This window comes from Xylanibacter oryzae DSM 17970, from assembly GCF_000585355.1.
GTDB lineage: Bacteria > Bacteroidota > Bacteroidia > Bacteroidales > Bacteroidaceae > Prevotella > Prevotella oryzae.
The window spans coordinates 2822117-2879787 of the sequence record NZ_KK073873.1 but is presented as its reverse complement, the minus strand read 5'-3'; the positions used below and the strand labels follow the sequence as shown (position 1 = coordinate 2879787).

General features: G+C 37.6%; 59 protein-coding genes and 4 tRNA genes (2 of these 63 running past the window's edge). 35 read left to right on the top strand and 28 right to left on the bottom strand.

What is annotated here, in order from left to right; translation table 11 throughout:
• The 3 genes from XYLOR_RS11730 to msrA form a co-directional block, all read left to right on the top strand.
• Positions 1-881, top strand: partial view of an acyl-CoA--6-aminopenicillanic acid acyl-transferase gene (locus XYLOR_RS11730; protein WP_036879799.1) — the 3' portion only. 364 nt of this gene lie to the left of the window's left edge; only the last 881 of its 1245 coding nucleotides appear in the window; its start codon lies off the left edge, out of view; it ends in the stop codon at positions 879-881.
• Entirely contained in the window at positions 878-1864 is a 987-nt protein-coding gene (locus XYLOR_RS11725; RefSeq protein ID WP_036879796.1) for a TlpA disulfide reductase family protein, read from the top strand. Before XYLOR_RS11730 ends, XYLOR_RS11725 begins: the two co-directional genes overlap by 4 nt.
• A gap of 102 nt (positions 1865-1966) precedes the next feature.
• Positions 1967-2482, top strand: a complete 516-nt coding sequence (gene msrA / locus XYLOR_RS11720; protein WP_036879793.1) for a peptide-methionine (S)-S-oxide reductase MsrA — start codon at positions 1967-1969, stop codon at positions 2480-2482.
• Between the two features lie 88 nt (positions 2483-2570).
• Here the strand turns inward: msrA and XYLOR_RS11715 are convergent, their stop codons facing one another.
• Positions 2571-3893 carry a cytidylate kinase family protein gene (locus tag XYLOR_RS11715; RefSeq protein WP_036879790.1) on the bottom strand — a complete coding sequence of 441 codons (1323 nt, stop codon included), beginning with the start codon at positions 3891-3893 and terminating at the stop codon, positions 2571-2573.
• Positions 3894-4120: 227 nt separating this feature from the next.
• Between XYLOR_RS11715 and XYLOR_RS11710 the strand changes: the two genes are divergently transcribed.
• The 3 genes from XYLOR_RS11710 to XYLOR_RS11700 all read left to right on the top strand — a co-directional run bounded on the left by XYLOR_RS11710 (position 4121) and on the right by XYLOR_RS11700 (position 6610).
• Positions 4121-4972 (top strand): cation diffusion facilitator family transporter, encoded by an 852-nt coding sequence (locus XYLOR_RS11710; protein WP_036879787.1) that lies wholly within the window; start codon positions 4121-4123, stop codon positions 4970-4972.
• 272 nt (positions 4973-5244) lie between these two features.
• A complete protein-coding gene (locus tag XYLOR_RS11705) occupies positions 5245-5460 on the top strand; it encodes a hypothetical protein (RefSeq protein WP_036879785.1) in 216 nt (71 codons plus the stop codon).
• A gap of 205 nt (positions 5461-5665) precedes the next feature.
• Complete coding sequence (locus XYLOR_RS11700) at positions 5666-6610, top strand: AraC family transcriptional regulator (protein ID WP_036879783.1); 945 nt, start codon at positions 5666-5668, stop codon at positions 6608-6610.
• Positions 6611-6968: 358 nt separating this feature from the next.
• Here XYLOR_RS11700 and XYLOR_RS11695 read toward each other — a convergent pair whose 3' ends face one another.
• The 10 genes from XYLOR_RS11695 to XYLOR_RS11655 all read right to left on the bottom strand — a co-directional run bounded on the left by XYLOR_RS11695 (position 6969) and on the right by XYLOR_RS11655 (position 14186).
• Positions 6969-7496 (bottom strand): hypothetical protein, encoded by a 528-nt coding sequence (locus XYLOR_RS11695; RefSeq protein WP_036879781.1) that lies wholly within the window; start codon positions 7494-7496, stop codon positions 6969-6971.
• On the bottom strand, positions 7483-8199 hold the full coding sequence (locus XYLOR_RS11690) for an ImmA/IrrE family metallo-endopeptidase (protein WP_036879778.1): 717 nt from the start codon (positions 8197-8199) through the stop codon (positions 7483-7485). Before XYLOR_RS11690 ends, XYLOR_RS11695 begins: the two co-directional genes overlap by 14 nt.
• Positions 8196-8534, bottom strand: coding sequence for a helix-turn-helix transcriptional regulator (locus tag XYLOR_RS11685; RefSeq protein ID WP_036879774.1), 339 nt, complete (start codon positions 8532-8534; stop codon positions 8196-8198). Before XYLOR_RS11685 ends, XYLOR_RS11690 begins: the two co-directional genes overlap by 4 nt.
• A gap of 145 nt (positions 8535-8679) precedes the next feature.
• A complete protein-coding gene (locus tag XYLOR_RS14070) occupies positions 8680-8850 on the bottom strand; it encodes a DUF1016 domain-containing protein (RefSeq protein ID WP_245602009.1) in 171 nt (56 codons plus the stop codon).
• 375 nt (positions 8851-9225) lie between these two features.
• Positions 9226-10143, bottom strand: a complete 918-nt coding sequence (locus XYLOR_RS11680) for an ORF6N domain-containing protein (protein ID WP_084608606.1) — start codon at positions 10141-10143, stop codon at positions 9226-9228.
• A 502-nt stretch (positions 10144-10645) separates the two neighbouring features.
• Positions 10646-11239, bottom strand: coding sequence for a hypothetical protein (locus XYLOR_RS11675; protein ID WP_154655730.1), 594 nt, complete (start codon positions 11237-11239; stop codon positions 10646-10648).
• A complete protein-coding gene (locus XYLOR_RS11670; protein ID WP_036879771.1) occupies positions 11229-11933 on the bottom strand; it encodes a DUF3800 domain-containing protein in 705 nt (234 codons plus the stop codon). Before XYLOR_RS11670 ends, XYLOR_RS11675 begins: the two co-directional genes overlap by 11 nt.
• Positions 11934-12024: 91 nt before the next feature.
• Positions 12025-12864, bottom strand: coding sequence for a hypothetical protein (locus XYLOR_RS11665; protein ID WP_036879768.1), 840 nt, complete (start codon positions 12862-12864; stop codon positions 12025-12027).
• A gap of 1 nt (position 12865) precedes the next feature.
• Complete coding sequence (locus XYLOR_RS11660; protein ID WP_154655729.1) at positions 12866-13738, bottom strand: hypothetical protein; 873 nt, start codon at positions 13736-13738, stop codon at positions 12866-12868.
• 232 nt (positions 13739-13970) lie between these two features.
• Positions 13971-14186 (bottom strand): helix-turn-helix domain-containing protein, encoded by a 216-nt coding sequence (locus XYLOR_RS11655; protein WP_036879762.1) that lies wholly within the window; start codon positions 14184-14186, stop codon positions 13971-13973.
• 463 nt (positions 14187-14649) lie between these two features.
• On the opposite strand from XYLOR_RS11655, the gene XYLOR_RS11650 reads away from it, so the two are divergent.
• The 7 genes from XYLOR_RS11650 (at position 14650) to XYLOR_RS11625 (ending at position 18765) form a co-directional block, all read left to right on the top strand.
• Positions 14650-15123 carry an HU family DNA-binding protein gene (locus tag XYLOR_RS11650; RefSeq protein ID WP_036879760.1) on the top strand — a complete coding sequence of 158 codons (474 nt, stop codon included), beginning with the start codon at positions 14650-14652 and terminating at the stop codon, positions 15121-15123.
• A 43-nt stretch (positions 15124-15166) separates the two neighbouring features.
• Positions 15167-15274: a smalltalk protein gene (locus XYLOR_RS13845; RefSeq protein WP_154655728.1), complete on the top strand. Its 108-nt coding sequence runs from the start codon at positions 15167-15169 to the stop codon at positions 15272-15274.
• Between the two features lie 458 nt (positions 15275-15732).
• Complete coding sequence (locus XYLOR_RS11645) at positions 15733-16044, top strand: ATP-binding protein (RefSeq protein ID WP_051508992.1); 312 nt, start codon at positions 15733-15735, stop codon at positions 16042-16044.
• Positions 16045-16168: 124 nt separating this feature from the next.
• Complete coding sequence (locus XYLOR_RS11640; protein ID WP_211242079.1) at positions 16169-16435, top strand: hypothetical protein; 267 nt, start codon at positions 16169-16171, stop codon at positions 16433-16435.
• Positions 16425-16997 (top strand): RNA polymerase sigma factor, encoded by a 573-nt coding sequence (locus XYLOR_RS11635; protein WP_036879755.1) that lies wholly within the window; start codon positions 16425-16427, stop codon positions 16995-16997. The genes XYLOR_RS11640 and XYLOR_RS11635 overlap by 11 nt, the downstream gene beginning before the upstream one ends.
• A gap of 32 nt (positions 16998-17029) precedes the next feature.
• The gene (locus tag XYLOR_RS11630) at positions 17030-17944 is read left to right on the top strand and encodes a daunorubicin resistance protein DrrA family ABC transporter ATP-binding protein (protein WP_036879752.1); all 915 of its coding nucleotides are present in this window, start codon (positions 17030-17032) and stop codon (positions 17942-17944) included.
• Positions 17941-18765 carry an ABC transporter permease gene (locus tag XYLOR_RS11625; protein ID WP_036879748.1) on the top strand — a complete coding sequence of 275 codons (825 nt, stop codon included), beginning with the start codon at positions 17941-17943 and terminating at the stop codon, positions 18763-18765. The genes XYLOR_RS11630 and XYLOR_RS11625 overlap by 4 nt, the downstream gene beginning before the upstream one ends.
• Before the next feature lie 193 nt (positions 18766-18958).
• Here the strand turns inward: XYLOR_RS11625 and XYLOR_RS13695 are convergent, their stop codons facing one another.
• Positions 18959-21211 (bottom strand): sialate O-acetylesterase, encoded by a 2253-nt coding sequence (locus XYLOR_RS13695; RefSeq protein WP_154655727.1) that lies wholly within the window; start codon positions 21209-21211, stop codon positions 18959-18961.
• A gap of 302 nt (positions 21212-21513) precedes the next feature.
• Here XYLOR_RS13695 and XYLOR_RS11615 point away from each other — a divergent pair, with 302 nt between their 5' ends.
• From XYLOR_RS11615 to XYLOR_RS11595, 6 genes are all read left to right on the top strand, one after another.
• Positions 21514-22776, top strand: a complete 1263-nt coding sequence (locus XYLOR_RS11615) for an Nramp family divalent metal transporter (protein ID WP_036879745.1) — start codon at positions 21514-21516, stop codon at positions 22774-22776.
• Between the two features lie 8 nt (positions 22777-22784).
• A complete protein-coding gene (locus XYLOR_RS13690) occupies positions 22785-22964 on the top strand; it encodes a nitrous oxide-stimulated promoter family protein (protein ID WP_084608604.1) in 180 nt (59 codons plus the stop codon).
• Between the two features lie 11 nt (positions 22965-22975).
• On the top strand, positions 22976-24838 hold the full coding sequence (locus tag XYLOR_RS11610) for an AAA domain-containing protein (protein ID WP_036879742.1): 1863 nt from the start codon (positions 22976-22978) through the stop codon (positions 24836-24838).
• A 10-nt stretch (positions 24839-24848) separates the two neighbouring features.
• A complete protein-coding gene (locus XYLOR_RS11605) occupies positions 24849-25235 on the top strand; it encodes a hypothetical protein (RefSeq protein WP_036879740.1) in 387 nt (128 codons plus the stop codon).
• Between the two features lie 478 nt (positions 25236-25713).
• Positions 25714-27531, top strand: coding sequence for an arginine--tRNA ligase (gene argS / locus XYLOR_RS11600; protein ID WP_036879738.1), 1818 nt, complete (start codon positions 25714-25716; stop codon positions 27529-27531).
• 10 nt (positions 27532-27541) lie between these two features.
• A complete protein-coding gene (locus tag XYLOR_RS11595; RefSeq protein ID WP_036879736.1) occupies positions 27542-28012 on the top strand; it encodes an RNase H family protein in 471 nt (156 codons plus the stop codon).
• 26 nt (positions 28013-28038) lie between these two features.
• Here the strand turns inward: XYLOR_RS11595 and ribD are convergent, their stop codons facing one another.
• The gene (ribD, locus tag XYLOR_RS11590) at positions 28039-29007 is read right to left on the bottom strand and encodes a bifunctional diaminohydroxyphosphoribosylaminopyrimidine deaminase/5-amino-6-(5-phosphoribosylamino)uracil reductase RibD (RefSeq protein ID WP_036879734.1); all 969 of its coding nucleotides are present in this window, start codon (positions 29005-29007) and stop codon (positions 28039-28041) included.
• Between the two features lie 44 nt (positions 29008-29051).
• Here ribD and prmC point away from each other — a divergent pair, with 44 nt between their 5' ends.
• The 12 genes from prmC (at position 29052) to XYLOR_RS11530 (ending at position 38625) form a co-directional block, all read left to right on the top strand.
• Positions 29052-29882: a peptide chain release factor N(5)-glutamine methyltransferase gene (gene prmC, locus XYLOR_RS11585; protein WP_036879731.1), complete on the top strand. Its 831-nt coding sequence runs from the start codon at positions 29052-29054 to the stop codon at positions 29880-29882.
• Entirely contained in the window at positions 29879-30367 is a 489-nt protein-coding gene (locus tag XYLOR_RS11580; protein WP_036879729.1) for a regulatory protein RecX, read from the top strand. The genes prmC and XYLOR_RS11580 overlap by 4 nt, the downstream gene beginning before the upstream one ends.
• The gene (locus XYLOR_RS11575; RefSeq protein ID WP_036879726.1) at positions 30357-31055 is read left to right on the top strand and encodes a ComF family protein; all 699 of its coding nucleotides are present in this window, start codon (positions 30357-30359) and stop codon (positions 31053-31055) included. Before XYLOR_RS11580 ends, XYLOR_RS11575 begins: the two co-directional genes overlap by 11 nt.
• An 82-nt stretch (positions 31056-31137) precedes the next feature.
• The gene (gene pyrE / locus XYLOR_RS11570) at positions 31138-31770 is read left to right on the top strand and encodes an orotate phosphoribosyltransferase (RefSeq protein ID WP_036879724.1); all 633 of its coding nucleotides are present in this window, start codon (positions 31138-31140) and stop codon (positions 31768-31770) included.
• A 6-nt stretch (positions 31771-31776) separates the two neighbouring features.
• A complete protein-coding gene (locus XYLOR_RS11565) occupies positions 31777-32193 on the top strand; it encodes an SRPBCC family protein (RefSeq protein ID WP_036879722.1) in 417 nt (138 codons plus the stop codon).
• Positions 32194-32207: 14 nt separating this feature from the next.
• Positions 32208-33545 (top strand): argininosuccinate lyase, encoded by a 1338-nt coding sequence (argH, locus tag XYLOR_RS11560; protein WP_036879720.1) that lies wholly within the window; start codon positions 32208-32210, stop codon positions 33543-33545.
• 6 nt (positions 33546-33551) lie between these two features.
• On the top strand, positions 33552-34118 hold the full coding sequence (locus XYLOR_RS11555) for a hypothetical protein (RefSeq protein ID WP_036879718.1): 567 nt from the start codon (positions 33552-33554) through the stop codon (positions 34116-34118).
• 71 nt (positions 34119-34189) lie between these two features.
• Positions 34190-34262, top strand: a tRNA-Gly gene (locus tag XYLOR_RS11550).
• A gap of 14 nt (positions 34263-34276) precedes the next feature.
• A tRNA-Leu gene (locus XYLOR_RS11545) sits at positions 34277-34362 on the top strand.
• 20 nt (positions 34363-34382) lie between these two features.
• Positions 34383-36056: a tetratricopeptide repeat protein gene (locus XYLOR_RS11540; protein ID WP_036881060.1), complete on the top strand. Its 1674-nt coding sequence runs from the start codon at positions 34383-34385 to the stop codon at positions 36054-36056.
• Between the two features lie 12 nt (positions 36057-36068).
• Positions 36069-37067 carry a DUF4369 domain-containing protein gene (locus XYLOR_RS11535; protein ID WP_036879716.1) on the top strand — a complete coding sequence of 333 codons (999 nt, stop codon included), beginning with the start codon at positions 36069-36071 and terminating at the stop codon, positions 37065-37067.
• Between the two features lie 13 nt (positions 37068-37080).
• Positions 37081-38625 (top strand): YifB family Mg chelatase-like AAA ATPase, encoded by a 1545-nt coding sequence (locus XYLOR_RS11530; RefSeq protein WP_036879713.1) that lies wholly within the window; start codon positions 37081-37083, stop codon positions 38623-38625.
• A gap of 138 nt (positions 38626-38763) precedes the next feature.
• On the opposite strand, the gene XYLOR_RS11525 is transcribed toward XYLOR_RS11530, so the two are convergent.
• A complete protein-coding gene (locus XYLOR_RS11525; RefSeq protein ID WP_211242078.1) occupies positions 38764-39246 on the bottom strand; it encodes a pyridoxamine 5'-phosphate oxidase family protein in 483 nt (160 codons plus the stop codon).
• A 28-nt stretch (positions 39247-39274) separates the two neighbouring features.
• Positions 39275-40396, bottom strand: a complete 1122-nt coding sequence (locus XYLOR_RS11520; protein ID WP_036879710.1) for an alpha/beta hydrolase-fold protein — start codon at positions 40394-40396, stop codon at positions 39275-39277.
• Positions 40397-40897: 501 nt separating this feature from the next.
• Between XYLOR_RS11520 and metG the strand changes: the two genes are divergently transcribed.
• The 3 genes from metG (at position 40898) to XYLOR_RS11505 (ending at position 44082) form a co-directional block, all read left to right on the top strand.
• Positions 40898-42943 carry a methionine--tRNA ligase gene (gene metG, locus XYLOR_RS11515; protein WP_036879707.1) on the top strand — a complete coding sequence of 682 codons (2046 nt, stop codon included), beginning with the start codon at positions 40898-40900 and terminating at the stop codon, positions 42941-42943.
• Positions 42944-43170: 227 nt separating this feature from the next.
• A tRNA-Arg gene (locus XYLOR_RS11510) sits at positions 43171-43242 on the top strand.
• A gap of 42 nt (positions 43243-43284) precedes the next feature.
• The gene (locus XYLOR_RS11505) at positions 43285-44082 is read left to right on the top strand and encodes an ADP-ribosylglycohydrolase family protein (protein WP_036879705.1); all 798 of its coding nucleotides are present in this window, start codon (positions 43285-43287) and stop codon (positions 44080-44082) included.
• Positions 44083-44088: 6 nt separating this feature from the next.
• On the opposite strand, the gene XYLOR_RS11500 is transcribed toward XYLOR_RS11505, so the two are convergent.
• The 4 genes from XYLOR_RS11500 to XYLOR_RS11485 form a co-directional block, all read right to left on the bottom strand.
• The gene (locus tag XYLOR_RS11500; protein WP_036879702.1) at positions 44089-44889 is read right to left on the bottom strand and encodes an energy transducer TonB; all 801 of its coding nucleotides are present in this window, start codon (positions 44887-44889) and stop codon (positions 44089-44091) included.
• Between the two features lie 143 nt (positions 44890-45032).
• Positions 45033-48047, bottom strand: coding sequence for a protein translocase subunit SecDF (gene secDF, locus XYLOR_RS11495; RefSeq protein WP_036879698.1), 3015 nt, complete (start codon positions 48045-48047; stop codon positions 45033-45035).
• Positions 48048-48155: 108 nt separating this feature from the next.
• On the bottom strand, positions 48156-49262 hold the full coding sequence (locus tag XYLOR_RS11490) for an endonuclease/exonuclease/phosphatase family protein (RefSeq protein ID WP_245602008.1): 1107 nt from the start codon (positions 49260-49262) through the stop codon (positions 48156-48158).
• Complete coding sequence (locus tag XYLOR_RS11485) at positions 49234-50178, bottom strand: rhomboid family intramembrane serine protease (RefSeq protein WP_036879690.1); 945 nt, start codon at positions 50176-50178, stop codon at positions 49234-49236. Before XYLOR_RS11485 ends, XYLOR_RS11490 begins: the two co-directional genes overlap by 29 nt.
• 206 nt (positions 50179-50384) lie before the next feature.
• Here XYLOR_RS11485 and XYLOR_RS11480 point away from each other — a divergent pair, with 206 nt between their 5' ends.
• Positions 50385-50657: an HU family DNA-binding protein gene (locus XYLOR_RS11480; RefSeq protein ID WP_036879687.1), complete on the top strand. Its 273-nt coding sequence runs from the start codon at positions 50385-50387 to the stop codon at positions 50655-50657.
• Between the two features lie 195 nt (positions 50658-50852).
• Here XYLOR_RS11480 and XYLOR_RS11475 read toward each other — a convergent pair whose 3' ends face one another.
• The 9 genes from XYLOR_RS11475 to metK form a co-directional block, all read right to left on the bottom strand.
• A complete protein-coding gene (locus tag XYLOR_RS11475; RefSeq protein ID WP_036881058.1) occupies positions 50853-51656 on the bottom strand; it encodes a gluconate 5-dehydrogenase in 804 nt (267 codons plus the stop codon).
• A gap of 34 nt (positions 51657-51690) precedes the next feature.
• Positions 51691-52536 (bottom strand): 5-dehydro-4-deoxy-D-glucuronate isomerase, encoded by an 846-nt coding sequence (gene kduI / locus XYLOR_RS11470; RefSeq protein ID WP_036879684.1) that lies wholly within the window; start codon positions 52534-52536, stop codon positions 51691-51693.
• 171 nt (positions 52537-52707) lie between these two features.
• Positions 52708-52778: transfer RNA gene (locus XYLOR_RS11465), tRNA-Gln, on the bottom strand.
• A gap of 59 nt (positions 52779-52837) precedes the next feature.
• Complete coding sequence (gene tyrS, locus XYLOR_RS11460; RefSeq protein WP_036879671.1) at positions 52838-54136, bottom strand: tyrosine--tRNA ligase; 1299 nt, start codon at positions 54134-54136, stop codon at positions 52838-52840.
• Positions 54137-54178: 42 nt separating this feature from the next.
• Entirely contained in the window at positions 54179-54430 is a 252-nt protein-coding gene (gene yidD / locus XYLOR_RS11455; protein ID WP_036879669.1) for a membrane protein insertion efficiency factor YidD, read from the bottom strand.
• Positions 54427-54819, bottom strand: a complete 393-nt coding sequence (gene rnpA, locus XYLOR_RS11450; protein ID WP_036879665.1) for a ribonuclease P protein component — start codon at positions 54817-54819, stop codon at positions 54427-54429. The genes yidD and rnpA overlap by 4 nt, the downstream gene beginning before the upstream one ends.
• A 14-nt stretch (positions 54820-54833) precedes the next feature.
• A complete protein-coding gene (locus XYLOR_RS11445; protein WP_036879661.1) occupies positions 54834-55580 on the bottom strand; it encodes a uroporphyrinogen-III synthase in 747 nt (248 codons plus the stop codon).
• 7 nt (positions 55581-55587) lie between these two features.
• Positions 55588-56613 (bottom strand): DUF4271 domain-containing protein, encoded by a 1026-nt coding sequence (locus XYLOR_RS11440; protein ID WP_036879658.1) that lies wholly within the window; start codon positions 56611-56613, stop codon positions 55588-55590.
• A gap of 2 nt (positions 56614-56615) precedes the next feature.
• Positions 56616-57671, bottom strand: partial view of a methionine adenosyltransferase gene (metK, locus tag XYLOR_RS11435; protein ID WP_036879656.1) — the 3' portion only. It continues 201 nt past the right edge of the window; only the last 1056 of its 1257 coding nucleotides appear in the window; its start codon lies off the right edge, out of view — the gene reads right to left on this strand; the stop codon is at positions 56616-56618.

Here is a 57671-nt window from a genome sequence, read left to right as displayed (position 1 = left end):
GTGCTACTTTAGCTGACTTTGAACATTTCTTAGATACAATACCACGCCCCATGCATGCCAATTCCAATTTTGGAGTAATGGATGCAGAAGGTGGTTGTGCATATTATGAGACTAGTAACAAAGGGTACAAGAAATACGATGTTAATGATCCAAATGTAGCACCTTATGGTTATCTTGTAAGAACCAATCATGCAATGTCGGGTGACCGCTCTGCTGATAAGGGAGTAGAAAGATATCTGGCAATAAGCAAGTTCATGGATAAAGAAGGATGTTGTGGTAAGATTGATTATAGGTATCTGCTTACTACCATCCCACGATATCTGATACATGGGCTTACAGATATAAATCTGTATGATTTTGAACCTGAAGACAACAAACTACCTAAGTTTTTCCCTTTTAGGGATTTCATTCCAAGATATCAGACGGCATCTACAGTCTTAATACAGGGAGTAAAAAAGGGTGAAAATCCTTTGTCAACAATAAGTTGGACCATCGTAGGCAGTCCTCTTACAACTGTTGCTGTTCCTCTTGTGATATCAAAATCAGGTGTATTACCAAAGTTGGTAACACGTAATGGCAAAAATTATTCAGCGCTTTGCCATGCAGGATTGGAACTAAAGAAGCGACTATTCCCTCTTGAGCGTGGCAGTATTACCGATTATATTGATTTATCACAGTTGATCAACAAGAAGGGAACCGGAATTTTACAGCTAATTACCCCTATCGAGGATAAAGTCATCGACATGTCTTACGACGTAATTGGAAATATGCGGGATGGCGAATTGTCTGATCGCAAACTCAAGGAATACTATGAGTGGGTAGACAATTATATTAAGAAACAATACAATGAAGTTTTCAATATTAATATAGACAAATTATGAAAAAAATACTATTTCTTATCACATTGTTATCAATATCAGAGCTTACTTTTGCTCAAAGTTTATCTCTTTCAGGTAATGTAAAGGGGGCAACTAGTGGAAAGGTGTATCTGCAAAAATTCATAGACAGATACTTTGAGAATGTTGATTCGGCTAATATAGAAAATGGCAAATTCAAATTTAATTCTAAAGTTGAATTGCCTGAAGTCTATGGACTTTCACTTGATCAGAGTGGTAACTCTTATTTAGTCTTTTTGGATAAAGGCAATATAACGGTAGATTTGGATTCCGCAAGGAATTATTCAAACTCAGTTACAAAAGGGTCAGAACTACAGGATTTATATCTTGATTATAGGAAGAATGCAAGATCTATCAATATTTCTGATTTTATAAAGTCACATCCTAAATCATTAGTTGCAGTTTACGCCTTATACCGCGATTATTCTTATCGTATGAGTACAGAAGATATCAAGAGTAATCTTTCTTTACTTGATAAGTCTTTGCAGGAAACGCCTTATGCAGGCATACTAAAAGATCTGCTTAATACATACCAGGTTGTTAAAATCGGGAATCACGCTCCAAACTTCCATATCACAGATATAGATGGTAAAAATGTACAATTAAAAGATTATATAGGCAAGGGATATTTATTATTGGATTTCTGGGCAAGCTGGTGCGGACCATGTCGTAAGGAAAATCCTAATGTTGTAAAGACATTCCGGGCCTTCAAAGATAAGGGGTTTGACATACTTGCCGTTTCTCTAGATAAGAGTAGAGACGCCTGGGTAAAAGCCATACATGATGATAAACTTAACTACAACCATGTTTCAGAACTTAAATATTGGAATAGTGAAGCTGCCAAATTGTATGGAGTTCGCTCTATTCCCAGCAATTTTCTTATAGATAAGAATGGCATCATTGTTGCGAAGAATTTACGTGGCGACCAACTCTCCGAAGTATTAGAGCAACTGCTTGACAAAAAGTAATTATTCTTTTTCACGACAATCTTGATTATAGCGCAATCCTCATTTATTAGAAAATAGGTAAAATATTATCTATTTAAAAATTAATTATTATCTTTGCACATTATGAAAGAAATATATTTAGCAGGAGGATGTTTCTGGGGAACAGAACATTTCTTCAAACAACTAGACGGAGTATTAGAGACCGAAGTCGGATTTGCAAATGGGCATACACAAGATCCGACATATAAAGAAGTGTGCACCGATACAACCGGTTTTGCAGAAACCGTACATATCAAGTATGATGAAGAGAAGATAGATCTGGAATTCTTACTTAATATGTACTTCAAAGCTATTGATCCAATAAGTGTGAACAAGCAAGGTGGTGACTGTGGTACACAATACCGTACGGGTGTCTACTATACATCTGCCGACCAGCTTCCTGTTATAGAGAAGGTCTTTAACCAACAGCAAAAAGAGTTATCCCAACCTATTGCGGTTGAAATCAAAGCTCTTCAGAATTTCTATGCAGCCGAAGAATATCATCAAGATTATCTGGATAAGAATCCGAAAGGATATTGTCATTTGCCATTAGCATTATTTGAATATGCCAGGAATGCTAAGAAGAATGGGGCTTCGTAATTAAGGCTTTTTTCTTATAGACAAAAATATATATAAAGCCTCTTCAACCTGATATCAGCATTAGGATGAAGAGGCTTTAAGTAATAATTTACTTGCCGTTTGTTATGCTGTTGCAAATAATATCTACTATGCCGTCAATGCTTATTTTAGACGAGTTTACCACCAAGTCATAGTTGCGTGCATCAGTCCATGTACCACCTGTATACTGCCAGTAATGGTTGGCACGTGCCTTATTGACCTTTATCACCTGCTCTTTCGCCTTGTCTTCACTTACATTCAGATAACCGGTAACACGCTTTACGGCATCCTCGTTATCCGAACTTACAAAGACATGAAAACTGTTTTTGTCATTTCTTAATATCCAGTTGGCGCAACGTCCGATTATCACACACGATTCCTGCATTGCAAGCTTGTTTATCGTACGGCTCTGCGATACGAAGATGGCATCATTCTCTGATGGATTCATAGACATCGGTATGCTCTTGTCTGTGAATATCAACTCCCAAAGTTTACCTGTAGAGATATTCTGCTCGTTCTGCTCCACAAACTCATGGGTATAACCAAGGTCTTCGGCAGTTTTGTCTATCAGATACTTGTCGTAGAGTTTGATACCAAGTTTCTTTGCCAGTTTCTCACCAACCTCATGACCACCGCTGCCATACTCTCTTGATATGGTGATGACAAGAGGTGATGATTCGCCACGCACACTCTCCTCGCCTACAGCTACAGGAGTAATACACAACAGCTTATCCATCCATGCCACATGCGGATTGAATTTTCTTACCATAAACCCTACGTAGAACATTGAGAAAAGTGTACCTACACCTACCATATCCCATTGCCAACGCCCGAAGAATACGAAACAGAATATCACACCTACAATCACAAGACCTGTATCGCTGAACATCTTTACCTTACCAAAATCGGCATGCACCACTTTTGATATAGCCAATGGGAATCCTTCGCCGGCAAGCATTAGTACATCACATTTCACTTCCATGGCTATACCATAGGCAAGCATAGCTCCACCGGCACACAACTGAACGAATCTCATTATATATCCCAATACCGAACTATCAAACTGCAAAAAACTTGTTAGCCACATCGTAAGGTCGGTATAGAATCCAAACAAGAAACTTACAGCTATCTGTAACAGTTGTATCTTAGGATAATTCTTTCTTAAAAGTAGTATTTGCGACAAGATTAAGAAGACATGCATGCAGATTACATATTCGCCCATTGTCCATCCTGTATTCGGTATCAGACTCAGTACATATGGTGGGCACGATATTGGCGAAGACCCCAGGTTAGCGCGTATAGACAGCGACGTGCCCAATGCTATGATAAATAAAACAACTACGAATGTGGCATATCTGCGTAATAACTCTCTCTTACATCTTGATGATTTCATGATTTATAAAATGTTTACTTTCTTTCGGAATGCAAAACTACTAATAATAGTTGACTTTACCAAAGTTTATAACCACCTAAAACGCTTTATTCTCATATAGTTGCAGATTATATACAATCTAAAATATTAATAAAGGCTAAATCTTATTGTTTGAATAGTTAATTGTTCTTTTATTACAGGAAAAGCAATATCTTTGCAGTTTCATTTCGTAAATCGGATATAAAAAAATGAATAGCAAACAGAAAGTTGCATTGTCTTCTATTTTCGCTGGTTTTACCCTTACACTTTTCAAATTCATAGTGGGCATATTAACAGCCAGCTTAGGAATACTCTCAGAAGCTCTACATTCACTATTAGACTTGGTAGCAGCTATTATCACTTACGTATCCGTAAGTCTTTCGGACAAGCCTGCCGATAGTGATCATAATTATGGTCATGGCAAGATAGAGAACCTGTCGGCATTTCTCGAGTCGATATTACTTTTTGTGACAAGTGGCTGGATCATTTACGAGGCTGTGTCAAGGATTGTGACAAACAATTTCCATGTAGAAGTCACTGTATGGAGTTATATAGTAGTAATAACATCAATGATAATAGACTTCAGCCGTTCCAGACAGCTGTTTAAGGTAGCAAAGCAACAGAACAGCCAGGCTCTCGAGGCCGATGCCATTCATTTCTCTACCGACATACTCAGTTCTGCCTGTGTACTGCTGGGATTGATCTTCGCCAATTTCGGTTACCACAAAGCCGATGCCATAGCCGCCATCTGTGTAGCCATTATTATATTTTACATATCTTATGGCATGTGCAAGAAAGCCATAGACGTGCTGCTTGATAAGGTTCCTACAGGAGTTACCGAGATAGTAGAAGACAGGTTGAAATTGAACAAAAATATACGTTACTATCATGATCTTAAGATAAGGACGTCTGGTGCATATACCTTCATAGACGTGAATGTACATCTGCAGCCCGACTTAAACCTTAAGGATATCCACTCTCTGTGCGATGATATAGACGCTCAGATAAAGAAGGTGATACCACAGTGTGATGTAACTGTACATGCAGAACCGGATGAATAAATGTTGTGAGTTAATTATAGAAGGCCGAGACTCTGTGATAGAGTCCCGACCTTTTTCTTTTTTAGCGTAAGGATAGCGATAACATAGTGCAATCACCATCTGCGTCAGCCTGCGATATCGCGTCACAGCGTGTTTGCGTTTTTTCTTTTGGTTCCATTTTCTTTTATACTCACAAAAGAAAATAAACAGATAGGTCCCTGCCATTTGCAGAATAAAATAATAATAATAACTACCACTTTACCACTGCACGTTGTAAACAACTGATCATCAATATGATAAAGTTTTACGACAATCAATATAAATGCCACAAAACGTCACTCAAATACCACTCCGGAGCTATGCTCCGCCATCTCAAAAGCATAGCTTTTGAACTATTGGAGCTATGCTTTGACCATGTAAAAGCTATCTTCCTGAAAGTGAGAGCTATGCTCTTGAAAATAAAGACAAAAGTAGACGAAAATGGAAATAAAGTTTCATCTGCAAAGTAACCCTTTTTCACTTAAGCAAACGATTACCTTAAAGATGCAGAAATTCAATAAACTCTTTGTATCTTTGCATGATAACTCAATTTATATGATGAGCCATAATAGATAAACAGATTCTGTGGCTACACGTTAAAAATAAGATGAAATTCAGCAAGATCTGCAAAATAAAGCTGAGAAACATGATTTAACTTTGCAAAAATATTGTGTTATGGATTTTAAAGAACTGAGTAAAAAAGAATATACAGCCCGTATCAATCGGGTTATGGATTATATTAGTCAAAATATGGATCAGACGATTGATTTATCTTTAATGTCTGATATTGCGGCATTTTCTCCCTATCATTTTCATCGTATTTTTACTTTTATATTGGGTGAGACTCCCAATAATTTTCTATCACGTGTCAGGCTCGAGAAAGCAGCACAGCTCTTACAGGACCACCAAAAAGAATCCATCAGTGAGATCTGTTATCAGTGTGGGTTCGGGAACCTTTCTTCATTCAGCCGTGCATTCAAATCATTCTTTGGTATGAGTGCCAAGGAGTTCCGTCAGCAGAATAAAGCCATATATATTAAGGATGGAATTAGATATAGCAAGAATTGCAAACCAATTAGCAAGATTGGGAAAAACATTCAGAAAATAAATGAGCAATTTTGCACCGTCGAATTTAATCAATTAATAATTATGGACACAAAAATTGAAATTAAACGGATGCCTGAGCTCAATCTCATCTATTGTCGCCACATGGGTGCGTTCAATAAGATCGGGCAGGCTTATGAAAAATTATTTAAATGGGCGATTCCCCGTGAGTTAGTAACTTCCGAAACCAAAACAGTGACGGTCTATCGAGATGATCCTTCAATCACCAGTATCGACAAGGTACGTCAAGATGCTAGTATCATTGTCAGCAGCAACGTAAAGGTTGAGGGAGAAATCGGGAAATCAACGATCCCTGCGGGAAAGTATGCTGTCGGACATTTTGAGATTAAGGAAACAGAATTTGAACAGGCATGGAACACTATGTGTTCTTGGTTAACCGAAAGTGGTTATCAGCCTGGAGACGGATGCACATACGAGTTGTATCACAATGATTATAACGATCATCCGGAACATAAGTTCATTGTTGACATTTGCATTCCTGTAAAACCGCTTTAAGGCTCGGTACTAATGAAAGAATCCTTAATATTTATTGGGGATTCTTTTTGTGTACAAAAACGACTGGTTAAAAATAAAAAATCATAGATTGAATTTATTCTTTACAAAAAATGAATTATGGATCAGTGTATTACGTAAAATCAAACTAAATATTGATTTTAGAGTGGTAGCAGAGTGGTGTTTTGTGGTATTTCGGAGCACCTGAAAGTCCCATAAACACAGGGCAAGTGGTAAAGTGACATTTATTTATAAAAATATTCCTCTTTGAATGGTTTGAAGGGCACACTTTGGTAAACAATTATATTATAATAGAAAGGATTTCCCATCAAAAGATGAAGAGATCCTTACTATTTTTAATTTATATTTCGACCGGACAAGAATATTTGGATATGTCAACATCTGGTAATTTACTGCCTTTGCGAACAACCTTTTGAATAAACTCATCACACTCTTCCTTTGTCATTTTTTGGCGTACATAAGCGTAATAAAGGAAATCAAGCGTTGTCAGATAAGTAATATCATGTGAAACGCAATACTCTTTTATATCTCTAAGATTACTACTGCCTAATACATCTTTATTATCATAACAATATATCATGCAAGCACTTTCACCTTTACCCAATGTACGTAATAGCTGAGCATATTCGCACATCATACCCCCTGTAGGTTCAAATTTAATTTTTTGTAGTTTATCGGGCATGAATTTCGCAATATTATCAATGACCGTACGTGTTTGAGTGTTTTTGGCCAGCTCATCATAAACAACATCAAGTATCAAATACTGATATTCCGGAAATATATCGAACAATAATGTAGAGCTATCACCTTTAATAAAATGGATAACCACATCTGAATCAAGCACAATTTTGGTCTTATTCTTCGGCATTATAGTTCAATTTATTCAAAAGTTCAATATAGTGTCCTTCTGATATTTTACCTGCATCAAAAAGGTTACGTGCCTTTTCACCAAAATCACTAATAATCAAATTTTCATTGCCTGGTTCGTAAAGGGCTATATCATAACCATATTCACGAGCTGTCTGAATAACAGGAAGCTTAGCAAGTGAATCCTTAGCTGCTTTAGTTATCAAAGACAGGTCACATAGACGGTTAAGCAAGGCAGTACGTGATACGGAATAATAGTGTTCCAACTTAATAACCGATGCCAATGTAACGTTGCCTTTAGTCAATTCATCCTTTGTCAGCATTTGGACTATACCATCCTCCGGCATCAATAAAATGGAAGCAAACATATCTGCCTGCTTTTCTATTGGATTTTTATCTCCGTTATTTGAAATACATTTGTGAGGCATTGGATTATCTTCAATAAACAAATGATATAACTCATGTGCTATTGTGAAATGCTGTCTGCCTCGTGGCTGATTCGAATTAATCAGCATAAAGCGGTGACAAGATGAATCTTTTAAACTCATTCCTGAAAAGTTATCGGATAGAGGCCTGAATATAGTTAAGACCCTTAGTTTGAGTAAAAGACTTTTTAAATTGATTGCATCAGTATTGTCTAATCCTACCTCCTGACGAAACTTAACTACTAATTGTTCAATAAGTTTTTTCTGACCTGCTTTCATTTTACAGTTGCTAATTGATCCATTTTTAAATATGACTTCACAATATCCTTGAATTGACATATCTCTTTAAGATCTTTCTCACATAAACTATCCAAACGAAAAGCTGACGCAAGAATCATATCATCAACAGAAACCTCCTCTTCAAAAAAAACATAGAGTTCACATCCAAACAAATTGGATGCCTTTTCTAATAAATCAAAAGGCATTTCTCTTTCTCCACTTTCGTAATTGCTATAAGCAGAACGAGTTATACCAAGTGCAGAAGCAATTTCATCCTGAGTATAAGCAGAAACGTTCCTCAATTTATTTAAGTTCTTTCCGATAGTCTTGTTCATTTTTAATTGTTTGTTTATAAATGTTTTCGCGTGGCAAAATTAATCAATTATTCCAATAATAAATAAAAATGCCACACTTTTCATGTATATTTAACACTAAATACACAACATTTGGTCTTATTTGACGCAAAATAATGTTTTTAACTCAAAAAGATAATGGTACTGTCAATTCTAGTGCAGGTGTGTGATATAGGCTATAAATCATTTGGGGGTCTGCAAAAAGAGTTTCGTCTCCTACCTCTACTAGTGGAACCTGACGACCTACATAAGCAAAGCCCTGCCCAAGCTCGATTAGGAAACGAATGAAGTTGTTCACGGCCTTACCCTGACGCTCGTAAAGGTCGGTGTCTAGGAAGTTGAGTAATACGGCCCCACTCCATCCGTTCTCTACAGTCTTTTGCAGGTAAAAACGGCTTTATTTATATCTTTGCACGACGACATGATATATAGATGATGCCCCCACGGAACGGAGAAAAATACGTCTTCGCCTAATTTGCCAACAGCTTGTTGGCAAATTGCATCGTCCTGACTATAAAAAAGATACCATTGTTTTATATATTTTATTGGTATAAGAAAAACCTTTCATATCATAAATTACCATAGCTGGCAGTTACCGAGAAATTCTCGGTAACTGAACTTTCTTCAAGTTCGCCGGAATTGAATATATTCTTTAAATGTAATCCAATGCTGCTTAGTGTACTCCATTTATACGGTTAATGATTTCCATTGCTGTTATATCTCGCATCAGTGCAAAGCCAAACCACTTTTTCCCTAAATCCTTGATAGATGCTCCGATATGATAGACTTCATCATCAATGATTAAAAAACGGTCGTGTGAATTACGGAACTCATTGACGGTGATGGGCGGATATTGAGCGTTGTGGCGGGTTATATCCAATTGAAGTTGGCGGCTGATTTTGCCTGTATAAATAGTAGCAGCTACATTTATTTCCCTTTTATCTAGCATTGTCAAGACCGACTCATCTATATAGTTATCAATTAAGACGATAGAAGTCTTCGCTTTCTTAATTAAGTCTGATACAAATACATAGGCATCAAAGACTTGACCGTCATAGAATATACCTTGATTAACAGATTCTTTTATATCGAATTTCTGAAAAATCTCTTCAATTCGTTTATCCGATTCCTTTTGATGGTATTCAATGTCTTCAAGTCGCTTGAATACTTGTGCATTACCTGCTATAAAATGACGCATGGATACAAAAGCACGCATGATACGGATGTTTACTTCTATTGCTACATCTGAGTGAAGTACACTACTTAGCATAGCGATGCCTTGCTCGGTGAAGGCATAAGGCAGTTTACGAACGCCACCCCAGTTTGATATCGCAAATTGCGATTTCAAGTTTTGGAACTCATCATCATTAAGCTGAAACATAAAGTCAGCAGGGAATCGCTTTATATTTCTTTTTACTTGTTCATTAATGCGGCCTGTTCCTACTTTATATAATGAAGCTAAATCTCTATCCAATATGACTTGTTGTCCTCTAATTGTCAATATAAAAGATTCAATAGACTTTTCTATTGCCATCTGGTCACAATTTGCAACTGGTTGGATTTCTGCTTTGTTATTTTTGTTTTCGTTCATTGTCAAATACTCTTAATCTACCAATCCCAACTCTTTTAGAGAACCCTCGATCTCCACATCAAACTCTGCTCGTTTAGATTCAAGGCTCTTAATTTCACTCATAACAGCTTTGATGTCGATAGATTCTTCCTCTTCAAAGGTATCTACATAGCAAGGTGTATTGAATTAGAATTATATTTAGTTTTGCAAAAATACTTAAATTTTATCAATTTATTAAATTTAAAATGGAAAATAAATGATTTGCAAACAATTTTTTTAGCATCGACAATAGCCTGAGCTTTCTTCATAGAAATAGCACTAGTTATTTTTCAACCAGGTTAAGGGTTTTCACCAAGTTGTTTGCATAATGATAAACGCTGTTTGATATATGTTGTTATCTAGCTCAGATTATGTTATTTAATATTATATAAAGTTAAATATCGCACTAAAAAACTAGAATATTTTGATTATCCAATAATAGTGAATACCTTTGTGTCATCTCAGCAACCATGTGTTGAAGGAGTTACGGGAGCGAACTTTTGTTCGCTCTTTGCTTTTTTATGTTATCCTGTATCATTTTTACGAGTTCATCAGGTGTGTTAACACTCTTCCCATCAGTCGAATCTTTCCATTCATTATACTCATTAAGTTTCTTTCTCGTTGAATTTGAATATTTAGACATAAAAGCTGTCCAAAGCAGAACATACGTTTCTCGGACCTCTAATATGATAAAGTAATCATCTTCTACTTCTTCAGAACATTCCAACCAAATACAGATTCTATTTTCTGACCTAATACGAGATTGTCTCCAGAATTTCAAGTTCCAATTTTGCACATTTCCAATAACAGGTTTAGCCCATGGCATACATTCACACCTTCGCAAATCGGGTGTTCTCTCGTTTTCTTCTTCTCCCTCATGGGTCATATGATAGAATGTATAAGCCCTTTCTTGAAACTTTGGATTGATTTTCATACCTAGAACATGAGAACCAAATTTAGTTTTATGCCTAATGAAATCATTTTCAAATATTTGATAGACAGCATCTATAAATTTATGATAATCACCAGAATAATCTTCCAAATAGATTTTTGATGGAAGTTTTATTTTATTTTCCATAACAACCATTCCAAATAAAGACATTAAACTTGGATTCTCGATACAGAGTGCTTGATGTTAGATTATAGCCGCTTCGTAATTTGATGCGCTCTATTAATTTGAGTTTTGCTTCACTCGTAACCTTCTCACGATGAAGATACGAGATTGCTCCAATTAACAGGTCGGCAAGTGCCACCAATTCTACTTCGTGTGAACGAACTTGTTGCACTTTCTTTATCATCTCGCATTTAAAATCATAGTTGCTATTACATAAAACCTCATGTAATTTATCTACTTTTTTTTGACCACGAGTGTCTTTTATGTCAAGGAATATATTATATTCACAACTTGGTTCGAATATAGTTTTAAGCATGTCGAAATAGAGTTTGTAATAGAACTCATCATGCGTTTGATGAAACTGTTCATGATTTAGCTCTTTTTTGTCTGGTACTACAATAACACGAAAATGAAGGTCGCTATTGTCAAAAAAGTAATTGATAATATCCATATAGAAAGATAACTGACCTGGTGAGACCTTGTTCCATTTAATTTCAAACTTTGGAGACAATTTATGCTCTTCTTTAATTTCTCGAATACGTTTGAATATCTCATCTTTCTTATTCTCAGGACACCAAACGCCACCAATGGTCATGGCTTTCTCACCATCATGTTCAAGATGGCAGCTTTCATCACAATAGATATTATATGTTGTCATAACTCTTTATTTACTTGTTATTATTCTGTCTGTTTTATCTTCCCCATAAAAATATTGAGGATCCTCAATAAATATTTTTTGCTCTATATTTTTACATGGATCGTCCTTGTAAATCCACGTTAGTTGGAGTTTTAAATTTATCGTTTAATCTTTTATTTTCTTGATTTAAATATTCTTGTGTTATTTTTCTAATCTTCTCAAGATAGTTAGGACAGCATTTATCTATGTAATATGCCGCTGCTTGTGAGAGATTTACGTCATCAGATAATTTATTATTGATTACATGTTTTCTGATAGCATTTACGAATGTATCAGAGGCATCATTTTTTTTAATATATAAACAATAGTCTTCAAAGGATTTGTTATCAGAGTTCATCAATGATGCAACAACTAATTTAATATCTTCAATTAGTTGAGAATATTCTTTGAAAATATTTTTGCGCTGAGAATGGAAAACTGATCGAAAAGATGTGTTTTCATTTCCAAGAAACGCAACACACGTATCAGTTTTAGCTAAATCTGATAAGTATTTTTTTGTTAAAGAAAAAGCTTTGTATTTATCAAATAGCATTATATTCAGAACTTCAACTATTTCATTTGTATCATATGAAAATACATTTGCAATACATGCCTCTCGCATCTTGCTTAACCATTCTTTTTGTAGTTGATACTCAATAGTTGTAAGTTGTAGCTCGCGATTTGTTTTGTTCTCTTCATGATTTTGATTAAGTTGTTTATATAAAATAAAAACAGCCATCAGAGATGAAAAGATTGAGCCTATATAACTTCCCCAAAAAGAAAGCCATACTTCATCGTCGCCTACAATTGAATATAAAGCAGGTAAATTTAATATCCAATTTAGGATTAGTGGAATAAGTATTATTACTCCAAAAATAAACCAAATCCATTTATTTCTTAATAGATTTTCCATGTTATTCAAATTTCATATTTTTATAAGTTAATATAAATTCTGACAACTCTTGATTATATGTCTTTATATATCTATCGAATATTACCTGTACAATTGAGGCGACCCAATATTGCGAATCAGTTTCTAGGACAACACCCATTTCTAAAGCCTCTATATAGTCGGAAGAAGAATAATATTCAGGGTGCAAAATATAAATATAGGCAAAATGATAGCATAAAGCTATTTGAAGGTTCTCAAATAAATCATCAAGAGCTTTTATCTTAATTTTATTATCAAATGATTCATTGATATTAAGTACAAAGTTATCCCAAGAGTTATAGTGCATGTTATCATTACAGATCTCTTTTCTTTCTTTACTTTTAATATCCGTAATTATTTTAAATAAATTGTCATTGAGTTCTTTCAATGCATTGTTTATATCCTCATAAGTTCTAACCTGCCCTTTATTATTATGAGACCGTGAATCATATAGATGCTGTTGGGCATATGTCCATGCTCGTACAACACTATTATTCCATAAATCCTTTAGATTTTTATTATCTTCTAAAAAACTATTCTCTTCTTTTTTTGTAAGAATTGATTGGTAAATATCAGTAGTTACAGCATCGTAATATTTACGAGCTAAAGCAAATGCATCATTTAATCTTCCGATGTAAACGAGAATCTTGATTGATTCTATTGAACCCTGCATCGATGCATATATTTTGTTTACAATAGAAAGCTTTTGTGTTAAAAGTAATCCATCGGCATGTCCTAAGGAATTATCAGATAATAATTCATAAAAAGATTCTAAATCTGATAAGAGTGTAAAGATCCTATGATTGTAATAATCATAGCCAAGACCTCGAGCATCGAGGACAAATGTATCTTTCATTATTGTATATTCCATTTAAAGTTAAACAAGACTGTTTGCTCCACCTTTTGGTCATGATTATTTTCTTTCGGCTTTCAAGAGCATCTTTTATAATATTAGAAATCATATTAGTCGGTTTGTATACATTGCGAAGACGATGTGTTAGGTTTGCTGTATCGTCGGCTGGTAGTCTACGAGTTAAAGCATTTGCTAAATATTTAGCCTGATAGGAAGTAATATTCAAACCCATTTATTATTTTGTCTTTATCCGTTCATCTTTATCGGTAATAAGATCTTTCATATCGACCGACAATATTTCTCCTATTTTAAACAATGTGTCGAGACTGGGCTGGAGTCTATTGCAAGCATAGGCATTAACGGTGCTGAAACTCTTACAAAGTTTCTTTGATAACCACATCTGTGATATTCCTTTGTCGTCTAAGACTTCTTTAATTTTATTCAATCTCATGCCATTTTTTATGTATGCTACAAAAATAGCGAATTAAATGCGATATAGAGAATGAAAATCATTGAATGTGGGCATTTAAATACATATTTAACATTAGAATAAATAATTGAGCGTATTTTGAATCAAAAAAACAGGGAAATAAGAACTCTCATATTTCAATTATTCCTATAAATTATCAGTTATGAAGTTACACAATTTGAACAAACATTATCGTGCCGAACATTTTTAACGTTGATTATCTAGTATGTTTTACCTCTGATATAGCATCACTTTGCATTTTGGATTACTGCTGCGGGGCATATCGTTGCAACCTACTGCTAAATGTATTACCTTTGCACTCGCAATCAAGAAACAAACATCTGATTGCAGTAGCGTTCAGGAAACTCCTGAGCCATAGTGATCTCAGTTAAGCGCTTAGCAGAATCACCGTGATTGTTTAACCATTTAACGAAAGGATTGTAATATGCCTATTCTTTACAAATTAGCAAAAGACAACCGAAAGGCCAGCCGGACAGCCGGACAGTTCTTCGCCCGTGCCATAGTCACTAATGTGATGGACACAGAGGGACTTGCTGAAATAATGCAACGTAACTGTACAGTGAAAAAGAGCGATATTCTAGCCGTTCTTACAGAACTGGTAGAGACGATGACAGACCAGTTGCAGAACTCAACAAGAGTGAAACTCAACGGTTTTGGAAGTTTCAAGATTGGAATAAAAGGTACAGGAAGTCAGACCATCGACACCTACTCGGTAGGTAAGAACGTAAAAGGTCTTCGTGTCAACTTCAGCCCTGAAACCAAGAAGGATGCATCTGGTACAAGAACCAAAAAGTTCTTGAGCAACGCCACAGTGCAGGAAGCTCCTAAGAATGCCATCGTCGGTGAGAAAGAAACTGCGAAAGCTAAGGCCGGTGGTTCTCCATCTGCGAAATCCTAACAAGGACTGCCTAGAATAGGCAGTTACAGGAAAGGAGGACACAATGTCAAAGATTTCATCCACAAACTGGGGTAAACTGATAAAGGTAATTATAACTGTACTCAGTGCTCTGGCAGGACTAATAACTGGTACAGCGGTAGCAGCTAATTAAAACCAAGAGGAATGTCTGTAACGGCATCTGCGAATAATAATAGCAGATGCCGTTATTATTTTGTAAAATGAGATGTTATTTATCTTTTCAACCTTAAAAACGAATATACTTGTACGGGATTGTTGATGCTCAATGATAGTTTCTTTTTCGAGAAATATTGCTATCTGTAATAGCATGTTTTTTCATCTGATCATTAAATAATTTGAGAAAATCATCTACAAGACAATAAATTTCTGTAATTTTGTCATCGGTAAACATAGCGGTATTTATTTGTTAATTTATAAGTACAATATTCATAATAATAAGTGAGATAAGCAATTGATCCGTAAAAAGAATTTAAGGAAATGATAAATCTATTGCAAATAATGATATAAATTCGCGATTCATTAAAATATTTTCCGCTCTCATTTGTCTTAACCTATAGAAAGCTATTTATAATATAAAAAATAATAGGACAAATGATACAATTTTATTTTGCTGTAGGTGCTGCATTCGTTATTTATCTGGTAACGGACTTATTAAGGAAAAAGAAAAAAACTAATAGAATAATATCTATCGACGATAAGAAGTGCGCTCGATGTAACAGCTGTGTTACACACTGTACAAACGGTGTACTCAAAATGGAACCTGAAGAAGGAAGGGATATGCATGTAGTTGTGAAAAAACCATACCAATGTACGGCATGCGAACATTGCATAAAAAGTTGTAACTTTGGAGCCATCAAACTGGTTGATAAGATACAGTTATCTTCAACGCAAAAAACAATTTGATAATAAACATTAATACACATACATTATGAAATCTTATTTTAAACATTCACTTTGGCATTTTTTAGGCTTCTGGGTTTTTGCCGCCGTATTTTCTGCTATTGTTATGTTGCTTTGGAATTGGTTGATGCCAACTATTTTCGGGCTTTCATGCATTAGCCTTTGGCAGGCATTCGGTCTGTTGGTCCTTTCGCGCCTTCTGTTCGGAACTTTTCCAAGCGGTTGGATGGCAAGAAAAGAGATGGGCAGATATCACAGACATCCCTTGTATGAGAAATGGGCCGGGATGAACGAGAAAGAACGTGAAGAATTTATTAAAAACAGACACCGCGGTTTCCACGGTTATCCTTTTGGGCAGGGACATTCCCATAGCGAGAACAACAGTGAGCAATAACTCGAATCAAAAGAATCTGAAAGAGTGGATTGCAAAATACACCCCGAGGTTAAAATCGTTTATTAGAGGGCAGATATCAAGTCGTGATGATGCGGATGATATTTTGCAGGATGTGTTTTATCAATTGGCAAAAAAGGTGGATAATGCCATGAACCCGATTGAAAACATTTCTGCATGGTTGTATCGTGTCACTCAAAATAGGATCATCAATGCCGAAACAAAAAAGAAGGAAGTAAGGATGCCGGTGTTTCAGGAAGATGAAGACGAAAATGTGCTGGAAGAAATATCGGGTCTGCTGTTTCACGAAGTGAAAGACGAAGACTCTCCGGAAACGAAATATCTGCGTTCACTGGTATGGACGGAACTTGAAAACGCATTGGCAGAATTACCTGCCGAACAACGTGAGATTTTTGAGCTGACGGAGCTGGACGGCGTTCCTGTGAAAGAGATTTCGAAAACCATCGGCGTACCGGTCAATACTTTGCTTTCGCGCAAACATTACGCAATCGTTTATCTGCGGAAGCGTTTGCAAACGATCTACAACGATTTGATCTCCACATAAAAACAAAAGATAATAAAATTAAAACAATAAAGATGAATAGTATCGAAGTTAAAAACTTTACAAAGAAATTCGGTGATTTCACAGCGGTCGACAATATATCATTCGAAGTGGAAGAAGGGAGTATCTTCGGGTTCCTTGGTCCCAACGGAGCAGGTAAGAGTACCACGATCAACACGCTATGCACCATTCAGGAGAAAACATCGGGCGACATGAAAATAAATGGGTTCGACGTAAGCACGCAGATGGCTCAGGTAAGAAACAACATAGGTATTGTCTTTCAGGAGCCTACGCTTGATGAAAAGCTTACCATTGAAGAGAACCTGAAACTGCATTGCGATTTTTACAACGTACCGAAGAAAGAAGTAAAATCCCGTATCGACTTTGTACTCGATCTGGTCGACCTTGAACAAAGGCGCAATTCGCCGGTCAAGAATCTTTCGGGAGGCATGAAACGCCGTGCCGAGATTGCCCGCGGTTTGGTGCACTTCCCCAAAGTCTTGTTTTTGGACGAACCCACTACCGGTCTCGATCCGCAAACACGCTCCAACGTGTGGGAATATATTTACAAACTGCAAAAAGAAAAGAAAATTACCATCTTTCTGACCACGCACTATATGGAAGAGGCAGAGATCTGCAATAAAATCGCTATTATCGACAAAGGAAAAATCATTGCTTTCGACACCCCGTTCAACCTAAAAAAACAATACACGTCAACCGTCATGAGACTGGAATCGGATCAACCCGAAGTGATTATCGGTTTTCTCGATGATCATCACATGAAATATAAAAAGGATGGCGATTTAGTGATGGTCTACATCAATGATTACGATGATTTTCTGCAAATCCTGTCCGCCAACAAACAGTATATCAAAGACCTTGAAGTCAAGAAAGGATCACTCAACGACGTATTTTTAAACATCACAGGAAAGGAGATCAGAGAATCATGAGAGCCATTTTAGCCATTATAAATAGAAACTTATTGAAACTTGTGCGCGATAGAATGCGCCTGTTTATGAATCTGTTCATGTCTGTTATCATGCTTTTTGTCTTTTCATTTGTAATGAAGAGCACTGCTGTGGGCATTGCCAATCCTATGAATTATTTGATTGCGGGTATCATCATCATGACCGTTTTCCAAATTGCCTTGAATAACTCCATGGATATCCTCGATGATATCTCAAGCGGTTTTATGAAAGAAATTCTGGTAGCGCCCATCTCTCGTTGGCAGATAGCCATCGGGCATATGTTGTCGTCTACCGTTATATCTGTTATTCAGGGACTTATTATCGTAATCGTCGGTCTGTTTATGGGACTAGACCTTGATGCAGTCCACGGACTCGGTATGGTTCTCATTATGATTTTAGCCGGACTCACATTCAGTGCTTTGGGATTATATCTGGCAACAGTTACACGCGAATCGAGCAATTTTCAGCTGCTGGTCACCATCATATCATTCCCCCTCACGTTCTTGTCAGGAGCCTACATTCCGACATTTGCGTTACCCAAATTTATGCTTCCCATCGTCCTTGTAAATCCCCTGACATACACCACAGCTCTGTTTCGGGAAGTAACATTGAAAATGGATCATTTATCGGTGGCAGGAATGGTGAAAAATGGCATAGCGTTTCAGGTGGGCAGTTTCACAATCATGCCGTGGATGAGCTTGATCATAATTCTGGTTATTTGTATTATCTTCCTAATGCTAAGCGTACAGCAATTTTCGAAAGCCGATTTTTCAAGAATCAAAATATTCAAGCACGGGCATTAATCATTCAACATTATATTATCCTACCGCAAAGTCTGAGAATGTCCTTACCGTTTGAACCATAAACAATGGAATGTCTGTAACGGCATCTGCAAATAAGAGTAGCAGATGCCGTTATTTTTTTGACTGTATAGACAACAATAAAGCCATCGTTCCGATACAGAACGATGGCTTCTCATAATTTGTTTTTATAATATTATTTAATATTGAACTTATTCGTAGAAACTACTGCGTCATTATTTCGTAATGTTACGAAATAAATGCCTTTAGCCAATGTAGGCAAAGTGAATTTCATTTTGCCAGGATATGAGGTTTTCTTCTTAAGCACTACTTTGCCAAGAATATCGGTTATGATAAGTGTATTAGCTTTTGATTTTGAACCTATCGTCAAGGAGTTATTAACCAACTCGAGATCTATGTCGTAGAGTTCATTGGCTGGAACGCCTGCTGATATTGAATCTTCGGATAGAGGGGTTAGGCCCATTATCTTTAATACTTGGTTGGCGTATCTCTTACCAAACATGCGATAGCCTGCTACTGTGAAATGGGTATAGTCGATGTGATTACATGGAACGCCTGCTGACGATACTACAAATGAGTTGGGTATCACTCTAGGCAACTTGTCTATTATCGGATTCATTGCTGCACAACATCCTTTCTGGTCTGCGTTGACCAGTTCTCCGGCTATAAGTGGCACACTGTCGGGATTGAGATGGAGGTCGAGAAGCATATCATAATAGATGTTACGCACATTCTCAGGCCACTTTTCATCACCGGTATTGGTTTCGCCTTGATGCAGAAGGATACCCTTGATGACACCGTCTTGCTGAGCCTTACGGGCTAGTTTGATAAGGTAAGCATATGGGTTGCCCTCGTAAGAGTCGACACGCTGCTGCATCCAGTCGGGTATGCCGGCTGCAATGTATTTCTTATAACCGGTTTTATCAAACAGTGAGATATTACATCCTGCTACGGAGACATTGATGACACCTACGGTAACGTCTTCGGGAAGTTTGTCTACTAATGTACGGCCAAAGTAATCTGTAGGGGTTATGCCGCTGGTGCAATTGCAGAGAGGTGGTACGGCTGTACGCCACTCACCGGGTTTGGCGGTAAACTTATCGCAATTTACGGCCTGCATCACCTTAAAACGTGGATTGACATTCATATCTTGTGGTTCGGGCATAGCCTGACCTTCCATATTGGATTGTCCGAAAGCGAGATATATCAGGAATTTCTTATCTTTGGGCTGTGTAAGGGCTATACCTTTGCGGGTAAATAGGTTGAGGTCAACCGACTCGCCCATAAGTTTGTAACCTGCTGCATTGGGATGCAGATAATCGTCTTGCATAGTTGGCTTCAATGAAAGGGTATCACTCTCATTGCGCATGGTTTTATCAAAGTCTATCACTGCATCAAAATAACCGCTATGGCGAATCCACTGGTTTACTAAGCCACGACCTATCTCGTGCTGCTCAGAGAAATAGCTGTGGTTCTTGAATGGAGTGATTGTTCCACCATATACAGGTATGCCATGTGAGTGTGCTTTGGCTATCATACGCTTGTATGTAGCTATGAGTTCGTTGGCTGTCTTGACACCGTCGTTTGTACATCCAAGGTCGTTAACACCTTCGAAGATGATTAGATACTTAACACCACTCTGGTCAAGGATATCACGGTTGAAACGTGTAGCGGCATTCTGTCCGTTACCCCACCCGTTAACGCTATTGCCACCTATGCCAAGGTTGAGTACACCAATATTGGATGTTGAAGGGTTGTTATGGAGCTGGGTAGCCAGAATATCAGTCCAGCGGTTCTGCAAGTTAGTAGTAGTGCCACGTCCGTCAGTAATAGAATTGCCAAGTACTGCGATACATCCTGCTTCTTTAGGAGCATCTACATCAATACCACATATAGAGTACCAACGGTCGGTGGTTGCTGATTTAGAGAAGTTGGTCTTAGGATTTGCCTCTCCACTTACTATATAAGATGTGGTACGAGAGCCGGGATGCCCGGTAAGTTGTTTGGGCATCTCACCGTAATTAATAGTTATCGAAAGGCTCTGCAGTGGCTGAAGGTCATAATCAAGAGGGTCAGAATAGACTGAAGCTCCTGCAGGGATGGTTATATCCTTCTTGCCTTGGCCAAAGGTGAGATACTTTACTGATTTTGTGTTTATCTTTGATCCTTCCTTTGCGACGGCAACAAACACCGACTTGATATTTGCGGGAGAATCACTAAACAGATTTGATAATTTAAGCCTCAAACTATGTCCGCCAATAGAGACCCGTACGATCTGGCGAATAGAATTATTAGAGAGTCCGGGCTGCGGCGGGTTGTTATCTGATGTTATCAACTGTGGAGCGGTAGCCCATGTGCCTACCCAATTTTCTGCATGTATGTTTAAAGCAAGAATACATGTTAACAATACAAAACAAAACTTCTTCATTATTATTTATTATTATGTCATTTATGTTTATAAGACAATGCAATATTTTTGATGCATTTCAACTATGCAAAAGTAACAAGATAGAATAAAACATGCATTTTATTTTGTTACAAATTAATACTCATATGTTACAAGAATCAGTATATTGAACGTTTTGTATATCTTTTTTCAATATTAATCACTGTTTAATACACTTTTGAACAGTGATTGTTCACAAAATCTCCTCAGTGATAAATAAAACCGTTTATACATTTTAATTATAATAATCTGTTTATTTCTTTTTTTTGATTTATCTTTGCACCATGATTAATCTGTTCAAAGAATTAAGAAGTAAAGACCATCCACATATTCTTGGTGGTCTGGATATTCTGAAATATATAGGTCCCGGACTACTGGTTACGGTGGGATTTATTGACCCTGGCAACTGGGCCAGTAATTTTGCGGCAGGATCAGAATTTGGATATGTGCTGCTATGGGTTGTTACATTATCTACAATAATGCTTATTGCTCTGCAGCATAATGTGGCTCACCTGGGTATAGTTACCGGACTATGTCTCAGTGAGGCGGCAGCAAAATATACGCCCAAATGGGTAGGGCGACCAATCATATTGAGTGCCGTGATGGCTAGCATCTCTACCTCTATGGCAGAAATACTGGGTTCGGCGATTGCACTGCAGATGTTGTTCGGCATACCTATAATATGGGGTTCTGTACTGTCTGTGGCTGCTGTACTTATAATGTTATTCACCAATTCGTACAAACGCATAGAACGGGCTATAATAGCATTTGTGTCTATGATAGGTCTGTCGTTCATATACGAGTTGTTCCTGGTCAAGATTGACTGGGCGAGTGCGGCAAGCAGTTGGGTAGTGCCAAGTATTCCAAAAGGCAGTATGTTGATAGTAATGAGTGTGCTGGGTGCTGTAGTGATGCCACACAACTTATTCTTACACTCTGAGATAATACAGAGTAGAGAGGTAAACAAAAGTGGAAAAAAAGATATTGAGAAGACTTTAAAATACGAATTTTTTGATACTCTTCTTTCGATGGTTATCGGATGGGCAATCAACAGTGCCATGATTCTGTTGGCAGCCTCAACATACTTCAAGCATGGTCTGCATGTAGAGGAATTATCTCAAGCTCAGTCTCTGCTAACACCACTGCTGGGCAATAATGCAGCCAACATATTTGCTATAGCATTATTACTGGCCGGTATATCTAGTACGATAACAAGCGGAATGGCTGCCGGAAGTATATTTGCAGGGATGTTCGGCGAGTCGTACAATGCACGCGACACACACTCAATATTAGGAATATGCATATCGCTCGGATTATCTCTACTGATAATTTGCTTCATAAGTGATCCTTTTCAGGGACTGCTGATATCTCAGATGGTACTAAGTATCCAACTGCCGTTCACTGTTTTTCTGCAGGTTAGCCTCACTTCGTCCAAAAAGGTGATGGGATGCTATGCCAACAGGAAAAGGAACTCGGCCTTTCTTTATTCTCTTGCAGTAATCATAACGATGCTAAACGTATGGTTACTCATCGACAGTATACGATAAATTAAGGTATGGGCAAAATAGAAAAGGACAAGCAGACGATAAGATATATGGTAGATCTATACTGCAAGAATAAACTAAAGATGAATAAGACATCAGAGGAATATGAGCAACTGATAGAATATGCCTTTGGCCGACGGATGTTGTTTTATTCACCTTTAGCTGCTATAAGGCATCTACTGAACCACTAGAAAGGATATATATGGAATCACCCATACAGGCGCTGCAAAGGCAGAGAGCCTTACTGGAAATAGAATATAACTGCGAGAAAGAGAACTTTCGCAAACAGACTGAGACAATGGGATTGCAACGCAAGATTAAGCGTGGCGATGCATGGTTCCCTATCAAGTTGGGCAAAAATTACTATAACTCGCTCAACCAATTTGCTATCGAAGTAGAAAGGTTGGATGATAATGAGATTGAACACAATTTCGAATTTGGCAGACCTGTATGTTTCTTTTCTGTAGATGATAAAAAGAATATAAAATACCTGAAGTCATCCGGTTCGGTAAGTTATGCCGACGGAGACAGGATGGTCGTTATTATACCCGACGACGGACAGATAACAGGTCTTTATGATAAAAACAATATAGGCATTCAACTATTCTTCGACGAGAGTAGCTACAAACTAATGTTTGATGCTCTGGACAGGGCTATAAATGCCAAAGACAACAGGATGGCTACCTTACGCGACTTGTTTTACAGCAAACAGGAGGCAGGTAAATTTACGTTCGCAGCCAGTGCATTCCCCTGGCTTAACAAGACACAGGAGCATGCTGTGAACGAGGTGTTATGGGCTAAAGACGTGATGGTAGTACATGGTCCTCCCGGTACAGGCAAAACTACAACACTGGTAGAAGCTATCTACGAAACTCTAAGAAGAGAAAATCAAATACTGGTATGCGCACAGAGTAATATGGCGGTAGACTGGATCTCTGAGAAGTTGGTAGACCGCGGTGTAAACGTATTGAGAATAGGCAATCCTACAAAAGTAAACGACAAGATGCTCTCATTCACTTACGAACGGAGGTTTGAGTCTCATCCTGATTATCCTCAACTATGGAGTATACGCAAGGCTATGCGCGAAATGCGCCAGAACCGCAAACGGGGGGATAGAAATTATCATCAGAAAATAGATAGTCTGAAAAGCAGAGCCACTGAAATAGAAGTACGCATTAATGCTGAACTATTTGGAGAAGCACGTGTGATAGCCTCAACACTTGTGGGAAGTGCCAACAGACTGTTGGACGGACAGAAATTCGGTACACTGTTTATAGACGAAGCAGCGCAGGCTATGGAGGCTGCATGCTGGATTCCTATCAGAAAGGCTACACGGGTAATATTCGCAGGAGACCACTGTCAGTTGCCGCCTACAATAAAAAGCATAGCTGCCATGAATGCAGGACTTGGAAAGACCCTGATGGAACGAATAGTTGAAAACAAACCTGACGTGGTGACACTCCTCAAAACACAATACAGGATGAACGATGACATCATGCGTTTCTCGAGCGACTATTTCTACAACGGGGAGCTGGAATCGGCTCCACAGATAAAATATCGCGGAATACTGGATTATGATATCCCCATGATGTGGGTGGATACAGCCGGCATGGACAGTAAAGAAGAATTTGTTGGAGAAAGTTTTGGCAGGATAAACAAACAGGAGGCTGAACTAACTCTTACTACTCTTGAGGAATACTTCAACAAAATAGGCAAAGAGAGAATATTAGAAGAGCGTATTGATGTTGGCATCATATCTCCATACAGGGCACAAGTACAATACTTAAGACGGCTTATTCAAAAGAAAGAATATTTCAAACCTTATAGGAGACTCATTTCAGTAAACACCGTTGACGGATTCCAAGGACAGGAACGTGACGTTATATTAATATCGCTTGTTCGCGCCAATAACGAAGGACAAATTGGTTTTTTGCGCGATCTGAGAAGAATGAATGTAGCTATAACCAGAGCTAGAATGAAACTCATCATACTGGGCGATTCTGATACAATGGGTAAACATCCGTTCTACAAGAAACTATACGAATATATTAAAAACTTAAAGTAAATAAAACATTATGTTAGAAAGAGATTACATCATGCGCCTTACTCGTGAGTTCGCGGCTGCGCTGGCATTAGTGCTTGAAAAGAATGAGATAAAAAGCAAAAAGCAGAAACTACTGGAGCTATATAACTCGTATATAGGTCCGAGCGCATTCTATCACACGGCATCAATGGATGATATTATGGATTCTTTTGAATCTATAAAAGAGAGTGAAAGACTATATAAGATGGAGATGCTGGCAGAACTATATTATGCAGAAGCAGACATAGAGACAGGTCCTACACGTCATATGCTATTGGAGAAAGCTTTTACCATGTTTTCTTTTATTGACAGCAACAGCAAAACTTATTCGATAGACAGGATAAACAAGATATATGATATAAACAAGAAACTGGAATAATCATATAATAGTAATAACATAAAAAAACCGTATCGAGATATCACATCTAGATACGGATTTATACAATTATTAAATTTATAATATTACGAGAGATGTTACTTTAAATTCATTATCTTTATTTGTAATTAACTAATTTAGTTTTTTATATCAAATATTTAATTTTGATTATTTATATTTCGATTCCTCATCTTAATATTTTACGTCGCAAATATATATAATATTTTAATTAGTCCCAAATTTTATTGAAAAAAGATTACGAAATAAATATTTTTTATATTAACGACTATTAAATCATATGTATTAAATCAAAATATAAGGTGCCTTTTTATATATGTTTGGCATGAACTTTATTGCAGAAAATGGAATTCTATTTATGCCATTATATAATGCAAATAGTGAATAAAATCCTTTTTTGTTTTGATTTACGGCCAACTTGCACTAACTTTGCAGGCATAAATTCGAATTTAAACATACTTGTATGAAAATTGAAACTGAAATATGCGGTTCGGTTATTAAGGCCGTTAAAGAGTTGTACGGGCAGGATGTGCCTGAAAAGATGGTACAACTGCAAAAGACGAAACGTGAATTCGAGGGCAACCTTACTCTCGTTGTTTTCCCTTTCTTAAAAATGTCTCGTAAGAAACCAGAAGATACTGCACAGGAAATTGGTGAATATCTTGCAAATAATGACAAGAACATTTCAGGTTTTAATGTAGTAAAAGGTTTCCTAAACCTTAATATTGCTCCGGCAGCATGGATCGGTCTATTAAATACAATTAATTCAGATGATTTGTTCGGTGAGAAAAAGTCTGACGAAAATTCGCCTTTGGTAATGATTGAATATTCATCGCCTAACACCAATAAACCTTTACACCTTGGTCATGTACGTAATAATCTGCTTGGCTGGTCGCTGGCACAGATAATGCAGGCTAATGGCAACAAAGTGGTTAAGACTAATATAGTAAACGACAGAGGCATACATATATGCAAATCTATGTTAGCTTGGCAGAAATGGGGCAATGGCGAAACTCCAGAGACTAGTGGAAAGAAGGGAGACCACCTAATTGGTGATTATTATGTAGCATTTGACAAACATTATAAAGCAGAGTGCGAAGAGCTGAAAGCTAAATATATGGCTGAAGGCATTGATGAGGAGGATGCTGAAAAGAAAGCTAAAGAGGAAGCTCCTCTGATAAAGGAAGCTCATGAGATGCTGGTAAAATGGGAAAATAGCGATCCTGAAGTACGTGCTCTATGGACTAAGATGAACTCCTGGGTTTATGCCGGTTTTGACCAGACATACAAGGCGCTTGGCGTATCATTTGACAAGATATACTATGAGTCTGACACCTACCTCAAAGGTAAGGCTAAGGTAGAAGAAGGTCTGGAGAAAGGCCTATTCGTACGTAAAGAGGATAACAGTGTATGGGCAGATCTAAGCAAAGACGGTCTTGACCAGAAACTGTTACTGCGTTCTGACGGCACATCGGTATATATGACACAAGATATTGGTACGGCCGAGATGCGTTTCAAAGATTTCCCAATAGACAAGATGATCTATGTTGTAGGAAATGAACAGAACTATCACTTTCAGGTATTATCTATTCTGCTTGACCGACTAGGTTTCAAGTGGGGTAAGGAATTAGTACACTTCTCTTACGGTATGGTGGAACTGCCTAACGGAAAGATGAAGAGTAGAGAAGGTACAGTGGTAGATGCCGACGAGTTGGTTGAGGAAATGGTAAGCGACGCAAAGAAGACAAGCGAAGAACTTGGTAAGTTTGCTGATATGACCGAGGAAGAACGTAACGAAATAGCACGTGTAGTTGGTCTTGGCGCACTGAAGTACTTTATCCTAAAAGTAGATGCCCGCAAGAACATGCTGTTCAATCCTGCTGAGAGTATAGACTTCAACGGCAATACAGGTCCTTTCATTCAATATACATATGCCCGTATACGCAGTATCATGCGCAAAGCTGCAGCTGAGAATATCAATATTCCGGAGGCTCTTGCTGACGACATGCCTATTAACGACAAAGAGATAGACCTGATACAGAAAATGAACGATTTTGGCGCTGCTATCGAACAGGCCGGAAAGGATTACAGTCCTAGTGGAATAGCAAATTACTGTTATGAACTGACAAAGGATTTCAACCAGTTCTATCATGATTACAGTATCTTGCATGAGGATGACTTTAACAAGAAACTTGTTCGTCTTATTATAGCAAAGAACGTAGCCAAGATCATAAAGAACGGTTTGGCTCTTCTTGGTATCGAAGTTCCTGAAAGAATGTAAATTATACGAAATGACTAAAATAACCAATCCACCAGACTATCGTAACGATACCGTATTGCCTTTACCCAAAGAGGTAACGGCAAATGCCTGGGCTGTGGATGCTGCTTGCAGTGGAAACCCCGGACCGATGGAATACAAAGGTGTGGATCTTGCTACAGGAGAGGTTATATTTCATTACGGTCCTATACATGGCACGAATAATATCGGGGAATTCCTCGCTATTGTTCATGCCTTAGCTCTTATGCAGCAGAAAGGCATTTCGAAAACAATATATTCGGATAGTTATAATGCTATTGTCTGGGTAAACAAGAAGAAGTGCAAGACTACTCTGGAACGCATCCCCAAAAACGAACAGTTGTATGATGTAATTTTGAGGGCAGAGAATTGGTTAAAGACTCACAAAATCACAGTTCCAATAATCCAGTGGCAGACTAGACAATGGGGAGACATCCCTGCTGACTTCGGCAGGAAAAACAAATAGTAGAATATAATACCTTCGGAAAAGTATCAATATGTATTCTTATGATATATTGATATAGTATTACCATCATATTCTTTCTCGTCCATAAGAATAACATCATCCGGAATACTTGCTGATTTTGTACCTTTACTGATAGTCACTTTTGATTTTTCCACACGTATTTCATCCCACATTCCACTTTCAATAAAAGTATTATGCGTATATGCCCCACCCTCTACCAACAACGATTGAATACCTTTATCATATAGATATTGCATCAATTGAGGCAGTACAGGACTGTCAAAATCCACATCGGGAGAAAAGGGATGATTACGATCAAGCACTATACGCCTTGGATTACGACCACTCCACTCTCTTACATTAAGTTGTGGATGATCACGCTCATCACTTATACGTCCAACAAGAATTGCATCACTCTCAGCACGCAACTTATGAACAAGCATTTGGGTAAATAAAGTAGAAAAGGATGCGGCCTTAAAATTATCATCTAAAAAGCCATTGGCCGACTGAGCCCACTTCAATATAACATAAGGGCGGTGATGGGTATTATACGTTACGAATCTCTTATTGAGGTCAAGACATTCGTTCTCCAGCACACCTACCGTAACTTCAATTCCAGCATCACGAAGCTTCTGAATGCCACGACCTTGAACTTTTGCAAACGGATCAATACAACCAACAACGACCCGTCGTACTTTCTTACTAACAATAAGATCTGCACAAGGAGGAGTACGACCATAATGACTACATGGTTCAAGACTTACATACATAGTTGATTTTGTCAGCAATATACCGTCTTCATCTTTAACAGACTTAAATGCATTAACTTCGGCGTGTCCTTCTCCACATCTCACATGATATCCCTCACCAATAATCCGTCCATCACAAACAATAACGGCTCCAACCATGGGATTTGGTTTCGCATTATTTTTTCCGTTTGCAGCCAGTTGAAGACAACGGCGCATATACTTTTCGTCTTCTATTATTTGGTTCATTACGAATGATTTACTAAATTTGCATCCAACTTATAATTATGACAATGACATACGATGAAATCTGGCACAAGATAGCAACTGTTTACGACGAAAACGAAGCAAAAGCTATCGCTCGTTATGTATTGGATGTGTGTTTCGGTATGTCTGCCACAGATGTTTATTGTGGCAAAGTTACACAATTATCAGCAGATGACAACTGCAAACTAGAAAAAATTATCCAAAGGATCATGAAACACGAACCTGTTCAGTACATTACAGGTACAGCAGATTTTGCAGGACATACATTTGATGTAGGTCCCAGTGTATTGATTCCGCGACCTGAAACTGCCGAACTATGCGAATGGATAATCGAGGATGCAGCAAGCGATCCGAACGTCTTAGATATCGGTACAGGCAGTGGGTGTATTGCCATAACACTTGCACTCGGCATTAAAACTGCCAAAGTAAATGCATGGGACATATCGCCACAGGCCCTTCTGACATCAGCACACAACGCTTCAAAATTAGGTGCAAATGTCACATTTAATTGTCAAGATGCTATTCATTATCCTAATGACAATGAATGCTGGGATATCATAGTAAGCAATCCTCCATATATATGTGACAAAGAGAAAACGGATATGGAAAGAAATGTATTGGAATACGAACCGGGTCTGGCTCTTTTTGTACCAGACGACAACCCTCTAATATTCTATCAACATATCAGCGAATACGCAATAGAGGCACTAAAGCATGAAGGTATGCTATATTTCGAAATCAATCCTATATACCACCATGAAATGATTGATATGCTAGAAAAAGAAGGCTTCTGTGATATAACGATAAAAGAAGACTCGTTTGGTAAGAAAAGATTTGTTAAAGCAAAAAAACTATGAAAGAAATTTCAGAAAAAGATGCACTATTTAGGCTTTCGGCTTTATGTTCCAGTGCAGAGCACTGTTCATATGAAATGATACAGAAAATGCAGAAATGGGGACTAAGTGAAGAAGTTCAAGACCGTATAATGCGAAAATTAACAGAAGAAAAATTTATTGACGACGAACGTTTTTGCCGTTTCTTTGTTAAAGACAAAATAAGATATAGCAAATGGGGGCGCCGCAAGATAGAACAAGCATTATGGGCTAAAAGGATACCGGCTTCTATACAACAAGATGTTCTAGATAATGTCGAAAAAGAAGAATATCTTAATATACTGCGACCTCTATTAAAGAAAAAACGTAAAAGTACAAAAGCAACAAACGATTATGAATTGAATGGGAAACTGATAAGATTTGCCTTAAGTAAAGGATTTGGCATGGATATAATAAGAGAATGTATCGATAATGCTGATGAATTCAATATAGACGAAGATGAAAATTAGTTTCTGGAGCAGACTGATAGATATTATTGCTCCACGTGCTTGTGTAATATGCGGGAATAGACTGGCAATAGCCGAAAATACAATATGCACAGTATGTAATATGCATATACCGCGTACGCAATTCTTCAAAGACCCATATAATAACGAAATGGCAAAACTTTTTTGGGGACAGATACCGATAGAGAAGGGGGTTGCTCTTTTTTATTATGAAGGTCACTCGCAAGTCAGCAACATCATCTATACACTGAAATATGGGAATCAACCGGACATTGGTGTAAAAATGGGACGTATCGTAGCTAAAGAATATTACGGACATGACTTTTTTAATGATATTGACATCATTATTCCTATACCTCTAGCTAAAAAACGCTTACGAAAAAGAGGTTACAATCAAAGTATGGAGATAGCAAAAGGTGTGAACGAAATCACAGATATTCCAATAGCTGGGAATATAGTAAGCAGACAAGCGTTTGTGGGAAGTCAGACAGACAAAGACAGATGGGGGAGAATGAAAAATGTAGAAGGTGTTTTTCATCTTGACAAACCCGAAAAAATAAGGGGGAAACATCTGCTGATAATAGATGATGTTGTTACAACCGGTGCAACTGTAATATCATGTGCTAAAGAATTAACTAAAGCCGGGAATGTAAAAATAAGTGTGTTATCTTTAGGTTTCGCTAAAAGTTAGAAACATTTAACTATCATTCGAAGCTCCTTATAAAAAAGAATATGTATATTTGCATCTTAAATTATAAAATAATTTTATTATAATGGACATTTTAAAGAAGGAATTCGCTTCCAAATTACTGAAAATCAAAGCGATAAAATTACAGCCAAACAGCCCTTTCACATGGGCTTCAGGATGGAAGTCGCCTTTCTATTGCGACAATCGTAAGACTTTATCCTACCCGGAATTAAGAAATTTCGTAAAACTTGAGATATGCCACGCTATATTGGAAAGTTTCCCTGAGACAGAAGCTGTTGCAGGTGTGGCAACAGGTGCTATTGCACAAGGAGCTTTGGTAGCTGAAGAGTTAAATCTACCTTTCGTTTACGTTCGTAGTAAACCAAAAGACCATGGATTGGAAAACCTCATAGAAGGTGAATTGAAACCTGGTATGAAAGTTGTTGTTATCGAAGATTTGGTATCTACCGGATCAAGCAGTCTTAAAGCTGTCGAGGCAATACGCAGAGACGGATGCGAAGTAGTAGGTATGATAGCATCGTACACTTACGGTTTCCCTGTTGCTGAAGAAGCCTTCAAGAAAGCAAACGTTAAGCTAGTTACTCTTACCGATTACGATAATGTAGTAAGCCAGGCTCTAGATACCGGCTATATCAACAACGAAGATGTAGCTGTATTACATAAGTGGCGCAAAGACCCTGCACACTGGAACGAATAAAATATTATGAGCTCTACATTTGAAAGCAGTATAAAAGTTATACCCTACTCACAGCAGAAGGTGTACAACAACATTAGTGACCTAAACAATCTTGAGAAGGTTAAAGACCGTATACCTCAAGACAAAGTCAAAAACTTTATTTTTGACCATGACTCAGTAAGTATCAGCGTATCGCCTGTAGGTGATATCAAAATACATATCATAGAAAGAGACGAACCTAAATGCATAAAGTTTGAGACAGAGAAATCACCTGTTCCATTCTTTCTTTGGATTCAGATAGTTCCTGAATCAGATGATTCATGCAAAATAAAACTAACACTTAAAGCTGAATTGAATCCGTTTATAAAAGGAATGGTAAGCGGACCGTTAAAGGATGGACTTGAGAAAGTAGCAGAAGCTTTAGCACAGGTACATTACGAATAAGAAACTAAGAAATAATGGCAAATAAACTCTGGGAAAAGAATTTTGAGATTAACAAAGAAATAGAGAGATTCACTGTAGGCCGTGATCGTGAATTGGACCTCTATCTCGCTAAATACGATGTTTTGGGTTCGATGGCTCATATCACTATGCTTGAAACTATCGGACTACTTACTGCTGATGAACTTAAACAATTATTGGCAGAACTCAAAAAAATCTATGCTGTCTGCGAACAAGGAAAGTTCGTAATTGAAGATGGTGTGGAGGATGTTCATTCCCAGGTAGAACTAATGCTCACTCGTAAACTTGGTGATATCGGAAAGAAAATTCATAGCGGACGCTCACGCAACGATCAGGTCTTGCTTGACCTTAAACTGTTTACTCGTCACGAACTTAAAGAGATAGCAGAAGCCGTAAAAATTCTGTTTGATGAACTAATACAGAAAAGCAATCAATACAAGGATGTTCTTATGCCTGGTTATACTCATCTGCAAATAGCTATGCCTAGTTCTTTCGGTTTGTGGTTCGGTGCTTACGCCGAAGGTCTTACAGACGATTTGCTTTTCTTGCAAGCTGCATACCGAATGACCAACCGTAATCCTCTGGGAAGCGCTGCCGGTTATGGATCTTCATTTCCTCTTAATCGCTCACTGACGACCAAACTACTTGGATTCGACTCAATGGACTATAATGTGGTTTACGCACAGATGGGACGAGGAAAGATGGAACGCAACGTAGCTTTTGCGATGGCTACTATTGCAGGGACTCTTGCAAAGATGGCTTTCGATGCATGCATGTTCAACTGTCAGAATTTCTCTTTTGTAAAATTACCTAAAGAGTGTACCACCGGTAGTAGTATAATGCCACATAAAAAGAATCCTGATGTATTCGAGCTTATACGTGCTAAAAGCAACAAAATACAAAGTCTGCCACAGCAGGTTATGTTGATAATGAACAATCTCCCCGTGGGATATTTCAGAGATCTACAGATTATCAAGGAAGTTTTCTTACCTGCATTTGATGAACTGAAAGACTGCCTGCAAATGGCAGCATACATAATAAATAAGATTGAGGTAAACAAGAATATACTTGACAACCCAATGTACGATCCAATGTTCTCTGTTGAAGAAGTAAATAGACTGGCTGCCGACGGAATGCCATTCCGCGATGCATATAAGAAAGTTGGACTCGACATAGAAGCCGGTAAATTTGTACCAAATAAAAATATTCATCACACTCACGAAGGCAGCATAGGTAATCTATGTAATGACAAAATACAAGCACTGATGAATAAAACTCTAGACGAATTCCATTTTGAGAATATTAAAGAGGCAGAAAAACAACTTCTGAAATAATTAAGCATGAAAGCTGTAAAATGTGCAATCACATCATTTGTATTGCTATTTCTATTTTCATGCAATACAGAATATGAGTTCAGCAATATCCCTTGTTTTCTTGTTATAGACAACGCTACACATAATGATCCAACATTAGCAGGAAGTCTAAACTCCATGTCATCAGGAATTTTTTGCTATATAAGTATAAATTCAAAATCCGGGGTACAATATTTTGCTTTTACTGATAACAATGGTAATAACTCAACTTCGATATTCAATGCTATTGACAGTAAAAGAAGTCTATTGCTAGGTATTAATAATGGTATATTTGTAGGCTACAGTACATTTGAGCCACACATTCTTTATGCCTACGACCGTCAATGTCCTAACTGTACAGATCCAAACAACCCTATCAAACAGAGAAATCCACTTACAATGAGTACCAATGGTATTGCAACATGCGCAAAATGCGGTAGACAATATGACATGAATAATGGTGGTATTATATCAAAAGGTGCTGCCGGAGAAAAGATGATAAGATATAGAGTGGCTTCTACAAGCCCATTTGGAGTGCTTAACGTCAATAATTAGCACATAATATTAAAATGTGTAAATTAGTTTGGCATTTCAAATAAATAGCATTATCTTTGCATTCACAATTCGCGGAAATAGCTCAGTTGGTAGAGCACGACCTTGCCAAGGTCGGGGTCGCGGGTCCGAGTCCCGTTTTCCGCTCAAGTAGTAATTGGGCCGCAATGGTGGAATTGGTAGACACGAGGGACTTAAAATCCCTTGGCCAGTAATGGCTGTGCGGGTTCGAGTCCCGCTCGCGGCACACCTAAAATCATTTCAATGATGCATAAAAATCTATTTATTCCTTTATCAGCTATTGTATTATTAGCTCTAACTTCTTGTTCAAAACTAGGAGTTTTATCTTCGGATAACTTTAATGTAACACCTAATCCGCTTGAAACTCAGGCAGGTCAAGTGCCAGTTACAATTAATGGTCTTTTCCCGGAGAAGTATATGAACAAAAAAGCCGTTGTTACTGTTATTCCAGAACTACGCTATGGTAACGGACTATCTACTCAAGGTAGTGGTGCTACTTTCCAGGGCGAGAAGGTTCAGAGCAACGACCAGACAATATCTTATCGTGTGGGTGGACGATATACGATGAAAACAAATTTCGTATACACACCAGACATGCATAAAAGTGATTTATATTTAACTTTTGATGCTAAGATAGGCAAGAAAAAAGTTAAAGTCCCTGCAGTTAAAGTTGCAACAGGAATAATCGCTACATCTGAATTATCAAAGAATACGTTGAAGACTTCTAATCCTTGTTTGGCTCTAGACTCTTTCAAGAGAGTAACAGAACAGAAACAGGAAGCTAACATTAAATTCCTTATCCAGCAGGCTAACCTCCGTAAAAGCGAGTTGAAGAACAATTCTGTTAAAGAGTTTGTAAATCTGCTGAAGAAAATCAATAAGGATAAAGAGGGACTTAATATAAATAATGTAGAAATCAGCGCTTACGCATCACCAGACGGAGGTGTTAAGTTGAACGATAAACTAGCCAACAAACGTCAGAATAGCTCTGAAAAATATGTTAAGGGCCAATTGAAACAAACTAAAGTTTCTGCTCCTGTTGATGCTAAATATACAGCACAAGACTGGGACGGTTTCCAGGAATTAGTAAAAGCATCTAACATACAAGACAAAGACCTTATTATACGTGTTCTTTCTATGTATCAGGATCCTCAACAGCGCGAACAACAGATAAGAAATATGTCTGCTGCATTCAAAGAACTTGCTGATGGAATTCTTCCTGAATTACGCCGTTCTCGTCTTACTATCAATTATGAGACAATCGGAAGAGATGACCAACAGATTCTTGACCAATTGGACAAAGACGCAAAGAAATTAAGCGTAGAGGAAATGCTTTATGCTGCAACACTTAAGGATAACAACAATGACAAGGAGACTGTTTACAAACAGACTACAGAAGTTTATCCTAACGACTACAGAGCATACAACAACATTGCTGTAATGGAACTTGCAAAGGGCAACACTAACGATGCGAAGGAATACTTACAGAAAGCATTGGAAGTTAATCCTAAAGCTCCTGAGGCTAACGGCAACCTAGGCTACATCGCTTTGCTTAATAATAACAAAGAAGAAGCTGAGACTTACATCCTTAAAGCACAAAACGCTAATGGAATAAATGAAGTTCTTGGAAATCTTAATTTGGCAAAGGGAAATTATGCTGAAGCTGAGAATAATTTCAATGGAATAAACAGCAACAGCGCAGCCTTGGCTCAGATTCTTAATAAAGACTATGCTAAAGCAGCAAATACGCTGAAGGGCGTAAAGAACAGTGATGCCATTACAGATTATCTAAGTGCAATACTTAACGCACGTACAGGTAATAATGACGCTGCAAGCATTCAATTGAAAAGAGCTATTTCTAAGGACTCATCACTTGCTGATTACGCAACTAACGATCTTGAGTTCGCGAAAATAAAATAAGACATTTCTAGGATGACGCGATTTATCGAATGTCTTTTATTCACCTTGGTCTTGATTTCATGTGGAACGGATAGCGATCATTTCAAAATCGAAGGACGTTTCAGAAATCTGAACCAAGGTGAATTCTATATATATAGCCCTGACGGCGGTATAAGTAAGTTGGATACTGTCAAGGTTCAAGATGGCGAATTCGCTTTCGAGACACCTTTGCAGAAAAAGGCCACTTTCATAATGGTATTCCCTAATTTCTCTGAACAAGCTATTTTCGGAGAACCTGGAAAAACGGCAAAAGTCTCTGGAGATGCATCGCACTTAAAAGAGATGGAAGTGAGTGGTAATGAGGACAATAAGCTTATGACTGACTTTAGGAAAAGCACTCTTAATAATTCTGATGATCAGATAAGAAGTAATATAGCGAATTTTGTAAAAGACCATCCTGAATCAATCGTCGGAATATATTTGGTAAGCAAATATTTTATACGTACAGCAAATCCCAACTATAATAAAGCTTTAGCCTTATTAGAAATTCTTGCTAATAATCAGAAGGATAATGGTTATCTCATTAATCTTAAAGATAACATATTTAGCCTTACTAAAACTTCAGGAAGTAAGCTGCCGGCATTTTCTGCGTTTAGTACTAGTGGAAACCGTATAAGTAATAGTAGCATAAACAGTGAGGTCACTGTCATCAATGTTTGGGCTAGTTGGAACAATGAGAGCATGGGTATACAACGCCAACTGCAATCATTAAAACGACAGTATGGAGGGAAGCTAGGACTTATTGGCATCAACATAGATGCTAGTAAAAAATTATGCACAGATGCTATGCGGAACGATTCAATAAAATGGGATAATGTCTGCGATGAACAGATGTGGGAAAGTCCTTTGTTGAAAGCTTTAGGTATCGGAGGCATACCTGATAATATCATTATAGGAAGAGGTGGAAAAATTATTGCCCGCTCTCTTAATGGTGGGGACCTTGAAAACAAATTGCGGACCATTTTAAAATAACAAGGAGGGCTATTTGTTAGTAAAGACTTATTGTGCTGCAGTCAACGGACTGGAAGCCACCATCGTAACTATAGAAGTAAGCATTACAAGAGGAACTTTTTATCATCTCACAGGACTTGCTGATGAAGCTGTCAGAGAAAGTCATGACCGTATTGTTGCAGCATTGCTCAACAATGGTTATAAATTTCCGGTAGCTGACATAACGGTAAACATGGCACCTGCTGATATACGAAAGGAAGGCAGTGGATATGATTTGCCTCTGGCTATAGGTATATTAGCAGCGAATGGCAATATTAAATCGGATAGTCTCAATGACTATATGCTTATTGGTGAGTTGGGACTAGATGGTAAACTGCAACCTGTACGTGGAGCTCTTCCTATTGCGATAAAGGCACGTGCAGAACATTATAAGGGTCTGATAGTACCAAAACAAAATATTAAAGAAGCTGCTGTCGTAAACAATATAAACGTGTACGGTATGGAAAATATCGTAGACGTCATTAATTTTTTTAACGGCGAACAAAATTTTGAACCAACTGTCATAGATACCCGTAAAGAATTTTATGAACATCAGAGTGAATTTGAATTTGATTTTTCAGATGTACGCGGTCAAGAAAACGTAAAACGCGCTTTGGAGGTTGCAGCTGCCGGTGGACATAACTTAGCCATGATTGGACCTCCCGGAAGCGGTAAATCAATGATGGCAAAGAGATTGCCATCTATTCTTCCACCACTTTCTTTAGCAGAAAGTCTAGAAACGACTCAAGTACATTCGGTAGCAGGCAAGTTGGGTAAAAACATGTCACTGATATCACAACGTCCTTTCCGTTCACCTCACCATACGATATCACAAGTAGCTCTTGTTGGCGGTGGTATAAATCCTCAACCCGGAGAGATTTCACTAGCCCACAATGGGGTATTATTTGCAGACGAACTACCAGAGTTCAGCAAATCCACTCTAGAAGTATTACGACAACCACTAGAAGATCGGAAGATAACGATCTCACGAGCTAAATATACAGTAGAATTCCCGTGTTCATTCATGTTTGTTGCATCAATGAATCCTTGTCCTTGTGGATATTACGGAGACCCAACCCATCATTGTGTCTGCACTCCGGGGCAGATTCAACACTATATGAATAAAATAAGTGGTCCACTACTCGACCGTATAGATATCCAGATTGAGATTTCTCCTGTTCCTTTCAAGGACATATCAAAGACAGCTCCAGGAGAAAGCAGTAAATATATACGTGAACGGGTAATAAAAGCCAGAAAGAGACAAGAAGAGAGATATAAGGGTTATAAAGGTATACATTGCAATGCTCAGATGAGTGAACGAATGATTCATCAATTTGCAGAACCGGATAGTCAAGGTATGGAACTTTTACGTATGGCCATGGAACGTCTTAACCTTTCGGCAAGAGCTTACAACCGAATTCTGAAGGTAGCCAGAACAATTGCCGACTTAGAGGATTACGACAATGTACAGCCTCAACATCTGGGCGAAGCCATAAGCTACCGTAATCTTGACCGTGGTGATTGGGCAGAACGTGGATGAAATCAATAAAACAACAAAAAATATAACTATTTTAAAACTATTACATTACCTAAGTTTTTGATAGTATCATAATACACATAGTTATATTAATGAACATTATTATAACATCCATTATTTATATTATATCTTTCGGAAAAATCAGAATTTTACAGTTCTTGGCGCTGATGCGAATGAATAATATGTTGCGGTTCCATCTTGAATATAAAGTACAGCAGTATTATTATCTGTAGCTGAATACATTTTATTGCCTGGATTCTTGTCGAGCATAAATTGTTTAGCTTCAACACGATCATCGTTGATAAGTCTACCCGTTATACGTATCCATTCCGTACCGTTCCTTTTCAAACCGCAAATCTCAAATTTGCCATTCACTTTCAGTTGTTTGAATACATCCTTTTTCTTTCCTGTCAAAAAATACAAATGATTTTCGTACACTGTTACAGCACTGAATGGACGTACATGAGGCTGGTCTGCTTCCACTGTCGCAAGAAAAAAAACGCCACATTCCTGTAGATAATTCATTACTTCTGTAGGACTCACTTTCTCAGTATTCTGAGCACTTAATGTTGTTGTAGCCATAAATAAAGCTAATGTCATAAGAAATTTTGCTGTTGCTTTCATTTTGATAATTATTTATTAGATATTCTTATTATTTAAATAACAATGGGGCGAACTCTTTAAGACTCCTTCGCCATGTTTGAAAAACATGCGCTGTTCCTGGTGATTCATAATATATATGTTTTACACCTGCTTTTTCCAAATCAAGGTGTATCTTGCGACCTGCTCCATCACCTTCAATCGAACCTTGACTGATAAAAAACACTTTTACTAACTTTGCAAATTCATCAGGTTTATTAAGCAAACCTTTATATGCAGATTGAATACCAGAAAAGCCAAATGGAGCTGCACTGAAAACACCTATATAAGCAAACTTGTCAAGATTGTCTTGAGATATCTGATATGTTTGTGCACCACCTAAAGAGAGTCCTGCTATAGCTCTGTGTTCACGATCTGTCAATGTGCGATATTCACTATCTACCATAGGTATTACATCACTGATAATTGTTTTGCAGAAGGCATCCCAAAAATGCTGTTTGTTGTTTTTTGATATGCCTGCAATTCCACCGTCTTCCATCACAATAATCATTGGCTTAGCCTTTCCTTCCGCAATAAGATTATCCAAAATAAAGTTTGCCCTACCCTGTTGCGACCATGCCCTGCGATCTTGATTCATTCCATGGAGTAAATAAAGTACAGGGTAACGACTTTTGGTATTCTTTTCATAAAAAGGAGGAGTATAAATATAGGCGTGGCGCATTTCTCCTGTCGACTTTGCCTTATACCATACAGAACGTACATCACCATGAGGTACATCTTTTATATCATAAAAGTTATTATTGCTTTCGGGTATATCAATACAACTGAAAATATGACCTGCATCCCAGAATGTCTCACTCAATGGGTCTGGCATATCTACTCCATTAACTTTTAATGCATAACAATAGAAACCAGGACTCATTGGATTAGTCGTACCTGTCCAGAAGCCATCGCTATCCTTTGTTAGCACAGTATTGTCAAGACTTACCTTCACACTTTCTGCTCCATCAATTTTAACCTTAAAATAGACTTTACCGGCATCATCTATACGTGGATAATCAGAACCGACTATATTGGTTGATGCTGCTTTTGTTCTTGCTGGAAGTTCTGACTGTTGCGCAATTATCGTATTAAGCGAAAATAACGCTAGAATAATAATTAGTGTCTTTTTCATTGATATTTGAAATTTATTATTTACGGTTATGTAATCTTTTATTTTTTCAATTCATAAAACAAATTATATTTACAATCCTTACGACTATAATAGTTGTACATATTAACAACGACAAATAGTATTACGATTATTAGACTGGGTTTTGTTTTATTGAATTTTACTTTAAACCAATGAATACGAACTTTTGTGGGTCACTGTATCCTTGTCTATAGTATAAATCCCAACAAATATACACCTTTCTTTTCAAACTGCAATGAATTTTCTTTATTTTCTTATTCTATTACAAGACATTTCGTTACAGAAACAACATTCTTTAAAATATAATGGTGATTTTTTATATGTAAAGAAAACTATGCTGTTACCTGAATGTTCATGAATGTTATAGTTTTACATGTAAAAATTTCTTATTGGCAAACCCATAGTAACTAAAACAGATACAAAAAGAAATGGATTTCTCAATAATATTTTGTAATTTTGCATCCAAAATATAATTGAAACTAAATGGAACAGAAAAATTATAAACGTACAACTGTTACCGCCGCCCTGCCATATGCCAACGGTGGTGTTCATATCGGTCACCTGGCAGGTGTCTATGTACCTGCTGATATATATGTCCGTTACCTGCGTCTTAAAAAGCAAGACGTTAAGTTTATCTGTGGTTCTGATGAGCATGGCGTGCCTATCACTATACGCGCAAAGAAAGAAGGATGCACTCCACAGGATGTAGTAGACCGCTACCATAAGATGATTAAGGACAGTTTTCATGATTTCGGTATAAGTTTTGATATATATAGTCGTACAACTTCTGAAACTCAGACTAAAGTCGCTTCTGATTTCTTCAGGAAACTTTATGATGAAGGCAAATTGATTGAGAAAACCAGCAAACAGTATTATGATGAGGAGGCTCATCAATTTCTGGCCGATCGGTATATTATGGGAGAATGCCCACACTGTCATAACCTTAAAGCTTATGGGGATCAGTGCGAGAAATGCGGTTCAGACCTCTCACCTCTTGAATTAATAAATCCACATAGTACAATAAGTGGTTCTGAACCAGTATTGAAGGAAACAAAGAACTGGTACCTACCGCTTAATGAATATCAAGACTGGTTGAAAAAATGGATTCTAGATGGCCATAAAGAATGGCGCCCTAATGTATACGGTCAGTGTAAAAGTTGGCTGGATATGAACCTACAACCTCGTGCTATGACACGCGACCTGGATTGGGGAATTCCGGTACCAGTAGATGGAGCTGATGGAAAAGTACTTTATGTATGGTTTGATGCCCCTATTGGATATATATCTAACACTAAGGAACTGATGCCTAATGACTGGGAAAAATGGTGGAAAGACCCAGAGACTCGTCTAGTGCACTTTATCGGCAAAGATAACATTGTATTCCATTGCATCGTATTCCCTGTAATGCTTAAAGCACACGGAGATTATATTCTGCCAGACAATGTACCTGCAAACGAATTCCTTAACCTAGAAGGTGATAAGATATCTACATCACGCAATTGGGCTGTATGGCTCCATGAATATTTAGTAGACTTACCCAACAAACAGGATGTGTTGCGCTATGTTCTTACAGCTAACGCGCCTGAAACAAAAGACAACGACTTTACTTGGAAAGACTTTCAGGCTCGTAATAACAATGAACTAGTAGCTGTATACGGCAATTTCGTTAACCGTGCATTACAGCTCACCAAGAAGTATTTCAATGGAATAGTTCCTGAATGCGGAGAATTGCTTGACATCGACAAACAAGCTCTTGACGAATTCAAGGACGTAAAAAAGAATGTGGAGAACTTGCTAAATATCTTCAAATTCCGCGATGCACAGAAAGAGGCAATGAATCTGGCCCGTATAGGTAACAAATACATTACCGACTGCGAACCATGGCATGTAGCTAAGACTGATATGGAGCGAGTAAAGACTATCCTTTACATCTCACTGCAATTGGTAGCTAATCTCGCCATCGCATTTGAACCATTCCTGCCTTTCAGCAGCGACAAGTTGCGTAAAATGTTAAATATGGAATCTTTTGATTGGAATCAGTTGGGTAATACAGACTTACTGAAAGCCGGCCATCAGTTGGCAGAACCGGAACTTCTGTTCGAGAAAATAGAGGATGAAGTAATAGAAAAACAAGTTCAGAAGCTCCTTGATACAAAGAAAGCTAACGAAGAGGCCAGCTATAAAGCAAAGGAAATAAAGAAGACTATCACATTCGATGATTTCGAAAAACTGGATATTCGTGTGGGACATATCAAGAACTGTGAGAAAGTTAAGAAAGCTGATAAACTCCTGAAATTCACCATTGATGACGGTTCTGGTAAAGATCGTACTATCGTAAGCGGTATAGCAAAATTTTATAATCCTGAAGAACTTATAGGCAAAGACGTTTGCTTCATTGCTAATCTAGCTCCACGTACACTTAAAGGTATTGAGAGTCAGGGTATGATTCTTTCTGCTGAGAATTTTGACGGCAACCTAAGTGTTACTACTATAGATAAAGTTGTAAAACCAGGGAGTGAAGTGAAATAAAGAAAATTTCAATTAAGATAACACATACATCCTACATCCCATAAAATTATATATGGAGATGTGGGATGAATGCTTTTACATTAGTAGGTACAACATAATACGTCATAAGATGGTCTTAGCAAAGTAATATATACCATTTTTTATGGTAAAAAAAGTCTGAGAAACACATTTCCTCATAATTTTATCTCAGATTAAGTACAAAATTTGTATCTTTGCAAAACAAAGGAGCTCCCATAGTTAAATGGATAGAACGGAGGTTTCCTAAACCTTTGATCCGAGTTCGATTCTCGGTGGGAGTACAATTCGGAATTATTATTATTAACTGCAAATCTTATACGCTAATGCTTGGAGCTATTATTGGAGATATTGCCGGTTCTCGTTTCGAATTTGACGAACCCCCACGGAAAGGTTTTAAATTTTTCTCAACAGATTGTGGATATACAGACGACACTGTATGTACAGTTGCTATTGCCGATGCCATAATAAATGGCAAGAGCTACAAAGAAAGCCTACTTAAGTGGTGTAGGAAATATCCTACTCCAAAGGGTGGATACGGCAACAGGTTCAATCAATGGATACATTCAGACGATCCACAGCCAAATGATAGTTGCGGCAATGGTGCAGCCATGAGGGCTAGTGCTGTAGGATGGCTATTTGATGACTATCACACAATACTAGAAGAAGCAAAAAAATCAGCAGAGATATCACACAACAACCCTGAAGGTATAAAGGGAGCGCAATGTATTGCGGCTCTTATATACTGGCTAAGAACATGCCGAATAGGCAAAGAGGACGTAGAAAAAAGCGTTATGAAAGCCTTCGAATATGAAATTCCACCATTAGATGTAATAAACACTATTGGTGCTTCAGGGCATTTTGATGCCATATGCCAAGAGACTGTACCTTGGGCGATAAGGTGCTTTCTTGAAGCAGACAGTTTTGAAGATACAATAAGACTGGCTATTATGGCTGACGGTGACACAGACACCAAAGCCAATATTGCCGGTGCTATAGCAGAGGCTTATTATGATATACCTGACAATATTACTGATGCAGCACTTGAATATTTACCAAAAGATATGTTAGGCATAATAAGTGACGTCTGTTCTATTATAAAGGAAAAAATAAACAAAGGCTAGGATCTATCATACCATTTTGAATACGATAGGTATGACACATTTTGTACGTACTGGCTTACCTTTTTCTGTTCCAGGTTTCCACTTTGGCATCATGTTCAAGACTCTGATAACTTCCTTATCACATGCCTCATTCAAGGATTGGATTATCTTTATATCCGAGATTGAACCATTCTTATTTACAATAAACTGAACGACTACTTTTCCTGCAACTTTTTGTTGTTGTTCAGCTATTGGATACTTCAAGTTTTTAGTCAGCCACTTCATAAAAGCAGTTGCTCCTCCGGGGTATTCGGGCAATTGTTCTATTATTCTGAATATAGGTTTATCTTCATTAGCATTTACAGCGTTATGAAGTGTTGTCTTATTATTAAAGCCTGTAGTGTCTGCAGGCACTCCTGCAACACTTATATTAACACCCTGTCCATCCTTACTTTGAGATGTCTGATCAGCATCATTTACATCTTTATCTGGTTTAATTACCGGGACATCAGATTTAGCATGATCAATCACACTTTTCCGCATTTGTGGAGCAAGCCCCATCGACTGCACAGCCAAGCGATATTTGTTTTCTGCAGGTTTCATATCAGATAACTGCACTACATCTATCACCTTCGACTTATTACTCGTAAAGACAGTAGACAAAGATATGAAAAGCAACGGTAATAATACAGATGCCAGTAATATTAGAAGCACAACCATATAACGGTGTGTAGATTCGGTACGTATCTTGTATGCACCGTATTTTTTATTTTTACCATCAAAGATTATATCGCACCATTCTCTGGATGTTATATCAATCTTACTCATTCTAACAAGACTTTAAAAGTTCCACTACTAATTCGACCCCGAGTGTTTTATCTTATATAAAAAGGAATGTAACACATTCTCATAAATAAGAGTGTTACATTCCATTATTTTATTTTTACAGAGTTGCAAACTCTACTGTTTAATTAAACTTTAGCCTCAACCATTTCAGCCTCATGCCCTTTATCATTTTTGGCCTCACGCTCCATTATAAGGTAAGCAATAGGAGCCGCAACAAATACTGATGACAAAGTACCGAATATTACACCAATAACCATAGCGAACGAGAAGCTACGTATACTTTCTCCACCGAAGAAGAAGATACAGAGCAATACAATTAACACGGTCATTGAAGTATTAACGGTACGGCTCAATGTAGCATTCAATGCATCATTGAATGTTTGATGTATATCGCCTTTATTTCCACGCAAATGGAATATCTCACGAACACGATCAAAAACAACGACCTTATCAATAACGGAATAACCTGTTATGGTAAGAATAGCTCCAATAAACGTTTGGTCTATCTCAAGCGAGAATGGCACAATGCCCCATAGCATTGAATAGAATCCAATTACGATTACAGTATCTATTGCTAAAGCTATAGTAGAACCTACAGAATAAGCCATGTTTCTGAAACGAAGAAGTATATAAAGGAAGATGGCTATTAATGACAGTATTACACTGACAATAGCGCCATAAGTTATGTCCTTTGCTACAGAAGGTCCTACCTTTGTACTACTGATTATAGAGCCACCTTGTCCAACATCTGGTTTTTTGAATTCATCTACACTCTTCTGTGTAATCATCTTTGATTTTGTCAAAGCCTTAAACAGAATTGTCTCAACCTCACCATCTACAGATGATTTGTTTGACTCAATCTTATAGTTAGTAGAGATACGTATTGTCTTATGATCTGTGCCAAGAGATATTGCTCCAACTGTACTATTAGGGAAGTATGGAGTGATTGCATCGCGTACCTGCTCTGGTTCAATCGCTTTATCAAATTTAACAACATAGTTACGTCCTCCAGTAAAATCAATGCTCTTACTCAATCCACGAACAAAGAAACATGCTATAAATACTGCTATCAATACAACCGTGATATAAAATGCCTTTTTATAATAACCAATAAAGTTTATCTTGGTATTCTGAAGCATATGACGAGAGAATTTCGTTACAAAATTCTGATTCAGCCATCTATCGTGTCTCATCTGATGTTCAAATACAAGACGTGTCATGAAGACAGCTGTAAAGAATGAACAGCAAATACCGATAATCAATGTAGTTGCGAAACCACGTATAGGACCTGTTCCGAATACATACAGGATAACACCTGTTATGATAGAAGTAAAGTTGGAGTCAAAGATAGCAGAGAAAGCTTTGGAATAACCGGCCTTCATTGCATCTCGTGCATTTTTACCTGCTCGGAGTTCCTCTTTTGTTCGTTCGTATATAAGCACATTCGCATCCACCGCTATACTCAACGACAGGACTATACCGGCAATTCCAGGCATTGTAAGCGCCGCCTGAAAAGACGTTAATATTCCAAGAGTAAAGAATAGGTTGAACATCATTGCCATATTTGCCAGCATACCAGGTATGACATCATAAAGAAGTACCATGTATACCATCAAGAGTACAAATGCGATGGCAAATGAAGAAATACCTTGCTGGATAGATTCAGCACCAAGCGATGGTCCTACTATTTCCTCTTGAACAATACGTGTAGGAGCCGGCATCTTACCAGACTTCAATGTATTTGCGAGGTCTTTTGTATCCTCAATAGTAAAGTTACCACTAATATTAGAGCTACCACCATCAATTTCACCACTTACACGTGGTGCACTGTATACAGAACCATCAAGAACAATAGCGATAGCTTTGCCTATGTTGGCTTTAGTAAGTTGAGCCCAACGACGAGCACCGTCTGGGTTCATCTGCATACTTACGCATGGACGTCCAAAATTATCAAACTCATCCTTTGCATTTATGATAACATTCCCCTCTAGAGGAGCACGCCCTGAAGATTCTGTAACCTTAATAGCATGAAGTTCGAATATTTCACCCTTCTTGTCAAACTCAGCTGATTTAGCACTCCAAAGTAATTTAACATCTGAAGGCAACACTTGTTTTGCTACCTGAGAATAAATCATTCGGTCTATAGCTGCTGTATCGCGAAAAGATGCATAACCTACTACACTCATACTCTCACCCTGTGAAGGTTGGAATATTGAGAACAAAGGATGCGCCTTCTTAGCCTGAGCGACCTGAGCATTTTCTTTAGCTTTGTTCTTTGCACCTGCTTTGGCACTAAGTGCAGCTGCCAAATTTCCTGTTTTTACAGAAGAAGCCCCAACACTTGCTGTATCTTTTTTAGCAGAAGCGGTATCAGCTCCATTGGCTAATCTTGAATCCAACTGCTGTAAATATGGTGCAATCTCCTGATTATTATAAGTCTCCCAAAATTCCAGATTGGCACTTCCCTGAAGCAATTTACGAACACGTTCAGGCTCTTTTACACCTGGCATTTCAACCATGATGCGTCCCATCTGTCCTTCTAACTTCTGAATATTAGGCTGAACTACACCGAATTTATCAATACGGTTACGTACAACGTTGTAAGAATTGTCTACTGCAGAAGAAACCTCTGCGCGCAATGCCCTCTCAACTTCAGAGTTAGAACTTGAAGTACTAACTTTACCCTTCATTTGCTGTGTAGCAAAAATTTCTGCAAGATGATGTCCCGGAGCATTCTGTTTATAAGCACTTACAAACAGAGAAATGAAATCACTATGACTTTGTTCTTCTTCAGCCTTAGCTTCGTTCATTGACTTTACGAATGCAGCATCAGTCTTGTGATCTGCCAAAACTTCGATTACGTCTGGTACTGAAACCTCAAGAATAACGTTCATACCGCCCTTCAAATCAAGTCCGAGACCGATTTCCATGTCACCACACTGTTTAAGTGAGTAAACTCCCATGTAGACTTTCTCGTTTTTCAATGAATCAAGATATTCCTGGCCTGAGCCTTTCTTAACTTTTTCCATTGCCGCAGCTTTACTTTCGTAATGTCGCGTTACAAACGAGAAGGAAAGATAGAAGACACACACCAAAATAAGCAATAGCGTGATAAACTTTACTAATCCTTTGTTTTGCATTTTTTTATTAGATATTATTTAATTATTATTTTTCATTGCCATAAAGACTTGCAAATATAGTCATTTTTTCACATTACGGAAAATTTATAAGCGTTTTTCCATTATTTTTTAGAGTTTACGGTGCTTTTTCATCCAACAATAGATAGGATAGTGATCAGATGCTTTTGTTTTTTTATCTACTTTGCAATTATATGGGGTCCAATCTGATGAGCACATTATATTGTCTATTCTTACATAAAACCCTCTGCGATTATAAGATATGCCTATACCATTACCTGTCTTGACATAACAGTCGGTTAGTTCTTTAGCTATCATTCTACGAGAATAGGATATTGGATTGTCATTGAAGTCTCCACACAATATAATACTTTCTCTGCTATGGGCTTTTATATATTCTACGACTTTATCGACTTGGTGACATCTGATAGCACCAGAAAGTGCAAGTCGCTGCATCAACTTCTTTGATTCTATTTTTGCAGTGTCTTTTTTCATTTGTCCCTTTAATATTTCCTTGTATGACTTGCGATCATCTTGGGTCAGATGACAGTTTTCAAAATGGTTGTTTATAACAAGAATGGTATCGGTTCCTATTTTCAAATGATATGCCATTGAACCATTATTTTTGGATTCATACAATATTCTCTCTTTCGAAACTATAGGATAACGACTATAAAATCCCATACCATTTGTATCACCTATTTTGGTTATATCACGATACTTATAACGTGATAGTCTGTTGTTGATTTTATTACGCAACTGTTCATCAGCCATATCCTCTTGCAGGCATACTATATCTGCATCACTATTGCGTATATACTCAACGACAGGATAGGTACCGTCAGCATTAACAGAATCTATACCAAAAGATTCCACATTGTAAGAAAGTATTTTTATTGCTCCAGAAGGAACCTTTTTGCTCTTGTTTATGGGATAATACACACTGATTGAAGCATAGCATACGATAAATCCCAGCACAGGTATCCACACTCCCCTGAAGTGGAATAAGACCCAGAATATAAGGAACAGTAAATTAAAGAACAAAAACAAAGGAAACATCAGACCTGCGCAAGCTATATAAGGATGACTGGCCGGATATACGTAATCGGAAAATCCCAAGAAGAACATTATGATGATCGTTGCAATATTAGCACCTGCTATCATCTGTAATGTTATCGTCTTCAGTTTCTTAAGCATTATTGTTTCTACTACTGTCAAAGAGTTTTTGCTTCTCTTCTTTACTTAGACTGTCATACCCGCTGCGCCTCACTTTGTCCAAGATACGATCTATTTCTTCTTGTTTAACTTTTTTGCGAGCATTGTATTCCCAGTCCTTGTTTTCATCTGCATTATAGGTTTTATCCGAATTATTCTTTGGCTTTTTCTTTGTATGATTATCCCAGTTGGTTTTCAATCGGTCAAAGAACTGATGTCCCATAGACTGCCCATAACCATTATATCCTATTGTAGGGTGCTTCTGCCAGTAGCGTATCAGAATAAATCCGAAAAGCATACCACCAAGATGAGCAAAATGTGCTACCTGATCACCTGGTGTAGCTAACGCTGAAACCAGCTCAATCACAACATAAAAGATGACAAACCATTTTGCCTTTATAGGAATAGGCAAAGGGAATATGAATAGTTTCTCTTCAGGGAATAGCATACCGAATGCAAGAAGAATAGCATATACAGCTCCTGATGCACCAATAGTGGTCCAAGCATTAAGGGCATTTGCATTTGTCTGACCGATAAGTATAAGATCTGATATGCTTGATACGTGAGAAGCTCCTGTTGCGATGAAATAAAATGACACGAGCTGAGCTATCTCTTGCATAACGCCGGCCCCGATACCGCATAAAATGTAATAAAAAAGGAATTTCTTTGGTCCCCACACATTTTCAATTACGCAACCAAACATCCATAGGGCAAACATATTAAAAACTATATGCTGTATACCACCATGCATGAACATGTATGTTATCAACTGATATAGATGAAAATCTGATGCCATGAAGAAATGCAGACCAAGAATATTATCCAGATCTATACCTACACGTTTGAGCACAAAAGAGGCAATAAACGCAATAACGTTTATTATAAGTAGATTTTTTGTTATAGTCGGTATGCGTATCATTATGCTTTTTCTTATTTAATATAATAGCAACGGCAAAAGTACTAAAAATATCTGTTTTAACGCACAAAAGGTGCTCTATAGAGACTTTTTTTCACTAAATTCTCAACTTTTTTTTATTTTTTGTTTGAAAAATGAAATGATTAACCTATATTTGCGAATAAAATAAGGCTATAAATAATATATTAACTAATTAATAAATCAGTTTTATGAATAAGTCAGAATTAATTGATCAGATCGCAGCTGCATCAGGTCTTTCTAAAGGCGATTCAAAGAAGGCTTTGGACGCTACAGTAAAAGCTCTTAAAGAGGCTTTAGTTAAAGGTGATAAAATAGCATTGGTTGGTTTCGGTACATTCAGTGTAAACGAGCGCCCAGCCCGTGAAGGCATTAACCCTGCAACAAAACAGAAAATACAAATTGCTGCTAAAAAAGTAGCTAAATTTAAAGCTGGTGCAGAATTAACAAACGAGCTGAACTAATTTCTGTAAAGAAAAATGGGCAAACAAGCCCACTGCTTAAAAGATAAGGGGACATAACCAATATGGTGTGCCCCCTTATTTATTGTATATATGTCATAATACAAACTTATCATGTAAACAATTTAATTATAATATAAAAAAAATAGATGTCAGACTCAGCCTGGCATCTATTTTATATTTTAACCTTAAAAACAATCAAGGTTGTTTGCCAATATAAGCAAGTATACCGCCATCAACATACAATATATGTCCGTTGACGAAATCAGATGCATCTGATGCAAGGAACACAGCCGGTCCCATCAAATCCTCAGGTGTACCCCAACGTGCTGCAGGTGTTTTGGATACGATAAAACTATCGAATGGATGGCGACTACCATCTGCCTGACGCTCACGTAATGGTGCTGTCTGTGGTGTTGCTATATAGCCTGGGCCTATTCCATTGCACTGAATATTAAATTCACCAAACTCTGAACAAATATTGCGAGTCAACATCTTAAGTCCTCCCTTTGCTGCTGCATAAGCAGAGACTGTTTCGCGACCCAGTTCACTCATCATAGAGCAAATATTTATAATTTTGCCATGGCCCTTCTTCTTCATACCCGGAATTACAGCCTTTGATACAATAAAAGGTGCATTAAGGTCTATATCTACTACCTGTCTGAAATCCTCAACACTCATCTCTGTCATAGGGATGCGTTTGATTATTCCGGCATTGTTAACAAGGATATCTATTACGCCGACTTCCTTTTCGATATCGGCAATCATTGCATTTACTTCTTTTTCGTTAGTAACATCACAAATATATCCTTTAGCATCAATATTCTTTGCTTTATAATCAGCCAAAGCCTGATCAAGGTGTTTCTGACTACGACAGTTGAAAACTATTTTAGCCCCAGCTTTAGCATAAGCTTCCGCTATTGCAAAACCAATACCATAAGCAGCTCCGGTTACGAGGGCCACTTTACCTTCAAGAGAGAAATTCTTTGAAAATGTATCCATCATTTATCCTCAATTATAATATTATAAATAATAGTTATTTAAGATCTGTAATCTCAGAGAAGTCCTGATCTCCATAATCAAGGTTTTCACCTCCCATACCCCATATGAATGTATAATTGTGTGTAGCTGCTGCAGAGTGGATACTCCATTCAGGAGATAGAACAGCCTGGTCTCCCTTCATCCATATATGACGTGTCTCATCTATCTGACCCATAAAGTGGCATACTGCCTGATCTTCAGGTACTTCAAAGTAGAAATAAGCCTCCATACGGCGTGAATGTACATGGGCAGGCATTGTATTCCAAACGCTTCCGGGAGCCAATTCTGTCATTCCCATCTGTATCTGGCATGTAGGCAATACCTGTGTTACAATCATCTTATTAATATTACGTTCATTGCTTGTTTCAAGAGCTCCCATATGAGCCACAACAGCATCTTTCTTTGTTACTTTCTTACATGGATACTCTTTATGAGCTGTTACACTGTTGAAATAGAATTTAGCAGGTTTAGATGCATCTTTGCTTGAAAATACTACTTCACGGTCACCACGGCCTACATAAAGAGCCTCTTTAAAATCTAATTCGAATGTTTCATCTCCAACCTTAACTATTCCGGTTCCGGCACCTACGTTATAGATACCCATTTCACGATGAGAAGTGAAGTATTCAGACTTAATAGGATCGATTGCCTCTAATTTCAGTGATTCACTAACAGGCATTGCTCCACCTACAATCATACGATCGTACATAGAATATACCATATTTACCTCATCAGCAGCAAATACTTTTTCGATCAAGAAATCGCGACGGATTCTTTTTGTGTCATAGCTCTTCGCGTCCTCAGGATGGGCAGCGTAGCGTATTTCATAATTTGTTTTCATAATTAAGATGTTATTTTTTAATTTGTTTTGCCGCAAAGATACAATTTTTTTATGAATATCGTATATTATTTATCCGTTTCTTTATTGAAGAATACTTAAAATAAGATCCGAAACTTGTTCATTGTATAAAAAAAAAGAGAATCAAGATATCTTCTCAATTCTCTCTTATTGTTGTCCTAGGCGGATTCGAACCACCACTGACAGAACCAAAAACTGTAGTGCTACCATTACACCATGGGACAATAACGGGTGCAAAGGTAGTAGTTTTTTTAACTATTACCAAATTTTTGCACCGTTTTTTTTATTTTACTGTTAATAGGTAGTAATTCTTCTTACCACGCTGAACCAACAAATACTTTCCGTCTATCAAATCTTCGGCTGTAATTACACTATCGAAAGATTGTAGTTTCTCTTTATTGAGTGATACTCCACCACCCTGTACCAGTTTACGCATTTCTCCTTTGCTGGCAAATACAGGTGCATTCTGTGTGAATATATCTACTGCGGGTTGGCCAAGGGCATCTTTACTAATGTCATAATGCGGCACTCCCTCAAAGATACTTAGCAATGTGTCTTCATCAAACTTCTGCAGTGTTTCTTTTGTTCCTTTACCAAAAAGGATATTTGAAGCCTCAACTGCAGTATTATAATCTTCCTCAGAATGTACCATTACTGTTACTTCCTTAGCAAGACGTTTCTGCAGTACACGACAACCTGGATCTTGCTTATGTTCGTCTACTAGTGTATCAATAGTGTCTTTATCAAGATCTGTGAATATCTTTATATAACGTTCGGCATCATCATCGCTCACATTGAGCCAGAACTGGTAGAACTTATATGGTGTTGTACGTTTTGGATCCAGCCATATATTGCCACTCTCAGTTTTACCGAATTTTTTTCCGTCTGCCTTCGTTATAAGAGGACAAGTAAGTGCATATGCTTCAGTTTCGCTACCAAGTGTACGGCGTATAAGTTCCGTACCTGTAGTCATATTACCCCACTGATCATTACCACCCATTTGCAACTTGCAACCCTTAGCCTGATACAAATGAAGGAAATCATAACCCTGAAGCAACTGATATGTGAATTCTGTGAAAGAAAGTCCGTCACGGGCTTCACCATTAAGACGCTGTTGAACGCTCTCTTTGGCCATCATATAGTTGACCGTGATATGCTTACCTATATTACGAACGAAATCAAGAAATGTCATATCTTTCATCCAGTCGTAATTGTTTACCAATTCAGCTTTATTAGGAGCATCACTCTCGAAATCAAGAAATTTAGCCAATTGCTTTTTGATGCATTCCTGATTATGACGTAGAGTGTTCTCATCAAGAAGGTTACGCTCAAGACTTTTACCGGAAGGATCACCAATCATACCTGTAGCTCCACCTACTAATGCAAGAGGTTTATGACCACAACGCTGCAAATGGCTCAACATCATTATGCCACAAAGGTGACCGATATGTAATGAGTCTGCCGTTGGGTCAGTTCCAAGATATGCTGTTACCATCTCTTTTTGAAGAAGTTCTTCAGTACCTGGCATAATCTGACTAAGCATTCCACGCCATTTTAATTCTTCAACAAAGTTCTTATTCATCGAATGATTTATTTTGTATTATTATTTATATCTAAAAGATTCTCAAGGTACAGGATCATATCCGCTTCCACCCCATGGATTACATCTTAATATTCTCCATATAGCCAATGCTAATCCTTTTATTGGACCATGTTTGCGCAAGGCTTCTACTGCATACTGAGAACATGTGGGTGTAAACCTACATGAAGAAGGTGTAAATGGACTGATACAGCGTTGGTAGAAAAATATCGGTATACATAACACCAACACTATTAAATGTGATATCAGGCGATATATATTCTTCAATACGTTCATGATTTCTCATTAATCCTATGTAGAAGCGCCACCATCCTACTTTCTATCTCTTCAGAACTATATAACTTGTCGGCAAGCCATATAAAAGCTATTTCCAGTGTCTTACCTTCATGTCCAGGCATTGCATCAGACAAAATAGTTTTATTGAGCCTAAAAGATTCTCTAATCTGCCTTTTTACCCTATTGCGCTTTACTGCGCGCTTAAAGTGCCGCTTAGAGACACTCACCAATATCTGTACCGCTACCCCCTCGTCATCTCTATCCACAAATGTATAGACTGCTCTAAGAGGGAAAATTGACATTGAACGGCTACAGCCGCCCGTGAAAAGTTTCTCTATTAAAGATCTTCTGCTTATTCGTTCTTTTTTTTTAAGTGTTAGAGCAACCAAGGCGGTCTTAATATTTATTTATGTTCTTCAAGAAAGTGTTCCAAAGCGCCTGTCATAGAAGTGAATTCCTTAGATGGAGCCTGCAAATCCAAACGCAAGTTAGAGTCGGTGACAGCCTTAGCCGTAGTAGGACCAAAAGTGCCAATAGCAATCTTACCTTGTTTAAAATTAGGGAAATTCTTCACGAGAGACTGCACCCCCGAAGGGCTGAAGAATATCAGCATATCATAATCAAAAGACTTTATCTCATCTTCAGAGAAGTCATTGCTTACAGTACGATACATTACACATTCTGCGTGAAGAAGTTTTTTAGAATCCAAAAGTTCTGCTACACTATTATCGTGAACATCACTTAGTGGTACAAGGAATTTCTCTGTTTTATGTTTTAACATTGTAGGCACAAGATCCGCGATTTTGCCTACTGTTCCAAAAAACACTTTTCGTTTACGATACTGCACGTATTTCTGTATATATAAAGCTACTGTCTCTGTAACACAGAAATACTTCATTTCTTCCGAAATAGTAATGCGTAGTTCTTTAGCAAGTTTGAAGAAGTTATCTACCGCATGGCGAGATGTGAATACAATTGCACTAAAATCTAAGATATTAATACGCTGCAGACGGAATTCCTTAGCAGATATGCCTTCAACCTTTATAAAAGGACGAAAAACTAGTTCAACGCCATACTTTGATGCAATATCAAAGTACGGTGACTTTTCACTTGCCGGTTTAGGCTGAGAAACTAAAATCTTCTTAATCATCGGTGTCCTAAAAATTTATTTTCAAATAATTGCCTGTCATAACCAATGATACCAATAGGGCTATCAGAGGTGTTATTTCGAGGGCACAAAAGTACAAAATTATTTGCAAAAAAGCGCCAATTTTTCTAAAAAATATACTATAACACTTATAAAAAGACAACAATTTAACGAATATAACGACAATAGCGAAGTAAATGAGGGTATTTTTAATAGACAAATCAAAATAAGCATGTAACATAACAAATGGGAATAAAGCCACTCCTTCTGCTGATGTTAAAAAGATTTGAGCTTTTAGCCATTGTACATTTTTTTTATTATCAAAGAATACATTATTTACTAATGTGTAGAGTATTGTCTTTACCAAAAAATATGACGCTATTATTCCAAAATATATTGCTATTAGCTGATATTGTGATGACAACACGAATGTATCTGCGATGTATATCGTAGTATAAAAAAAGTATAACAATGCAAGTAAAAGACATGTCTGTAACACCAAGAAAAATTGGAATCTCAATTCTGCAGACGTTTCACTTACCTCGGTAGTACCGCTACGCTTTGTGTAAAAAAATTCTTTCGCTTGCCGAAAGAGGAAAGAACGTGACTGTGAGAATGCAATAAGAGCCAATATAAAACATCCCAAAAGCATTCCTGTAACAAAATTATCACCATGTATACTATATGGCACAGGATCACCTGCAACCCCATAGCGGCCTCCACTTAGTTCGGGATGAAATAATGAATCTCTAGAGAAAAAGCTTTCCTTATAATATTTTGGCAATGTTACATCATTCAGACCTTTCCCCGCATCCTGTCCAGGAAGGTGTAATGTATCTGGCCTACTGCTATAATGTACTTCTTTAGGTTGAAATACAGCCTGTATAGCTGAATCCTGCTGAGCAGGCGTAGCATCGGCAGGGAGCTGCCGCAACACCTGATAAGGATGTTGTGGCTTCGATACATGATGTTCTGTCTCTTCAGGTACCGAAATAGTTGATGCATTATTTAAAGAATCTGACTGTTGAAACAGCATGATTACAATCCAAATTCCTTTCTTATCATATCTACGCTATCAAGTTTTTCCCATGTAAACAATTCTACTTCAATTGTTTTTGTTTCATGATAACGACTTGTAAATGTTTTATTTACTACTTCAGGTTTGCGGCCCATATGCCCATAAGATGCAGTCTCACTGAATATAGGTTGACGAAGCTTCAGTTTCTTTTCTATTGCCTTAGGACGCATATCAAACAACTTTGATATTTTATTTGCTATCTCGCTATCGCTTAAAGCTACATGACTGCGACCATAAGTATTAACATATATATTTACAGGGCAGGCTACACCTATTGCATAACTTACCTGTACAAGCATTTCGTCGGCCACTCCGGCTGCGACCATATTCTTAGCGATATACCGTGATGCATATGCAGCAGAACGATCTACTTTGCTTGAATCTTTACCACTAAAGGAACCTCCTCCATGAGCACCTTTTCCTCCATAAGTATCTACAATGATCTTACGTCCTGTAAGGCCTGTATCTCCATGAGGGCCACCTATAACAAATTTACCGGTAGGATTTACGAAATATTTGATGTTGTTATCGAACAGATCAAGAACCTTATTACTGTTTATCTGCTCTTTTACTCTCGGTATAAGAATATTAATAACATCCTCACGTATTTTGGCAAGCATTGTCTCATCCTCATCAAACTCATCATGCTGTGTAGATACAACAATTGTGTCTACTCTCTCAGGAGTACCGTTATCATTATATTCTATCGTTACCTGAGATTTTGAATCAGGACGTAGGTAGGTCATAACGTTTCCTTCTTTTCTTATATCAGCCAGTGTATGCATTATAAGATGTGCCAAATCTAAAGACACTGGCATATAGTTTTCTGTCTCATTGATAGCATATCCAAACATCATACCCTGGTCTCCGGCACCTTGATTTATATCTGTACCATTATCTACGCCACGGTTGATGTCGTCGCTCTGCTCATGTATGGCATTAAGTATACCACAAGAGTCACCGTCGAATTGATATTCCGACTTATTATATCCGATTTTTCTTATCGTATTGCGTGC

Excerpts from the sequence above, each read along its gene's own strand:
- XYLOR_RS13845 (WP_154655728.1), top strand. The coding sequence starts at position 15,167 with ATGTCAAAGATTTCATCCACAAACTGGGGTAAACTGATAAAGGTAATT.
- XYLOR_RS11680 (WP_084608606.1), bottom strand. The coding sequence starts at position 10,143 with ATGAACGAAAACAAAAATAACAAAGCAGAAATCCAACCAGTTGCAAAT.
- XYLOR_RS13690 (WP_084608604.1), top strand. The coding sequence starts at position 22,785 with ATGGGCAAAATAGAAAAGGACAAGCAGACGATAAGATATATGGTAGAT.
- XYLOR_RS11525 (WP_211242078.1), bottom strand. The coding sequence starts at position 39,246 with ATGAAAGCAACAGCAAAATTTCTTATGACATTAGCTTTATTTATGGCT.
- XYLOR_RS11625 (WP_036879748.1), top strand. The coding sequence starts at position 17,941 with ATGAGAGCCATTTTAGCCATTATAAATAGAAACTTATTGAAACTTGTG.
- XYLOR_RS11520 (WP_036879710.1), bottom strand. The coding sequence starts at position 40,396 with ATGAAAAAGACACTAATTATTATTCTAGCGTTATTTTCGCTTAATACG.
- XYLOR_RS11565 (WP_036879722.1), top strand. The coding sequence starts at position 31,777 with ATGAGCTCTACATTTGAAAGCAGTATAAAAGTTATACCCTACTCACAG.
- XYLOR_RS11480 (WP_036879687.1), top strand. The coding sequence starts at position 50,385 with ATGAATAAGTCAGAATTAATTGATCAGATCGCAGCTGCATCAGGTCTT.
- XYLOR_RS11655 (WP_036879762.1), bottom strand. The coding sequence starts at position 14,186 with ATGAGATTGAATAAAATTAAAGAAGTCTTAGACGACAAAGGAATATCA.
- XYLOR_RS11555 (WP_036879718.1), top strand. The coding sequence starts at position 33,552 with ATGAAAGCTGTAAAATGTGCAATCACATCATTTGTATTGCTATTTCTA.
- XYLOR_RS13695 (WP_154655727.1), bottom strand. The coding sequence starts at position 21,211 with ATGAAGAAGTTTTGTTTTGTATTGTTAACATGTATTCTTGCTTTAAAC.
- XYLOR_RS11445 (WP_036879661.1), bottom strand. The coding sequence starts at position 55,580 with ATGATTAAGAAGATTTTAGTTTCTCAGCCTAAACCGGCAAGTGAAAAG.
- XYLOR_RS11695 (WP_036879781.1), bottom strand. The coding sequence starts at position 7,496 with ATGCCGAAGAATAAGACCAAAATTGTGCTTGATTCAGATGTGGTTATC.
- XYLOR_RS11665 (WP_036879768.1), bottom strand. The coding sequence starts at position 12,864 with ATGGAAAATCTATTAAGAAATAAATGGATTTGGTTTATTTTTGGAGTA.
- XYLOR_RS11540 (WP_036881060.1), top strand. The coding sequence starts at position 34,383 with ATGCATAAAAATCTATTTATTCCTTTATCAGCTATTGTATTATTAGCT.
- tyrS (WP_036879671.1), bottom strand. The coding sequence starts at position 54,136 with ATGAATAAGAACTTTGTTGAAGAATTAAAATGGCGTGGAATGCTTAGT.
- kduI (WP_036879684.1), bottom strand. The coding sequence starts at position 52,536 with ATGAAAACAAATTATGAAATACGCTACGCTGCCCATCCTGAGGACGCG.
- XYLOR_RS11595 (WP_036879736.1), top strand. The coding sequence starts at position 27,542 with ATGACTAAAATAACCAATCCACCAGACTATCGTAACGATACCGTATTG.
- XYLOR_RS11575 (WP_036879726.1), top strand. The coding sequence starts at position 30,357 with ATGAAAATTAGTTTCTGGAGCAGACTGATAGATATTATTGCTCCACGT.
- ribD (WP_036879734.1), bottom strand. The coding sequence starts at position 29,007 with ATGAACCAAATAATAGAAGACGAAAAGTATATGCGCCGTTGTCTTCAA.
- XYLOR_RS11645 (WP_051508992.1), top strand. The coding sequence starts at position 15,733 with ATGATACAATTTTATTTTGCTGTAGGTGCTGCATTCGTTATTTATCTG.
- XYLOR_RS11675 (WP_154655730.1), bottom strand. The coding sequence starts at position 11,239 with ATGGAAAATAAAATAAAACTTCCATCAAAAATCTATTTGGAAGATTAT.
- XYLOR_RS11630 (WP_036879752.1), top strand. The coding sequence starts at position 17,030 with ATGAATAGTATCGAAGTTAAAAACTTTACAAAGAAATTCGGTGATTTC.
- XYLOR_RS11640 (WP_211242079.1), top strand. The coding sequence starts at position 16,169 with ATGCCAACTATTTTCGGGCTTTCATGCATTAGCCTTTGGCAGGCATTC.
- XYLOR_RS11715 (WP_036879790.1), bottom strand. The coding sequence starts at position 3,893 with ATGAAATCATCAAGATGTAAGAGAGAGTTATTACGCAGATATGCCACA.
- XYLOR_RS11505 (WP_036879705.1), top strand. The coding sequence starts at position 43,285 with ATGCTTGGAGCTATTATTGGAGATATTGCCGGTTCTCGTTTCGAATTT.
- XYLOR_RS11670 (WP_036879771.1), bottom strand. The coding sequence starts at position 11,933 with ATGACAACATATAATATCTATTGTGATGAAAGCTGCCATCTTGAACAT.
- XYLOR_RS11475 (WP_036881058.1), bottom strand. The coding sequence starts at position 51,656 with ATGGATACATTTTCAAAGAATTTCTCTCTTGAAGGTAAAGTGGCCCTC.
- XYLOR_RS11725 (WP_036879796.1), top strand. The coding sequence starts at position 878 with ATGAAAAAAATACTATTTCTTATCACATTGTTATCAATATCAGAGCTT.
- XYLOR_RS11485 (WP_036879690.1), bottom strand. The coding sequence starts at position 50,178 with ATGATACGCATACCGACTATAACAAAAAATCTACTTATAATAAACGTT.
- XYLOR_RS11605 (WP_036879740.1), top strand. The coding sequence starts at position 24,849 with ATGTTAGAAAGAGATTACATCATGCGCCTTACTCGTGAGTTCGCGGCT.
- XYLOR_RS11690 (WP_036879778.1), bottom strand. The coding sequence starts at position 8,199 with ATGAAAGCAGGTCAGAAAAAACTTATTGAACAATTAGTAGTTAAGTTT.
- secDF (WP_036879698.1), bottom strand. The coding sequence starts at position 48,047 with ATGCAAAACAAAGGATTAGTAAAGTTTATCACGCTATTGCTTATTTTG.
- XYLOR_RS11710 (WP_036879787.1), top strand. The coding sequence starts at position 4,121 with ATGAATAGCAAACAGAAAGTTGCATTGTCTTCTATTTTCGCTGGTTTT.
- XYLOR_RS11685 (WP_036879774.1), bottom strand. The coding sequence starts at position 8,534 with ATGAACAAGACTATCGGAAAGAACTTAAATAAATTGAGGAACGTTTCT.
- XYLOR_RS11580 (WP_036879729.1), top strand. The coding sequence starts at position 29,879 with ATGAAAGAAATTTCAGAAAAAGATGCACTATTTAGGCTTTCGGCTTTA.
- prmC (WP_036879731.1), top strand. The coding sequence starts at position 29,052 with ATGACATACGATGAAATCTGGCACAAGATAGCAACTGTTTACGACGAA.
- pyrE (WP_036879724.1), top strand. The coding sequence starts at position 31,138 with ATGGACATTTTAAAGAAGGAATTCGCTTCCAAATTACTGAAAATCAAA.
- XYLOR_RS11500 (WP_036879702.1), bottom strand. The coding sequence starts at position 44,889 with ATGAGTAAGATTGATATAACATCCAGAGAATGGTGCGATATAATCTTT.
- msrA (WP_036879793.1), top strand. The coding sequence starts at position 1,967 with ATGAAAGAAATATATTTAGCAGGAGGATGTTTCTGGGGAACAGAACAT.
- XYLOR_RS11610 (WP_036879742.1), top strand. The coding sequence starts at position 22,976 with ATGGAATCACCCATACAGGCGCTGCAAAGGCAGAGAGCCTTACTGGAA.
- yidD (WP_036879669.1), bottom strand. The coding sequence starts at position 54,430 with ATGAACGTATTGAAGAATATATATCGCCTGATATCACATTTAATAGTG.
- XYLOR_RS11660 (WP_154655729.1), bottom strand. The coding sequence starts at position 13,738 with ATGAAAGATACATTTGTCCTCGATGCTCGAGGTCTTGGCTATGATTAT.
- XYLOR_RS11700 (WP_036879783.1), top strand. The coding sequence starts at position 5,666 with ATGGATTTTAAAGAACTGAGTAAAAAAGAATATACAGCCCGTATCAAT.
- XYLOR_RS11650 (WP_036879760.1), top strand. The coding sequence starts at position 14,650 with ATGCCTATTCTTTACAAATTAGCAAAAGACAACCGAAAGGCCAGCCGG.
- XYLOR_RS11440 (WP_036879658.1), bottom strand. The coding sequence starts at position 56,613 with ATGCTGTTTCAACAGTCAGATTCTTTAAATAATGCATCAACTATTTCG.
- metG (WP_036879707.1), top strand. The coding sequence starts at position 40,898 with ATGGAACAGAAAAATTATAAACGTACAACTGTTACCGCCGCCCTGCCA.
- argS (WP_036879738.1), top strand. The coding sequence starts at position 25,714 with ATGAAAATTGAAACTGAAATATGCGGTTCGGTTATTAAGGCCGTTAAA.
- argH (WP_036879720.1), top strand. The coding sequence starts at position 32,208 with ATGGCAAATAAACTCTGGGAAAAGAATTTTGAGATTAACAAAGAAATA.
- XYLOR_RS11535 (WP_036879716.1), top strand. The coding sequence starts at position 36,069 with ATGACGCGATTTATCGAATGTCTTTTATTCACCTTGGTCTTGATTTCA.
- XYLOR_RS11705 (WP_036879785.1), top strand. The coding sequence starts at position 5,245 with ATGATAAAGTTTTACGACAATCAATATAAATGCCACAAAACGTCACTC.
- XYLOR_RS11615 (WP_036879745.1), top strand. The coding sequence starts at position 21,514 with ATGATTAATCTGTTCAAAGAATTAAGAAGTAAAGACCATCCACATATT.